The organism is Kosakonia pseudosacchari, from assembly GCF_015167415.1.
Taxonomy (GTDB): domain Bacteria; phylum Pseudomonadota; class Gammaproteobacteria; order Enterobacterales; family Enterobacteriaceae; genus Kosakonia; species Kosakonia pseudosacchari.
In genome coordinates this window covers 4,319,149-4,376,044 of sequence record NZ_CP063425.1, presented here as the reverse complement: position 1 = coordinate 4,376,044, position 56,896 = coordinate 4,319,149, and the positions used below count along the sequence as shown (strand labels likewise).

The following is a 56,896-nucleotide window of genomic DNA, read 5'->3' as shown; positions in this document are numbered from 1 at the left end:
GTGGGGCGGCGTCGGGCGGGGAAAAACCTGGCTGATGGACATGTTCTATCAAAGCCTGCCCGGCGAGCGTAAACAGCGTCTGCACTTTCACCGCTTTATGCTGCGCGTCCATGAAGAGCTGACCTCGCTGCAGGGGCAAAGCGATCCGCTGGAAATCGTGGCCGATCGCTTTAAAGCCGAAACTGATGTGCTGTGCTTTGACGAATTTTTTGTCTCAGATATCACCGACGCCATGCTGCTTGGTGGGCTGATGAAAGCGCTATTCGCACGCGGTATCACGCTGGTGGCGACCTCGAATATTCCGCCGGATGAACTGTACCGTAACGGTTTGCAGCGGTCGCGGTTTTTACCCGCTATCGACGCGATTAAACAGTTTTGCGACGTCATGAATGTCGATGCGGGTGTCGATTATCGCCTGCGGACACTGACGCAGGCGCACCTGTGGTTAACGCCGTTAGATGCCAGTACAGTTCAGCAGATGGATAAACTGTGGCTGGCATTGGCGGGTGCGGCACGACAAAACGCGCCGGAACTAGAGATTAACCATCGATCATTGCCAACTCTGGGTGTGGAAAACCAGACGCTGGCGGTGTCGTTTTCTACCCTTTGCGTGGATGCCCGCAGCCAGCATGACTATATTGCGCTTTCACGGCTCTTTCATACGGTGATGTTGTTTGATGTGCCGGTGATGACGCCGCTGATGGAGAGCGAAGCGCGGCGGTTTATCGCGCTGGTGGATGAGTTCTACGAGCGCCACGTGAAGCTGGTGGTTAGCGCTGCGGCAGCGCTGCATGATATCTACCAGGGCGAGCGGCTGAAGTTTGAGTTCCAGCGCTGTTTATCTCGCTTGCAGGAGATGCAGAGCGAAGAATACCTGAAACGCGCACATATGCCCTGATGCGGCCTTGCCTTCTTTTCTTGCCAGAGGGCGACAAAACCTGCGTCAAATCACGAAAAGGGGTCGATCTTTGACCCCGACTTCTCTATAATCCTGCGACCCCACGTTACAAGAAGGTTTTTTTCCCGAAACTTTCTCTGTGTCGGCATAAGCTATTCGAAGGGGTAGGTTTGCCGGACTTTGTCGTGTGAACCTCAACTGACTAAACGTTTGGGTGTTCACCAACGTGTAACTAATTATTTGGGTAAGCTTTTAATGAAAACTTTTACAGCTAAACCAGAAACCGTAAAACGCGACTGGTATGTTGTTGACGCGACCGGTAAAACCCTGGGCCGTCTGGCTTCCGAACTGGCTCGTCGCCTGCGCGGTAAGCATAAAGCGGAATACACTCCGCACGTTGATACAGGTGATTACATCATCGTTCTGAACGCAGAAAAAGTTGCTGTAACCGGCAACAAGCGCGAAGACAAAATGTATTACCACCACACCGGCCACATCGGTGGTATCAAAGAAGCGACCTTTGAAGAGATGATTGCTCGCCGTCCTGAGCGTGTGATTGAAATCGCGGTTAAAGGCATGCTGCCAAAAGGCCCGCTGGGTCGTGCTATGTACCGTAAACTGAAAGTTTACGCTGGCAACGAGCACAACCACGCGGCACAGCAACCGCAAGTTCTTGACATCTAATCGGGATTATAGGCAATGGCTGAAAATCAATACTACGGCACTGGTCGCCGCAAAAGCTCCGCCGCTCGCGTGTTTATCAAACCGGGCAACGGTAAAATCGTAATCAACCAGCGTTCGCTGGAACAGTACTTCGGTCGTGAAACTGCCCGCATGGTAGTTCGTCAGCCGCTGGAACTGGTCGACATGGTTGAAAAATTGGACCTGTACATCACCGTTAAAGGTGGTGGTATCTCCGGTCAGGCTGGTGCGATCCGTCACGGTATCACCCGCGCTCTGATGGAGTACGACGAGTCCCTGCGTTCCGAACTGCGTAAAGCTGGCTTCGTCACTCGTGACGCGCGTCAGGTTGAACGTAAAAAAGTCGGTCTGCGCAAAGCACGTCGTCGTCCGCAGTTCTCCAAACGTTAATTGGTTTCTGCTTCGGCAGAACGATTGGCGAAAAAACCCGGTGCGAACCGGGTTTTTTTATGGATAAAGATCGTGTTATCCACAGCAATCCATTGATTATCTCTTCTTTTTCAGCATTTCCAGAATCCCCTCACCACAAAGCCCGCAAAATCTGGTAAACTATCATCCAATTTTCTGCCCAAATGGCTGGGATTGTTCATTTTTTGTTTGCCTTACAACGAGAGTGACAGTACGCGCGGGTAGTTAACTCAACATCTGACCGGTCGATTAAGTCCGGTAGCAGTAAATTCTGAATATATACCTGGAGGTTTTCATGGCTGTCGCTGCCAACAAACGTTCGGTAATGACGCTGTTTTCTGGTCCTGTGGACATCTATAGCCATCAGGTCCGTATCGTGCTGGCCGAAAAAGGTGTCAGCTTCGAAATTGAGCACGTGGAAAAGGATAATCCTCCTCAGGATCTGATTGACCTCAACCCGAATCAAAGCGTACCGACACTTGTAGATCGTGAACTCACCCTGTGGGAATCACGCATCATTATGGAATATCTGGACGAACGTTTCCCGCACCCGCCGTTAATGCCGGTTTACCCGGTGGCGCGCGGTGAGAGCCGTCTGTACATGCATCGTATTGAGAAGGACTGGTATTCGCTGATGAATACCATCCTGAACAGCAGTGGCGCACAGGCGGACGCGGCGCGTAAACAGCTGCGTGAAGAACTGTTGGCGATTGGCCCGCTGTTCACCCAGAAACCTTACTTCCTGAACGATGAGTTCAGCCTGGTTGACTGCTACCTCGCTCCGCTGCTGTGGCGTCTGCCGGTACTGGGTATCGAACTGAGCGGTGCCGGTGCGAAAGAGCTGAAAGGGTATATGACGCGCGTTTTCGAGCGTGATTCCTTCCTTGCCTCTCTGACAGAAGCCGAGCGCGAAATGCGCCTGGGCCGGGGTTAACTAAATGGATTTGTCACAACTGTCTCCACGCCGTCCGTATTTACTGCGGGCCTTCTACGAATGGCTGCTGGATAACCAGCTTACGCCGCATCTGGTTGTTGATGTGACGTTGCCGGGCGTACGCGTGCCGATGGAGTATGCGCGTGACGGGCAGATCGTGTTGAACATTGCACCGCGCGCGGTCGGCAACCTGGAACTGGCGAATGACGAAGTGCGTTTCAACGCGCGCTTCGGCGGCGTTCCGCGTCAGGTTGAAGTGCCAATGGCCGCCGTGTTGGCGGTTTATGCCCGTGAAAACGGTGCCGGTACGATGTTTGAACCGGAAGCCGCGTACGATGAAGAGGTCGTCGGCCTGAACGATGACGACAATACTTCTGCGCAGGAAAACGAGACGGTGATGTCGGTTATCGACGGTGATAAACCCGATCACGAAGACGATCACGATAACAGCCCTGATGACGATCCGCCGCCGCGCGGTGGGCGTCCATCGCTGCGCGTGGTGAAATAACCTGGAAAGCAGAACCTGACGGTTCTGCTTTTTTTTACCTTTAAAATGCGTATAAAAAAGGAGGCCGAAGCCTCCTTTTGGGTCGCTACATGGATATTACACTTCGAGGTAGTTCAGGATGCCGTCCGCCGCCTTACGGCCTTCGGCAATCGCCGTTACCACCAAGTCAGAGCCACGCACGATGTCGCCGCCAGCAAAGATTTTTGGGTTGCTGGTCTGGAACGCATTTTCGCTGCCCTCCGGCGCAATCACGCGGCCTTGCGAATCCAGCTCAACGCTGTGTTTCGCCAGCCACTCCATGCTGTGCGGGCGGAAACCAAACGCCATAACAACCGCGTCGGCCGGAACCACATGTTCAGAACCGGCAACAATTTCCGCACGGCGACGGCCTTTCGCATCCGGCGCGCCCATTTCGGTGCGTGCCATCTTCACGCCGCATACTTTGCCGTTAGCATTGATTTCAATGCCCAGCGGCTGCACGTTAAACTGGAACTCGACGCCTTCTTCACGCGCGTTTTTCACTTCGCGTTTCGAACCTGGCATGTTCTCTTCATCACGGCGATAGGCACAGATAACGTGCGTCGCACCCTGGCGTACTGAAGTGCGCACACAGTCCATCGCGGTATCGCCACCGCCAAGCACCACAACACGTTTGCCTTCCATGCTGACATACGGTTCTTCCGGCGTTTCGCCAAAGCCCATAATCTGCTTGGTGTTGGCGATGAGGAACGGCAGTGCATCGAAGACGCCGTTTGCGTCTTCATTTTCCAGACCGCCGCGCATCGACTGATAAGTCCCGACGCCAAGGAACACCGCGTCGTACTCTTTCAGCAGCTCGTCAATCTGCACGTCGCGACCCACTTCGGTATTGAGTTTGAACTCAATACCCATGCCGGTGAAAATTTCACGACGGCGGATCATTACCTCTTTTTCCAGCTTAAAGGCCGGAATACCGAAGGTCAGCAGGCCGCCGATCTCCGGGTGGCGATCGAACACCACCGCTTTTACACCGTTGCGGGTCAGTACATCGGCACACGCCAGGCCTGCCGGGCCTGCACCAATAATCGCCACGCGCTTATCGGTCTGTTTCACACCGGTCAAATCCGGGCGCCAGCCCATTTCGAACGCTTTGTCATTGATATAGCGTTCAATGTTGCCGATGGTCACCGCGCCAAACTCGTCGTTCAGCGTACAGGAACCTTCACACAACCGGTCTTGCGGGCAAACGCGGCCGCATACTTCCGGCAGGGTGTTGGTCTGATGCGACAGCTCAGCCGCTTCAAAAATACGCCCCTCATTTGCCAGTTTCAGCCAGTTCGGGATGTAGTTATGGACCGGGCATTTCCACTCGCAGTAAGGGTTGCCGCAGGAGAGGCAGCGATCTGCCTGTGCTTTGGCCTGGCCTTCTGAAAACGGCTCATAGATTTCAACAAATTCAATTTTACGGATCTTCAGCGCTTTCTTCGGCGGATCAACGCGCTGCAAGTCGATAAACTGGTACACGTTCTGACTCATTGCTACCCCTTACTGCGCCTGCACACGCAGCTCTGCTGCGCTACGACTACGGTGACCCAACAGTGCTTTCACATCGCTGGACTTCGGCTTAACCAGCGCGAATTTGCTGGAGAAGGCTGGCCAGTTCGCCAGGATCTCTTCACCGCGCTGCGAACCGGTATGCTGCACATGCTCGGTGATAAGACCACGCAAGTGCTCTTCGTGGATGGCGAGGTCATCGACGCTCAGCACTTCCACCAGCTCCGGGTTCACGCGTTTACGGAATTCACCATCTTCATCCAGTACATAGGCGAAACCGCCCGTCATCCCCGCGCCAAAGTTAACACCGGTTCGACCCAATACGCAGACAATGCCGCCGGTCATGTATTCACAGCCGTTATCGCCGATACCTTCCACCACGGTGATAGCGCCAGAGTTACGGACCGCGAAACGCTCACCCGCACGGCCTGCGGCGTACAAACGACCGCCGGTTGCGCCATACAGGCAGGTGTTACCAATAATGCTCGCTTCGTGGCTGCGGAAAGCAGAACCCACCGGCGGACGTACTGCCAGCAAGCCGCCAGCCATACCTTTACCCACATAGTCGTTAGCGTCGCCCGTCAGATACAGCTCCACGCCGCCTGCGTTCCATACGCCGAAGCTCTGGCCTGCTGTGCCGCTAAAGTGTGCCTTGATCGGATCTGCCGCCAGCCCTTGGTCGCCATGCGTCTGCGCGATATAACCCGACAACAGCGCGCCGACGGAACGATCGGTGTTGCGAATATCGAACCAGAAGGTTTTGCTCTGCTTCTCATCGACAAACGGTTTCGCCTGTTGCAGCAACTGCGCATTCAGTACGCCATTATCAAACGGCGGGTTGTGCTCGGTGCAGTACAGCGCTTTACCTGGGTGCGGTTCTGCCGTCTCCAGCAGTTTCGACAGATCCAGTTTTTGCTGCTTGGCGGTAAAGCCATCAAGCTCTTTGAGCAGGTCGGTGCGACCAATCAGATCCACCAGACGTTTCACGCCCAGTTGCGCCATCAGCTCGCGGGTTTCACGGGCGATAAATTCAAAGTAGTTGGTCACTTTGAACGGCAGGCCGTGATAGTGGTTTTTACGCAGCTTCTCGTCCTGGGTTGCCACACCGGTCGCGCAGTTGTTCAGGTGACAAATTCGCAGATATTTACAGCCCAGCGCCACCATCGGGCCGGTACCGAAACCAAAGCTTTCCGCCCCCAGAATCGCCGCTTTGATGATGTCCTGGCCGGTTTTCAGACCGCCATCCACCTGCAAACGGATCTTATGACGCAGGCCGTTAGCCACCAGTGCCTGTTGGGTTTCAACCAGACCAAGCTCCCACGGACAGCCGGCATATTTCACCGAAGAGAGCGGGCTTGCGCCGGTACCACCGTCATAACCGGCGATAGTGATAAGGTCAGCGTAGGCTTTCGCCACGCCGGTCGCGATGGTGCCAACGCCCGGTTCGGAAACCAGTTTGACGGAGATCATCGCTTTCGGGTTGACCTGTTTCAGGTCGAAAATCAGCTGCGCCAGATCCTCGATAGAGTAAATATCGTGGTGCGGCGGCGGGGAAATAAGCGTAACGCCAGGCACGGAGTAGCGCAGTTTGGCGATGTACGGCGTGACTTTATCACCCGGTAACTGACCACCTTCGCCCGGTTTTGCCCCCTGAGCCACTTTGATCTGAATAACATCCGCGTTGACCAGATACGCAGGCGTAACGCCAAAACGACCGGAGGCCACCTGTTTGATGCGCGACACTTTATTGGTGCCGTAGCGCGCCGGATCTTCGCCGCCTTCGCCGGAGTTAGAAAAACCGCCAAGGCTGTTCATCGCTTCCGCCAGTGCTTCGTGCGCTTCCGGGCTCAGCGCGCCGATGGACATCGCTGCGGTATCGAAGCGTTTAAACAGCTCCGTCGCCGGTTCAACATCTTTCAGGCTCACCGCTTCGCCGTTTGGCGTAATCGCCAGCAGATCGCGCAGCGTTGCCGCCGGGCGCTCGTTTACCAGCTTCGCATATTGCTGATAATCGCTGTATTCGCCGCTCTGTACCGCTTGTTGCAGCGTACGCACCACATCAGGGTTGTACGCATGGTACTCGCCGCCGTGGACATATTTCAGCAAACCACCTTGCTCCAGCGGCTTACGCGCCAGCCATGCACGTTTGGAAAGGTTCAGCAGATCCTGCTGGAAATCGGCAAAGCCTGCGCCGCCGATACGGCTGACCACACCCTGGAAGCACAGCCCGGACACGTCATCGTGCAGGCCGACGGCTTCAAACAGTTTCGAACAGCGGTAAGAGGCGATAGTCGAAATGCCCATTTTGGACATGATCTTGTACAGCCCTTTGTTGATGCCGTTACGGTAGTTCAGCATCACCGTGCGGTAATCTTTTTCGATGGCTTTGCTGTCCACCAGTTTCGCCAGCGTCTCATAGGCCAGGTACGGGTAGATTGCCGTCGCGCCGAAGCCCAGCAGCACCGCGAAGTGGTGCGGATCACGGGCGCTTGCGGTTTCGACAATAATGTTGGCGTCGCAGCGCAGGCTCTTATCCACCAGGCGGGTCTGAATCGCGCCAACGGCCATCGGCGCCGGAACCGGCAGACGGTTTTTGGCGATATTACGGTCAGAGAGCACCAGCAGAACCGTGCCGTTACGCACCATCTGCTCGGCTTTGTCGCACAGCGCTTTGATGGTCTCTTCCAGCGTGGTTTCCGTCACGTCGAAAGTGATATCCAGCTTATCGGCGCGATAGTGTTCCTCTTTCATCGTCGTCAGCTGTTTGAAATCAGAGAACAGCAGGATCGGCGATTTAAAGCTCAAACGGTGGGCCTGGCCTTCCGCTTCGCAGAAGACGTTCATCTCGCGGCCAATGCTGGTCGCCAGCGACATCACGTGCGCTTCACGCAGTGGATCGATAGGCGGGTTGGTGACCTGTGCGAACTGCTGGCGGAAGTAGTCATAAATAATGCGCGGCTGGCTGGAGAGCACGGCAAACGGCGTGTCATCGCCCATTGAGCCGACCGCTTCCTGGCCGTTTTCACCCAGCACACGAATCACTGAATCCAGCTCTTCGAAGCTGTAATTAAACTGTTTCTGGTAGCTTGCCAGCAGGTCGTCGTCCAGTTCGCGGGCGCCGACTTCTTCATCCGGCAGGTCTTCGAACGGCACCAGACGGCGGACGTTTTTCTCCATCCACTCTTTGTACGGGTGGCGGCTTTTCAGATCGTCATCGGTTTCAGCGGAGTGCAGAATACGCCCACCGCGAGTATCGATAACCATCAGCTCGCCAGGGCCAACGCGACCTTTTTCGACCACTTCATCCGGCTGATAATCCCAAATCCCCACTTCAGAGGCGCAGGTGATGAGCTTGTCTTTAGTGATGACGTAGCGCGCCGGGCGCAGGCCGTTACGGTCGAGGTTACAGGCGGCGAAGCGACCATCGGACATCACGATGCCCGCCGGGCCGTCCCACGGTTCCATATGCATGGAGTTAAAGTCAAAGAAGCTGCGCAGATCTGGATCCATCTCCGGGTTGTTCTGCCATGCTGGCGGCACCAGCAAACGCATGGCGCGTACAATATCCATCCCGCCAGCCAGCAGCAGTTCGAGCATGTTATCCATGGAGCTGGAGTCGGAGCCAGTTTCGTTGACGAATGGCGCGGCGTCATGCAGATCCGGGATCAGCGGCGTCTGGAATTTGTAAGTACGTGCGCGTGCCCACTGGCGGTTACCGGTAATGGTGTTGATTTCACCATTGTGCGCCAGGTAGCGGAACGGCTGCGCCAGCGGCCAGCGCGGTACAGTGTTGGTGGAGAAGCGCTGGTGGAACAGGCAAATGGCCGATTCCAGACGCAGATCCGCCAGGTCCAGGTAGAAGCGCGGCAGATCCGCCGGCATACACAGACCTTTATAGATGTTCACCAGATTCGAGAGACTACATACGTAGAACTCTTTATCTTCCTGCAGGCGCTTTTCGATACGACGACGGGCGATAAACAGGCGACGCTCCATATCGCGCGGACGCCAGCCCGCCGGGGCGTTAACAAAAATTTGCTCAATACGAGGCAGCGAGGAGAGGGCGATTTCACCGAGCACCCCTTCGTTGGTTGGCACGTCGCGCCAGCCGACAATCGACAGGGTTTCACGTTGAAGTTCTTCTTCTACGATACGGCGCGACGCGTTGGCTTTATCGGGATCCTGGTTCAGGAACAGCATACCAACGGCGTAGTTTTTGGCTAAACGCCAGCCGCGTTCTTCCGCAACGATACGGAAAAAACGATCGGGTTTTTGCAGCAGCAGGCCGCAACCGTCACCGGTTTTGCCGTCAGCGAGGATCGCGCCACGGTGCTGCATTCGGGCCAGTGCGTGAATAGCGGTACGCACTACCTTGTGGCTAGGTTCGCCTTCTATGTGGGCGATCAGGCCGAAACCACAGTTATCTCTCTCAAGAGATTTATCGTACAACATATCAGTGAACCTCCCCAGGCTCTACGAGAGCCCTCCAGAACGTTACGCACAGGCACAAAAAGAGCATGGCGACGGGGCAATTGCCTCGCATGTCGCCCTCTTTAATTTCCTTTTCGCATCGATACACAAGTGTTGAGGACTTGCTTAAGAGGGAATCTCAATTACTGCATAAATATGATGAGCAGACTGCTCATCCAGAAAGCTTCCAGCGGATTCCCAAGTTATCGGGAATCCGTACACAGGTCAAATGCCGAGCTTATTTATACAAAAAAGTGCTAAAACATATTTATATAATTGATTTTTATGGTTATTTAATGATTTTTACATTCAATGAACGCGTTACTAAGCGGCAGCATAGTGTGATCTGACTCACTATCTAAAAGCGCTGTTTATGATGTTCTATTCTGAGTGAGGTTTTAATGGCAGATTTTTATTCTGCTATGCGCCCTGGAGTCGCATGAACACACTGTTTTTCACGGGTGATAGTATTTCTGCAAAATAACGCAGCGACATAAGGAAAAGTAATCGTCTTTAGGGTGAATGAAATTGCGATTATATTGACTGATTATGCAATGAATAAAAGCCTTCCCGGGCGATTGATCCAGGTCATCGCCGACGAAAGCTAAAAGTGGCAGGCTACGCCCTTTTATTTGGGCGGCCTCTCAGATTATGCAGTTACAGAAATTAGTCAATATGTTTGGTGGGGATCTTGCCCGCCGCTATGGCGAAAAAGTCCATAAACTGACCTTACATGGCGGCTTTAGCTGCCCTAATCGCGATGGCACCCTTGGTCGCGGCGGTTGCACTTTCTGTAATGTCGCCTCTTTTGCTGACGAAACGCAGCAGCATCAATCTATTGCCGCACAGCTTGCTCACCAGGCGCAGTTGGTGAATCGCGCCCGGCGTTATCTCGCTTATTTCCAGGCATACACCAGCACCTGGGCGGAAGTGCAGGTGCTGCGCTCGATGTACCAGCAGGCCGTTAGCCAGGCGAACATTGTCGGTTTATGCGTGGGAACACGTCCGGATTGCGTACCGGAAGCTGTGCTGGATTTGCTGTGCGAATACCGCGAGCAGGGCTATGAAGTGTGGCTGGAGCTGGGTTTGCAGACCGCGCATGATAAAACGCTGCATCGTATCAATCGCGGGCACGACTTCGCCTGTTATCAACACACAACACAGCAAGCCCGTGAGCGCGGCCTGAAAGTCTGCGCGCATCTTATCGTCGGCTTACCCGGCGAACGCCAAGTGGAGTGCCTGGAGACGATACAGCGTGTCGTAGAGACCGGCGTCGACGGCATCAAGCTCCATCCTTTACATATTGTGAAAGGCAGCATTATGGCGAAGGCATGGGAGGCGGGGCGCCTGAATGGAATAGGGCTGGAAGAGTACACCGTGATCGCCGGCGAAATGATTCGCCATACGCCGCCGGAGGTGATTTTCCACCGTGTTTCCGCCAGCGCACGCCGCCCGACACTGCTTGCCCCGCTGTGGTGTGAAAACCGCTGGACGGGAATGGTAGAGCTGGATCGTTACCTGAAAGAGCAGGGTGGACAAGGTTCTGCGCTGGGCCGTTGCTGGCAATTTCCCGTCTGATCTCATCGCGAAACGCTAATCACCTCTGCATTTTTCGCACAAGCTTCAACGCCTTGCTCAGAATTGAGTATTATTGAGCGGAATTGTTCGAGGAAATCTCTATGAAGCAAATCCGTTTACTGGCGCAATATTACGTCGACCTGATGATGAAGCTGGGTCTGGTGCGTTTTTCCATGTTGCTTGCGTTGGCGCTAGTGGTGCTGGCCATCGTGGTGCAAATGGCCGTTACCATGGTGTTGCAGGGGCAAGTGGAAAGCATTGATGTTATTCGCTCCATCTTTTTTGGCCTGCTGATTACGCCGTGGGCGGTCTATTTCTTATCGGTAGTGGTTGAGCAGCTCGAAGAGTCGCGCCAGCGTTTGTCGCGCCTGGTTGAGAAACTGGAGGAGATGCGCGAGCGTGACCTGAAGCTCAATGTGCAGTTGAAAGACAATATTGCCAAGCTTAACCAGGAGATCAGCGACCGCGAGAAAGCGGAAGCAGAGCGCCAGGAAACCTTTGAACAGTTAAAAATAGAGATGCAGGAGCGTGAGCAGACGCAAATCCAGCTCGAACAGCAATCCTCTTTTCTGCGTTCCTTCCTCGACGCCTCGCCGGATCTGGTGTTCTATCGCAACGAAGATAAAGAGTTCTCCGGCTGTAACCGGGCGATGGAGCTGCTAACCGGTAAGAGCGAGAAACAGCTTATTCATCTTAAACCGCAGGATGTCTATTCCCCGGAAGCGGCGGAAAAAGTGATCGAGACCGACGAGAAAGTCTTCCGTCACAACGTCTCTTTAACCTACGAACAATGGCTGGATTATCCGGACGGCCGCAAAGCCTGTTTCGAGATCCGCAAAGTGCCTTATTACGATCGCGTGGGTAAACGCCACGGACTGATGGGCTTTGGTCGCGATATCACTGAGCGTAAACGCTACCAGGACGCGCTTGAGCGCGCCAGCCGGGATAAGACTACCTTTATTTCCACTATCAGCCACGAACTGCGTACGCCGCTGAATGGCATTGTTGGGTTAAGCCGGATCCTGTTGGACACCGATTTAACGCAAGAGCAGGAAAAATACCTGAAGACAATCCATGTCTCCGCCGTAACGCTCGGCAATATTTTCAACGATATTATCGACATGGATAAAATGGAGCGGCGCAAAGTTCAGTTGGATAACCAACCGCTTGATTTCACCAGCTTCCTGGCCGATCTGGAAAACCTCTCCGCCCTGCAGGCGCACCAGAAAGGGTTGCGCTTTGTCCTTGAGCCCACGTTGCCGCTGCCGCATCAGGTGATTACGGACGGTACGCGTTTGCGCCAGATCCTGTGGAACCTTATCAGTAACGCCGTCAAATTTACCCGTGAAGGGCAGGTGGAGGTGCGCGTGCGTTACGACGAAGGCGATATGCTGCACTTTGAAGTGCAGGATTCCGGGATCGGTATTCCGCGCGATGAGCAGGATAAAATTTTCGCCATGTATTACCAGGTGAAAGACAGCCACGGCGGTAAACCGGCGACGGGCACCGGCATTGGCCTGGCCGTTTCACGCCGTCTGGCGAAGAACATGGGCGGTGACATTACCGTCAGCAGTGAGCCGGGGGCGGGTTCGATATTTACGCTGACCATCCACGCACCGGCGGTGGCGGAAGAAGTTGAAGACGCGTTTGAAGATGATGATATGCCGCTTCCGGCGTTACATGTGCTGCTGGTAGAAGATATCGAGCTGAACGTGATTGTCGCACGTTCGGTGCTGGAAAAACTGGGCAGCAGCGTGGATGTCGCCATGACCGGCACTGCCGCGCTGGAGATGTTCACGCCGGGTGAATACGATTTGGTGTTGCTGGACATTCAGTTGCCGGATATGACCGGGCTGGATATTTCACGGGAGTTGACCCGCCGTTACGCGCGTGAGGAGTTACCGCCGCTGGTGGCGCTTACCGCCAACGTGCTGAAAGACAAACAGGAATACCTCGATGCGGGCATGGATGATGTATTAAGCAAACCGCTGGCAGTCCCGGCATTAACTGCCATGATTAAAAAGTTCTGGGATGCGAGTGAAAGTGAGGAGGAACCGGTGACAACCATGGACAACAGTAAAGTACAAACGCTGCTTGATACCGCCATGCTTGAGCAATATATCGAGCTGGTCGGGCCGAAATTAATTACCGACGGGCTGGATGTGTTTGAAAAAATGATGCCGGGCTATTTGAGCGTGCTTGAGTCAAACCTGACCGCGCGCGACCAAAAAGGGATTGTGGAAGAGGGCCATAAAATTAAAGGCGCTGCGGGTTCTGTCGGGCTGCGTCATTTGCAACAGCTTGGTCAGCAGATTCAGTCTCCCGATCTGCCTGCGTGGTGGGATAACGTCGGTGACTGGGTGGAAGAGATGAAGCAGGAGTGGCGCAACGATGTGGCGGTGTTAAAAGCCTGGGTAGCGGACGCTGGAAAAAAATGACCCCGGATTAACCGGGGTGCGCGAATACTGCGCCAACACCAGGGAAATCGTGGCTGCGCCGTAATTGAGTTGTTTTTTTGCAAGGGCGTAGCCTGAAAAAATTCGACCACACGCACATAAGATAGCAAATCTTAAATGATTTGTTACATCAATCAGTGAAATGTGTGAAGCAAGGCTCCCTTATCAAAATTTTTAATTATCGTCAGTATGTTAGTACGTTGCATAAAGGATGAGCAAAATGAAAAAAGTCGGCGTGATTCTCAGCGGCGCAGGCGTGTATGACGGCTCGGAGATTCATGAAGCGGTGATTACGCTGTTAGCCATTGCCCGTCATGGTGCGCAGGCGGTCTGTTTCGCCCCCGATAAATGGCAAAGCGATGTGGTTAATCACGTCACGGGCGAAACGCTGGCTGAGCGACGTAATGTACTGATTGAAGCCGCCCGTATTGCCCGTGGCAATGTCCAGCCGTTATCGCAGGCATCTGCAAACGATCTGGATGCGCTGATTGTACCGGGTGGTTTTGGCGCGGCGAAAAACCTCAGTAACTTTGCCAGCCTCGGCAGTGAATGCACCGTTGACAGCAGTCTTAAAACGCTGGCGCTGGAGATGCATGAGGCAGGAAAACCGCTCGGTTTTATGTGCATCGCACCGGCGATGTTGCCGAAAATTTTCGATTTTCCACTACGCCTGACGATCGGCACGGATATTGATACCGCAGAAGTGCTGGAAGAGATGGGGGCCGAGCATGTGCCTTGTCCGGTCGACGATATTGTTGTCGACGAAGAACACAAAGTAGTAACGACGCCTGCATATATGCTGGCGGAGGACATCGCGCAGGCTGCTTCCGGTATCGAAAAGCTGGTAGCGCGCGTGCTGGTGCTGGCCGAATGAGGAAATGGTTTCGCGGTCCGCTGAAAGCCACCTTCAAGCGTATTGCTCTGCGGGTGTTATGCGTACTGGCGCTCTTCTGGGGGGGCGGCATTGTGCTGTTCAGTTTCCTGCCGGTTCCTTTTTCCGCTGTGATGGTGGAACGCCAGTTGGGTGCGTGGTTTAGCGGCGACTTTGGCTATGTCGCGCATTCCGACTGGGTCGGTATGGATGATATTTCGCCGTGGATGGCGCTGGCCGTGGTGGCCGCTGAAGATCAGCGTTTTCCTGAACACTGGGGGCTGGATTTTAGCGCCATTGAGAAAGCGCTCTCACATAACGAGCGGCATGAGAACCGTATTCGCGGTGCCTCGACGATCTCACAACAGACGGTGAAAAACCTGCTGCTATGGGATGGAAAAAGCTGGGTGCGCAAAGGGCTGGAAGCAGGGCTGACGCTAGGGATGGAAGCCGTGTGGACCAAGCGGCGGATCCTGACCGTGTACCTGAATATCGCAGAGTTCGGGGACGGCATATTTGGTGTCGAGGAGGCCTCGCAGCGCTATTTTCATAAACCGGCGAGCCGCTTAACCATGTCAGAAGCGGCGCTACTGGCCGCCGTATTGCCAAATCCGATTCGTTTTCAGGCCGCCGCGCCCTCTGGCTATGTACGCAGCCGTCAGGCATGGATCCTGCGGCAGATGCGGCAACTGGGTGGGGAAGCGTTCTTAGCGCGCAACAAGTTGTACTAAATTAATCTTCATCAAACCCGGCGTTAAACAGTGCAATCACCGCTGCCAGCGCTTCTTCTTCCTGCGGGCCGCTGGCCTCCACTTCAATTTGCCGACCTTTTGCAGAATCCAGCATCAGCAGCGCAATCACGCTGCTGGCTTCTGCTTCGGTGCCTTCATCATTGCGCAGCAGCACTTCCGCATCGAAGCCCTGTACCAGTTCAAACAGTTTCATGGCCGGGCGTGCATGCATCCCCAGCTTATTGGTGATCTCAACGGTTTGTTTTACGGTCATGTTTTGCGTTTTTCCAGCGTACGGTGACGGGATTGAACGTTCTTACCGCGCGAGCGGAAATAATCCGCCAGTTGTTCGGCGACATAGACGGAGCGATGTTTACCACCGGTACAACCGATGGCCACGGTCAGGTAACTACGGTTGTTGGTCTCCAGCATCGGTAGCCACAACTCGAGATAACTACGCGTCTGGTAGATAAAATTGTGCACTTCCGTATGTCTGTCGAGGAACGCCGCAACGGGTTTGTCGAGGCCGGTCATCGGGCGCAATTTAGGATCCCAGTGCGGGTTCGGCAGGAAGCGAACGTCAAAGACGTAATCCGCATCGATAGGAATACCATGTTTGAAACCGAAGGATTCAAACACCATGGTCAGTTCACGTTCGCGCTTACCTAACAGGCGCGTACGCAGCATTTCTGCCAGCTCATGCACCGACATTTCCGACGTATCGACAATCAGATCCGCACGTGAACGCAGCGGCTCCAGCAAGTTGCTCTCTTCGTCAATCGCGCTTTCAAGCGACAGATTTTTACTGGAAAGTGGATGCAGGCGACGCGTATCGCTGTAACGGCGGATGAGCGTGTTGCGATCGGCATCGAGAAACAATAACTGCGGTGAAAAGGCATCCGGCAGATTGCTCATCGCCTGTTCAAAAATTTCCGGTGACTCCGGCATATTTCGCACATCGATACTGACAGCAGCGGAAGTCTGGCGCTCGGCAAGCGTCTGCGCCAGCTCCGGCAGTAGTACGACCGGCAGGTTGTCGACGCAATAAAAACCCATATCTTCCAGGGCGCGCAGAGCGACGGATTTCCCTGAACCCGAACGACCACTGACGATCATCAGGACCATGAACCATTTCTCCTCAGTACAACTGATAAAAAGGTTTCCTTCCCGTTACGCATCGTCGCTTTCACCTTCCGTCTGCGTGATGATTTGATATAGCTCTTCATCACTTTGCGCGCTGCGCAGGCGCCGGCAGATAGTCTTGTCCGCCAGCCTTTTGGCGACCAGCGAGAGCGTATGCAGATGCGTTTTGGTTTGATCCGCTGGCACCAACAGGGCAAACAGCAGATCGACAGGCTGATTATCGATAGCGTCGAAGGCAATGGGCGTTTCGAGTTGCACAAAAACGCCAACGGCGCGAAGCGTGTCTTCTTCAAGCTTACCGTGAGGAATGGCGATACCGTTTCCAATGCCGGTGCTGCCCATTTTCTCGCGCGTAAGAATCGCTTCAAAGACGACTTGTGGCGGTAAGCCTAACTGTTTTGCCGCCAGTTCACTGATGATTTCCAGAGCACGTTTTTTACTCTGGCAGTGAACGCCGCTACGGGTACATTCCTGGTTAAGGACATTGCTCAATTGAAGAGCGGAATCGTTATTCATCATAATTTCACCTGAGCGGCGCCAGAGCCAGCCACCCTACCGGGTTGCGGTAGGGTGCAACGCGCCAGACGGACGCTCGGACAATTAGTGCTGTTTCAGTTTATCTTTATGCTTCGTGAGCTGCCGCGCCAGTTTATCGATCAAACCGTCGATAGCAGCGTACATATCCTGCCCTTCCGCACTGGCATGCAACTCGCCGCCATTGACATGGAGCGTCGCATCCGAGGTGTGAGTCACTTTCTCCACTTTCAACACAATATAGACCTGATTAATCCTTTCGAAATACTGTTCAAGCTTGGCGAATTTATTGGTCACAAATTCACGCAGAGCATCAGTGATCTCGACGTTTTGTCCTGTGATGTTAAGCTGCATAGTGTCTTCCTTATCGGTTGGGTCAAACCAGCTGTTTACGCTGATTCGACGGCGGAATGGATAAAGATTCTCGATACTTCGCAACGGTACGCCGCGCCACCATGATTCCTTGATCGGAAAGCAGGGTCGTCAGCTTACTGTCGCTCAGCGGTTTTGCAGGGTTTTCTGCGGCGATCAATTTCTTCACCAGCGCGCGAATAGCGGTAGAGGAGGCTTCGCCACCACCTTCGGTATTTACATGGCTGGAGAAGAAATACTTCAGCTCGAAAATGCCGCGAGGACTGTGCAGGTACTTCTGGGTCGTTACACGAGAAATCGTCGACTCGTGCATCTCGACGGCCTGGGCGATATCGGCCAGCACCATCGGTTTCATAAATTCTTCGCCTTGTTCAAAAAAGGCTTGCTGCTGCTCCACAATGCAGCGGCTAACGCGCAACAGCGTGTCGTTGCGGCTCTCGAGGCTTTTGATCAACCACTTCGCTTCCTGCAAATTACTGCGGATGAACTGATTATCGGCATCGTTACGAGCGCCGCCGCCCATTGCGGCATAATGCTGGTTGATTTGCAGACGTGGAATGCTGTCGGAGTTCAGCTCCACCGTCCAGCGGCCGTTATGTTTGCGCACCAGAACATCCGGAATCACATATTCCGGTTCGCTGGTCTGGATCGACTGACCAGGGCGCGGATCCAGAGACTGGATCAGATTTACCGCCTCTTTCAGTACTTCTTCTTTCAGACGCGTCACGCGCATCAGAGTGCGGAAATCGTGATTGGCGAGCAGATCCAGGTGATCGCTAATGATAAGCCGGGCTTCTTCACACCACGGTGTCTCTTTGGCGAACTGCGAGAGCTGGATCAGCAGGCAATCGCGCAGATCTCGTGCGGCAACACCAACGGGATCGAAGCGTTGAATGCGTTTTAGCACTGCCTCGACTTCATCAAGCCCTACGTCGTCATTGCCCATGCTTTCCAGCACTTCTTCCAGCGAAACGGTGAGATAGCCTGTTTCGTCAACGGCATCGACAATCGACGTTGCGATAGCACGATCGGTGTCAGAGAAGGGCGTCAACCCTACCTGCCACATCAGATAATCCTGTAGTGACTGCGTGGTTTCGCCCTGATAGATAGGCAATTCATCGTCAATGTAGTCGTGGCTGCTGCCGGAAGGGGTGCCAGCGGTGTAAATTTCATCCCAGCTGGCATCCAGCGGCAACTCATCCGGCATCTCTTTTTGCTCAAGAGCGTCAACGGTATCCAGACCGTCATTTTCCTGAACCTGCTGGCTATCGACTTCCTCGTGAAGGTCAGTTTGTTCCAGCAATGGATTACTCTCCAGCGCTTGCTGAAGTTCCTGCTGAAGTTCCAACGTGGACAACTGCAGCAGACGGATGGCCTGTTGCAGTTGTGGCGTCATGGCTAGCTGTTGGCTAAGCCTTAGTTGCAAACCTTGCTTCATATTCAGAGCAGCACTCTCCGACAAAAAACGTCAATAAACCCTACCCTATCAGAGTCTGAAGTCTTCCCCAAGATACACGCGCTTAACGTGTTCGTCTTCAAGGATTTGCTGCGGTGTTCCATGCGCAATGAGATGCCCCTGACTGACGATATAAGCACGCTCACACACTGCCAGCGTTTCACGAACGTTATGGTCAGTAATCAGCACGCCGAGGCCGCTGTCACGCAGGTGCTCAATGATACGTTTGATATCAATAACGGAGATCGGGTCGACGCCGGCAAACGGTTCATCCAGCAGGATAAATTTCGGGTTCGCCGCCAGCGCGCGGGCGATTTCCACACGGCGACGTTCACCACCGGAGAGCGATTGGCCCATGTTGTCGCGCAGATGTTCGATGTGAAACTCTTCCATCAGCTCATTGGCGCGATCTTCGCGTTGCTCTGTGGTCAGGTCATCACGGATTTGCAGGACGGCCATCAAGTTATCGTAGACGCTCAGGCGGCGAAAAATCGAGGCTTCTTGCGGAAGGTAACCAATACCGCGGCGCGCACGCGCATGCAACGGCAGCAGGCTGATATCTTCGTCATCAATAATGATGTTGCCGGCGTCACGCGACACAATACCCACCACCATATAAAAGGTGGTGGTTTTCCCTGCGCCGTTAGGGCCAAGCAGGCCGACGATTTCGCCAGAGTTGACGGTCAGACTGACATCCTCAACTACGCGACGGCCTTTATAAGCCTTGGCGAGATTCTTTGCAGTTAATGTTGCCATAACGAATTAGTTACTCTTTTTTTGCGCTGGAGCCGGGGTTTGTTTGTTGCTCTTATCCTGCAACTGCGACGGAACCAGAACGGTGGTCACGCGTTTGCCTTTTTCGCTGAACGCCTGCATTTTCTGCTCTTTCACCAGATAAGTGATTTTGTCACCGGTGATATTGCTATCCAGCTGTTCCAGATAGGCGTTACCAGTCAGCACAACGAAATCTTTTTCCAGTTCGTAATGCATCTGCGAGGAGTGGCCCTTAACGGGTTTGCCATTGTCCTGCATTTGGTAAAACGTCGCCGGGTTGCCGTAACCGTCAATGATCTCTTTACCTTGCTGACCACCCGGACGGGTAACGACGACTTTGTCGGCATTAATTTTAATTGTTCCCTGGGTTACCACGACGTTGCCAGTGAAGGTCACGACATTACCCTGCATATCCAGCGACTGCTGATCGGAGTCGATATGGATAGGCTGATCGGTATCCCCGGTCACGGCGAGCGCCGGAAGCGCGGCGGCCAAAAGCGTGGTGGCCAATACAAGATTAAGGCTGCGTTTGTTTGTTTTGAATTTCATAGAAGCTTCTAACCTTTTCAATCAGCTCGGCGTTTTTGCTGCGTAAGTTGCCGCGCATTTTCAGGCCGGTGGAATTAAATGTTGTACCGTACAACGTGACCTGATCATTCGAGGTAACATCCTGCGTTACCAGGTTAATCTGGGCGTTATCCGTGGTGATTTTTCGCAGCTGGGCGTCCGCCGTCAGCGCATTAACTTCAACATGTCCATAAAGATAAAGCATTTTGTCATCGGTCAGCTTTGCTTTGTCTGACTTTATCGACCAGGTTGGAACCTTATTCTCGTCGAACGTTGTCAATACTGGCTGCGCGAACCAACTCACACCTTCAGCAGAAAAGTATTCCACGTTCTGCGCGATAAGACGGTAGTTAAGCGCCCCTTCCGGGCTATAAACCACCGTATCCGTATGTTGGCTTTTGTAAGTCGGGTCGGCAGTATTGGTGGCGACCGGATCCGGCTCATCCTGAGCCGTCAGGTTGATCCCTATCAGGATCAGTGCGGCCAGCGCCAGCAGAATGATGACCCAACGTCTGGTTTTACTCATATCGATTGCCCTTTGGCCACATCCAGCTTGCCTTGCGCCAGCAACAACAAATCACAGACTTCACGAACTGCGCCTCGGCCGCCATTAATGCGCGTAACGTAATCCACGCGCGAAAGTAGCAGCGGATGAGCATCGGCAACGGCAACGCTCAAACCAATTTCCGCCATTACTGGCCAGTCGATCAAATCATCACCCACATAAGCAACCTGCTCAGGGGTAAGCGCCAGTTTTGCCAGCAGCTCGCGGTAAGCGAGCAGTTTATCCGACTGACCTTGATACAAGTGCTTAATCTTTAGCGTTTCGCAGCGATCTTCCACTAGTTTAGCTTTTCGCCCGGTAATGATGGCAACCTCGATATCGGAAGTGAGCGCGCAGCGGATCCCGTAGCCATCGCGTACATTAAATGCTTTCAGCTCTTCTCCGTTGTTGCCCATATAGATGAGCCCATCAGATAACACGCCGTCCACATCCAGAATCAACAAGCGTATTTTTTCCGCTTTCGCCATAACTTGCGTGCTTACCGGCCCATAACAGGTTGCAAGCGACGCGCCAGCATTACTCATTCTTATGTCCTTCTTTACACTACGCCAGCGCGCAGTAAATCGTGCATATGTAACACACCGAGCAACTGGTCGCCATCGGCCACCAACACGGAGGTAATGTGCCGGGATTGCATCAGATTCAGCGCATCCACTGCCAGCGTATTGGGACGTACCCGAACACCGCCGGGCGTCATGACGTCGGCAATGCCCATGCTGCGGACATCGCCGCCCATATCGAACACGCGGCGTAAGTCGCCGTCGGTAAAGATGCCTTCAATTTTCATCAAATCATCGCAGATAACCGTCATACCCAGGTTTTTACGCGTGATTTCAAGCAGTGCATCGCGCAGGCTGGCGTTTTTGCTGACATGGGGGATTTCGTCACCGGTGTGCATGATGTCATTGACGCGCAGTAACAGTTTGCGACCCAGCGCGCCGCCGGGATGCGATAAGGCGAAATCTTCCGCCGTAAAACCGCGCGCTTTCAGCAACGCAACTGCCAGCGCATCACCCATCACCAGCGCCGCCGTGGTGCTGGACGTTGGCGCCAGACCCAGTGGACAGGCTTCTTTCGGCACCTTCACGCATAAATGAATATCTGCGGCACGCGCCATGCTGCTTTCGGGCCGGCTGGTCATGCAAATCAGCGAAACTTTTAATCGCTTCAGAACCGGAATTAAGGCGAGGATCTCGTTTGACTCTCCTGAGTTTGACAGCGCAATGACCACATCTTGCGGGCTGACCATTCCCAGATCACCATGGGCCGCTTCGCCCGGATGCACAAAGAAAGAGGGGGTTCCGGTGCTGGCAAATGTGGCAGCCATTTTTCTACCGATATGGCCGGATTTGCCCATTCCCATCACCACCACTTTCCCGGCGCAATAGAACATTTTTTCGCACGCCTGCGTGAAGTCGGCGTTGATGTATTGATCCAGCTCTGCGAGGCCTTCACGTTCAATTTCCAGGACGTCTTTACCTGCTTGTTGAAAGTCAAAACCCGGCTGCAAATCTATTTGCGACATAATGCGTATCCGATTATCCAGTCAAAAGCGGCGACAGCCAGTAGAGCAGCGCCAGCCATACGATAAACCCGCCGAACAACAGTGCCCCGACACCTCTGCTGATTTGCTTACGTCGCCAGCAAATCAGGGCAAAAAGGGCACTGACCAGCAACATCACGCCATAATCACGCGTAAAGGCTATCGGGTTAAAATCGCCCGGCGCAATCAACGCGGGCAAACCCAGCACGAGAGCAATGTTAAAGATGTTTGAACCAATAATATTGCCAATGGCGATATCGTCTTCACCTTTGCGCGCACCGGCAATCGCGGTCGCCAGTTCAGGCAGACCAGTACCGATAGCAATAACCGTCAGGCCAATGGTCAGCTCGCTGATAGCAAAGTAGTTCGCTACCACGGTTGCGTTATCCACCACCATACGTGTTGCCATCGGCATAATAATTAATGCTACTCCCAGCCAAAGGAACGCGACTGAAAGGCTGCCGTCTCGCGGTAGCTCCGCCAACTGCTCTCGGGTGAGACTGTCATTGCCCTGCCGCTCGGCCAGGCGGGCAATTTTAACAATGAACACCAGCCATAGCACGGCTAATAACAGTAAAATAATGCCGTCAAAGCGACTGAGGTGCCCATCGTACAACACCACGCCCGCCAGCAGACCGGCTACCAAGGTTAACGGTAATTCGCGGCGCAGAATATCGGAATGTACGGTAAAAGGGTGTAAAAGCGCGGCGACGCCGAGGATCAACAAGATATTCGTGATGTTGGAACCGATCGCCGTGCCGATAGCCAGATCCAACTGGCCATGCAATGATGCGGCAACGGAGGTGATTATCTCCGGTAGTGAGGTACCGATGCTTACAACGGTCATGCCGATGATTAAAGGCGGTACGCCGAAGGTGCGGCAAAGGATCGAAGCAGCGAACACCAGACGATCGGCACTGTAGACCACTAAGAGTAAACCAATTATCAATAGCGCCGTCGCTAAAAGCATCTAACGTCCTTTCTTCAGGTATAATCCGCCGGCTCGCAGGCTGCCATGCCGGGTAAAACCGGGAGTTCCGCGTAGCGTAATGATTCCTAATTTTGACTTTATGCGGCTCAAAAGTAAAACAAATGCCAGCTTTCGCTAACCTCAGCAGGTAATATTCTGTAAAAATGTTGGGTTCGTGATGTTATCAAGCGTCATGCTTGTGGCCGACGAGGCTTATAAGGAAGAGGAAATGAGCCAGACTGTGGCGAATTTGGTCGATGTTCGTGGCGTCAGCTTCTCCCGCGGCAGCCGCCCAATCTTTGACAATATTTCACTGACGGTACCGCGCGGTAAGATCACCGCCATTATGGGACCTTCAGGGATCGGCAAAACGACGCTGTTGCGTCTGATCGGTGGACAAATCCCGCCCGATAGCGGTGAGATTTTATTCGATGGCGAAAACGTGCCAGAGATGACGCGTTCGCGTCTGTTCACCGTGCGCAAAAGAATGAGCATGCTGTTTCAGTCTGGTGCGTTGTTTACCGATATGAACGTTTTTGACAACGTTGCTTATCCTTTGCGTGAGCACACGCGGCTGCCCGAGCCGTTGCTGCGAAGCACGGTGATGATGAAGCTGGAAGCCGTGGGGCTGCGCGGTGCGGCGGACTTAATGCCATCAGAACTCTCAGGCGGTATGGCGCGCCGCGCCGCGCTGGCAAGAGCCATTGCACTGGAGCCGGACCTGATCATGTTTGATGAACCCTTTGTAGGTCAGGATCCCATCACAATGGGCGTGCTGGTGAAGTTGATCTCCGAGCTGAATAGCGCGCTGGGCGTCACCTGTATTGTTGTTTCCCACGATGTTCCTGAAGTGCTGAGTATTGCTGATTACGCCTATATTGTGGCTGACAGGAAAATTGTCGCCCACGGTAGTGCGCAAGGGCTGCAAGAGAACAGCGATCCGCGCGTGCGTCAATTCCTGGATGGCATTGCCGATGGCCCGGTTCCGTTCCGCTACCCGGCGGGTGATTATCAGACCGATTTATTAGAAACAGGGAGTTAAGACGCTCATGCTGCTAAATGCACTGGCATCGCTTGGGCACCGCGGGATCAAAACGATCGCGACGTTCGGGCGCGCCGGTTTGATGCTCTTTAATGCGGTGGTGGGTAAACCCGAATTCCGCAAACACGCGCCGCTGCTGGTTCGCCAGCTTTATAATGTCGGCGTACTGTCGATGCTCATTATTATTGTTTCTGGCGTGTTTATCGGTATGGTGCTCGGTCTGCAGGGTTACCTGGTGTTGACCACCTACAGCGCCGAAACCAGTCTTGGTATGCTGGTGGCGCTGTCGTTGCTGCGCGAGTTGGGGCCGGTTGTCGCCGCGTTGCTGTTCGCCGGTCGGGCCGGTTCTGCATTGACTGCTGAGATTGGTTTGATGCGCGCGACCGAACAGCTTTCCAGCCTTGAAATGATGGCGGTTGATCCGCTGCGGCGCGTGATTTCGCCGCGATTTTGGGCGGGAGTCATCTCGCTACCGCTGTTGACCATTATCTTTGTCGCTGTCGGTATTTGGGGCGGCTCGCTGGTTGGCGTTAACTGGAAAGGTATCGATACGGGCTTTTTCTGGACCGCGATGCAAAACGCCGTTGAGTGGCGGATGGATCTGGTTAACTGCCTGATTAAAAGCGTGGTGTTTGCCATCACTGTGACCTGGATTGCGTTATTTAATGGTTATGATGCGATCCCGACTTCCGCCGGCATTAGCCGGGCGACAACACGCACCGTTGTGCACTCCTCGTTGGCCGTGCTTGGCCTTGATTTTGTGCTCACCGCACTGATGTTTGGGAATTGAGTTCATGCAAACGAAAAAAAGTGAAATTTGGGTCGGTGTTTTCCTTGCACTGGCGCTGCTGGCTGCACTCTTCATCTGCTTAAAAGCGGCAGATGTCGCCTCCATGCGCACTGAGCCGACTTACCGTGTCTATGCCACCTTTGACAACATTGGCGGTCTGAAAGCCCATTCGCCGGTACGAATTGGCGGTGTGGTGGTCGGGCGCGTTGCTGATATCTCTCTTGATCCCAAAACCTATCTGCCGCGTGTCGCGCTGGATATTGAAGAGCGTTACAACCAGATCCCGGATACCAGTTCACTGGCGATCCGCACTTCCGGGTTGTTAGGTGAGCAGTATCTGGCGCTGAACGTTGGCTTTGAGGATCCTGAGATGGGAACTTCTATGCTTAAAGAAGGAAGCACCATTCAGGACACCAAGTCCGCCATCGTGCTGGAGGATCTTATCGGACAATTCCTTTACAACAGTAAAGGCGGCGACAATAAGAATTCAGGCGATGCGGCAGCCCACGATGCAGGGAATACTCAAGCCGCACCGTCTGCTGGCCAGACGAATTAACGAGGAGAATTGACGCATGTTTAAACGTCTATTAATGGTTGCCCTGCTGGTGATTGCACCGCTGGGTGCCGCGATGGCGGCAGATCAAGCTAACCCTTACGCCGCAATGAAAGACGCGGCACAGAAAACCTTTGATCGCCTCAAAAATGAGCAGCCGAAAATCCGTGCGAACCCGGATTACCTGCGCGATGTAGTTGATCAGGAACTGCTGCCTTATGTGCAGGTGAAATACGCCGGCGCGCTGGTGCTGGGCCGTTATTATAAAGAAGCGACCCCGGCACAGCGTGAAGCCTATTTCGCTGCATTTCGCGAATACCTGAAACAGGCCTACGGCCAGGCGCTGGCAATGTATCACGGTCAGACCTATCAGATTGCGCCAGAGCAGCCGCTGGGCGATGCGACGATTGTGCCGATCCGCGTGACTATCATCGATCCGAATGGTCGTCCGCCGGTGCGTCTGGATTTCCAGTGGCGTAAAAACACGCAAACGGGCAACTGGCAGGCTTACGACATGATTGCCGAAGGGGTGAGCATGATCACCACTAAACAGAATGAATGGAGCGATCTGCTGCGCACCAAAGGTATCGACGGTTTAACCGCCGAACTGCAATCTATTTCCCGCCAGAAAATTACCCTGGATGAGAAAAAACAATGACAACCCGGTTGAGCTGGGCGCGTGACGGGGAACGCCTGAAACTCCAGGGCGAACTTGATCAGGATATTTTAAATCCGCTGTGGGATGCGCGTGTGGAGGCGATGAGTGGCGTCACCTGCATCGACTTACATGATGTGACACGCGTTGATACCGCTGGCGTCGCGCTACTGGTACACCTTGTGGCACAGGGGAAAAAGCAGGGCGTGAATGTTGTCCTGGCTGGGGTAAGCGAGAACGTTTCCACCCTCGCTGCGCTCTATAATTTGCCGCAGGATGTATTGCCTCACTAATTTTTTCAATACGTTACTAATTAAAGCCCCATCCTTTATTGTGATGGGGCTTTTTGCTTGTTTAAGCCGACGTCACTTTCCACTAAGATGTGTGACTGTTTTCACTATTAGATGATATTTACACCCATGGAAAATCATGAAATTCAGACGGTGCTAATGAACGCACTCTCTCTCCAGGAAGCCCACGTCACTGGCGACGGCAGTCACTTTCAGGTTGTTGCTGTGGGTGAGATTTTTGACGGCATGAGCCGGGTCAAGAAACAACAGACCATTTATGGCCCGCTGATGGAATACATCGCAGACAACCGTATTCATGCCCTGTCGATCAAAGCCTACACTCCGGCGGAGTGGGCGCGGGATCGCAAACTTAACGGCTTTTGAGCGCAGGGGATAAACCTACTGCGCGTGTGAATTCTTAACAGAGATCAGATGAATGGATAAGTTTCGTGTACAGGGGCCGACGCGTCTCCAGGGCGAAGTGACAATTTCAGGCGCGAAAAACGCCGCGCTGCCGATTCTTTTTGCTGCGTTGCTGGCGGAAGAGCCGGTTGAAATCCGTAACGTTCCGAAACTGAAAGATATTGATACCACCATGAAGCTGCTCAGCCAGTTGGGCACCAAGGTGGAACGCAATGGATCCGTGTGGATCGATGCGGGCGATGTCAATGTTTTCTGCGCACCTTACGAGCTGGTGAAAACCATGCGCGCCTCTATTTGGGCGCTGGGACCGCTGGTTGCGCGTTTCGGTCAGGGGCAGGTCTCTCTGCCTGGCGGTTGCGCGATTGGCGCGCGTCCGGTAGATCTGCATATTACCGGCCTGGAACAACTGGGCGCGGAGATCAAGCTGGAAGAGGGCTATGTCAAAGCTTCCGTTAACGGGCGTCTGAAAGGCGCGCATATCGTGATGGATAAAGTAAGCGTCGGCGCGACAGTAACCATTATGTCTGCTGCGACGCTGGCGGAAGGCACGACTATTATCGAAAATGCCGCCCGTGAGCCGGAAATTGTTGATACGGCAAACTTCCTCAATACCCTCGGTGCAAAAATCACCGGTATGGGAACCGATCGCATTACCATCGAAGGGGTGAAACGCCTGGGCGGTGGTGTTTATCGCGTCCTGCCTGACCGTATCGAAACCGGGACTTTCCTGGTCGCGGCGGCGATCTCTGGCGGTAAAATTGTCTGCCGTAACGCTCAGCCGGATACGCTGGACGCGGTGCTGGCTAAGTTGCGCGATGCGGGTGCGGATATTGAGGTTGGCGATGACTGGATTAGCCTTGATATGCATGGTAAGCGTCCGAAAGCGGTGAATGTGCGCACAGCTCCGCATCCGGGATTCCCGACCGATATGCAGGCGCAATTTACACTGCTGAACCTGGTGGCTGAAGGTACGGGAGTGATCACCGAGACTATCTTCGAAAACCGTTTCATGCATATCCCTGAGCTGATCCGTATGGGGGCTCACGCCGAAATCGAAAGCAATACAGCGATTTGTCACGGTGTAGAAAAGCTTTCCGGTGCGCAGGTCATGGCAACCGATTTACGCGCTTCTGCAAGCCTTGTGCTGGCGGGTTGTATCGCGGAAGGAACCACCATCGTTGATCGTATCTATCATATCGATCGTGGCTACGAGCGTATTGAAGATAAACTCAGTGCGCTTGGCGCGAACATTGAGCGAGTGAAAGGCGAATAAGCCTGTCTGCTGAACAGTAAGAAGGGAGCCTCGGCTCCCTTTTTTTCTATCGCCTGTTCTGGCAAGCAAGGGGAGGTGCTACTTGCATGACCGCTTATTTCTCCTCCCTTTTCTTTCTAATCAGCTTCGTCTTATCTATAAATTCATGAGTGACAGGATCATAGTAACGCGATGGCCAGATAACCCAGGGATCGGTATCCAGCGCACGAGCAATAATCAATTCCCCTTTTGGCCAGGAGCGGGTCAGCGCGTTAGCGAGGGTCGATGAGCTTAACCCGTTTTTACGGGATTCCGCCGCCAGCGATGTTCCTTTCTTACGCAGCCCGGCAATGATATCAGCCTGGTGCCAGTCCATTAATTTTGTTTCCATAACATCTCCCTGATAGAAAATAGGTGTCAATTATTTACGCCAACAACGCTACTTACTATACGCATGCAGGAGCATTTGTTCTGAAAAGCTCATGTAATATTTTGCGTTTTAGGATTATGACAAGGCTTGATATTACTGGTTATTTTGGGTTTTGACGGGGTTTAAAGAAACTTACTGGAACTTTCCCGCGGCAATGCGCGGGAAGCTGGAAAGATTAACGATCGCGCTGAACGGCGATGTGGGCAAGACCAACCAACGCGTCGCGCCACGGTGAATCCGGCAGAACCTGTAGAGCGGCAATCGCTTTATCCGCTTCTTCTTCCGCACGACGACGCGTCCACTCCAGTGAACCGCAGGCCGCCATTGCTTCCAGAACAGGTTCCAGAAGGTGCCGGCCATTACCTTGCTCAATAGCTTCGCGGATCATCTGTGCTTGTTCTGGTGTGCCGTTATGCATGGCATGTAATAACGGTAACGTCGGTTTACCTTCATTCAGGTCATCACCGGTGTTTTTGCCGAGCGTTTCACCGTCTGCACTGTAATCAAGTAAATCGTCGATGAGCTGAAAAGCCGTTCCCAGATAGCGACCGTAATCCTGCAACCCTTTTTCCTGCGCTTCTGTACAACCAGCCAGCAAGCCGGAGCACTGAGCCGCCGCTTCAAACAGACGTGCGGTCTTGCTATAAATGACGCGCATATAGTTTTCTTCAGTGATATTTGGGTCGTTGACGTTCATCAACTGCAGGACTTCGCCTTCAGCAATCACGTTTACGGCTTCTGACATCACTTCCAGCACTTTCAGCGAGCCGAGGCTGGTCATCATCTGGAAAGCGCGGGTGTAGATAAAATCACCGACCAGTACGCTCGCTGCGTTGCCAAAGGCCGCGTTAGCGGTGGCTTTGCCGCGACGCATGTCGGACTCGTCCACAACATCGTCATGGAGTAGGGTCGCGGTGTGGATAAATTCGATTAATGCGGCAATAGTGACGTGCAAATTGCCTTCGTAGCCAACGGCTCGCGCCGCCAACACGGCAATCATCGGACGGATGCGTTTGCCGCCGCCGCTTACGATGTAATAACCCAACTGGTTGATTAACTGAACATCCGAGTTGAGTTGTTGCAGAATCGTCGCGTTTACACCCGCCATATCGTGCGCGGTTAACTCATTGATTTTTTCTAAATTCATCGCAAAAGCCGGGCTTTCAGTCCTGTTTACCACATAGCAAAATGGGATAACAAAGGGTTACGGGTTAGAATAGTATTGTTGATTGTACTGAAAAAAAGCGCCAGATAAACGTTACCTTACGCGTTGTGTTTTTTTTCTGCATGGAGTGACGATCACTCTTGTCAAAGGCTAGCAATTTGCGTAATATTCGCGCCCTATTGTGAATATTTATAGCGCACTCTGAATTGATCAGAATATGTGCGCGGAAGCGGAGTTTTATATGTACGCGGTTTTCCAAAGTGGTGGTAAACAACACCGAGTAAGCGAAGGTCAGACCGTTCGCCTGGAAAAGCTGGACATCGCAACTGGCGAATCTGTTGAATTCGCTGAAGTTCTGATGATCGCAAACGGTGAAGAAGTCAAAATCGGCGTTCCTTTCGTTGATGGCGGCGTAATCAAAGCTGAAGTTGTTGCTCACGGTCGTGGCGAGAAAGTTAAAATCGTTAAGTTTCGTCGTCGTAAACACTACCGTAAGCAGCAGGGCCACCGTCAGTGGTTTACTGATGTGAAAATTACTGGCATCAGCGCCTAAGACCTGAGGAGTAGATTTAAATGGCACATAAAAAGGCTGGCGGCTCAACTCGTAACGGTCGCGATTCAGAAGCTAAACGTCTGGGCGTTAAACGCTTCGGCGGTGAAGCAGTTCTGGCAGGTAGCATCATCGTTCGTCAACGTGGCACCAAATTCCACGCTGGTTCTAACGTAGGTTGCGGCCGTGACCACACTCTGTTCGCTTTGACTGACGGTAAAGTTAAGTTCGAAGTTAAAGGCCCGAAAAACCGCAAATTCATCAGCATCGTTGCTGAATAAGTTTTTCGCGTCCCGGTAACGGAAAAAAGCCCCGCAACACGTTGCGGGGCTTTTTACATTAGAAGTCCGGTAAATTCTGGCAGGGAATACGGGCATGAAACAGCAGGCAGGCATCGGTATTGCGCTGGCACTCACCACCGCAATGTGCTGGGGTGCGTTACCCATCGCCATGAAGCAGGTGCTGGAAGTGATGGAGCCGCCAACGGTGGTTTTTTATCGCTTCTTGATGGCAGGAATCGGCCTTGGTTTGATTCTCGGCTGGAAAAAAAAGCTGCCCTCGCTGCATCTTTTTCGTAAGCCACGCTGGTTAGTTTTGTTGGCAATTGCCACTGGTGGGCTGTTCGGGAATTTCATCCTCTTCAGTTCTTCCCTGCAATACGTTAGCCCGACGGCTTCTCAGGTGATCGGTCAGCTTTCGCCTGTGGGCATGATGATTGCCAGCGTTGTTATTCTCAAAGAGAGAATGCGCGGCACCCAGGTTATTGGCGCGCTGATGCTGATCTGCGGTCTGGTAATGTTTTTTAATACCAGCCTGGTGGAGATTTTTACCCGCCTGACAGATTACACCTGGGGCGTGATTTTTGGTGTCGGAGCAGCCACGGTGTGGGTGAGTTACGGCGTCGCGCAAAAAGTGTTATTGCGGCGTCTGGCCTCCCAGCAAATCCTCTTTTTGCTGTACACTTTGTGTACGATTGCATTATTGCCGCTGGCAAAACCCGCCGTGCTGCTTCAGTTGAGTGACTGGCAGCTGGCTTGTCTGGTGTTCTGTGGCCTTAATACGCTGGTGGGTTACGGCGCGCTGGCGGAAGCGATGGCTCGCTGGCAGGCGGCGCAGGTGAGCGCATTAATCACGCTGACACCGCTCTTTACGCTGTTTTTTTCAGATTTATTATCAATGGCCTGGCCCGATGTTTTCGCCAGACCGATGTTAAACCTTATCGGTTATCTCGGTGCGTTTGTCGTGGTTGCGGGCGCGATGTTTTCCGCTATTGGCCATCGTCTTTTGGGACGCTGGCGCAATCGCGAAGTGGTCGCCACTGTGCCCCGCTCAGGCGAATGAGTTACGGAGAGTAAAATGAAGTTTGTTGATGAAGCTACGATTCTTGTCGTGGCAGGTGATGGCGGTAACGGTTGTGTAAGCTTCCGCCGCGAAAAATATATCCCAAAAGGCGGCCCTGATGGCGGTGACGGTGGCGACGGCGGTGATGTCTGGCTGGAAGCGGACGAAAACCTCAATACCCTGATTGACTACCGTTTTGAAAAATCTTTCCGTGCTGAACGCGGACAGAATGGCCAGAGCCGTGACTGTACCGGGAAGCGCGGAAAAGATATTACGGTGAAAGTTCCGGTAGGTACGCGTGTTATCGATCAGGGCACCGGCGAAACGATGGGCGATATGACCAAACATGGTCAGCGCCTGATGGTCGCGAAAGGTGGCTGGCACGGTCTGGGCAACACGCGCTTTAAATCCTCGGTTAACCGTACGCCTCGTCAGAAAACCATGGGCACGCCGGGCGATAAGCGCGACCTGCAGCTCGAACTGATGTTGTTGGCCGATGTGGGTATGCTTGGTATGCCAAACGCAGGCAAATCAACCTTTATTCGCGCGGTATCGGCTGCAAAACCAAAAGTGGCGGATTATCCGTTTACCACGCTGGTGCCGAGCCTTGGCGTTGTCCGTATGGATAACGAAAAGAGCTTTGTAGTTGCTGATATTCCAGGATTGATCGAAGGGGCTGCCGATGGCGCAGGTCTTGGGATCCGTTTCCTGAAACATCTTGAGCGCTGCCGCGTCCTGCTGCATCTGATTGATATCGATCCGATCGATGGTTCCGATCCGGCTGAAAATGCCCGTGTCATCATCGGCGAACTGGAAAAATACAGCGAGAAACTGGCTGCCAAACCGCGTTGGTTAGTATTTAACAAAATCGATTTGATGGATAAAGCGGAAGCAGAAGCTAAAGCAAAAGCCATCGCTGAGGCACTGGGTTGGGAAGATAAATTCTACCTTATCTCTGCGGCCAGCCAGCAGGGCGTGAAAGACCTGTGCTGGGACGTGATGACCTTTATCATCGAAAACCCGATCACCCAGGCGCAGGAAGAGCAGCAGCCTGAGAAAGTCGAGTTTATGTGGGATGATTATCATCGCCAGCAGCTCGAAGAAGCGGAAGTGGTTGAAGAAGACGACGAGTGGGATGACGACTGGGATGAAGACGACGAAGAAGGCGTCGAGTTCATCTACAAGCGTTAATCGCTGCAATTTCCCCGGCTGAACGGGGACGTTTCGTCAATAAAAAATGCCGGGTCTGCACACGCTACCCGGCATTTTTATTAGTTGTTCTGGTAGATATCTTTGTAAAGACGGCTTTCAAAACGCACCAGTGGAATGCGGCGATTACGCTGATCCGCCGGTTCGACAGCATAACCAGAGAGATACTGCACGAAAGCCATCCGCTGACCGCTCGCGGTGGTGATAAAGCCGGCCAGATTATACACGCCTTGCAAAGAGCCTGTTTTGGCCGACACTTTGCCATCCACACCCGCTTCATGCAGACCGGCCCGATACTGCAATGAACCGTCATAGCCCGCCAGGGGGAGCATCGAAATAAAATTGAGCTCGGTGTCATGCTGCGCAATGTATTGCAGAACTTGCATCATCGTGGCGGGTGCCAGAAGGTTATGTCGTGACAGGCCGGAGCCATCAGCGATGATTGTATTGCCGAGATCGACGCCAGCCTGCTGGCGCAGGATCTGCCGCACTGCATCCGATCCTGCTCGCCAGGTCCCGGGTACACCAAAGCGCGCGTGACCAATCATACGAAACACCGTGTCAGCGATCATATTGTCTGATTTTTTCAGCATCTGCTTTAGCAGGTCGTGAAGCGGTACCGACTGCTTGCTGGCAATGACAGTGCCGGGCTCGTTCTCTTGCGTCTGGCGCAACAGCGTACCGGTATAAGTGATACCCGCATCGTTCAATTCTGCTTTCAAAATTGCACCGGCATAGCTTGCTCCGTCCTGAATGGCGAAAGCCAGCGGGAGCGGGTCAGCACGTTGTGGCAGGCATCCCGTTAGCGTAAAGCGATTTAAATCGCCCGGGACGACATCCAGTTCGCAATATTGCGTCTCTGCTGAACCGCGCGCAATCGTGCGTACCTGGCTGAACATATTCACCGGATAATAATTAGCGATGCGGATATAGGCCAAATCGCCCGGTTTTTGTGCGCTGTAGAGGGAAATCGAGAAGCAGTTACGATCAACAATTGCCGCGGCAGGGGGGGCGCTAAAGCACTGCGTCATATCGTTCCACGGCCAGCCTGGCGCTTTATCATGACTGGCAAAAATAGAGGTATCGACCAGCACGTTACCTTCTATTTTCTGCACACCCGACTTTTTCAGCACCGCGACCATATTGCGAATATCCTGACGTTTTAGCGTCGGATCGCCGCCAAATCGCGCAATTAAATCGCCTTTTAACGTGCCGTTATCGACAGAACCTTTGCTTTCCAGCGTGGTTGTAAAGCGAAAGTCCGGCCCAAGCTGCAACAATGCCGCCAGCGCGGTGATGACCTTCTGTGTGCTGGCTGGCAACGCCATTTGTTTACCGTGGTAATCAATTTCAGGTGCCTGAGCTCCGACTTTTTGCACCATCAGCGCCAGGTTAGCACCATCCGGCAGCTGGTTTATGTACTCGTCTACATTCGCGGCCTGAACGTTCAGGGCTATACTTGTGGTCAATCCGATGATAAAGCTGGAAAATCGCATAATCTCGCGCTAGGAAGCAGTAAACAAGCCGTCATACTACGGCGCAACGACCCGGAAAGTAAACGATGACCCATAGTGAACTTCCGGGTAAAATACGTATCAAATTGAAAAATTGCGCTGACCTGGGGCTTTGTCCCCGGGTCAGTTTTCTTTTGCTCCTGCCCGACGGTATATGCCGGTGTACGGGGGAGGTAGATCAGATGGGGTGGGTTACCGCTCCCTACAGGAAAGTTTAAGAGGTATAACAATGCAAGCTATTCCGATGACCTTACGTGGTGCCGAAAAATTGCGCGAAGAACTGGAATTTCTGAAATCCGTTCGTCGTCCTGAAATCATTGCCGCCATCGCGGAAGCCCGCGAACATGGCGATCTGAAAGAGAATGCGGAATATCACGCCGCGCGCGAGCAGCAAGGTTTCTGCGAAGGGCGAATTAAAGATATCGAAGCAAAATTGTCTAATGCGCAGGTGATCGACATTACTAAAATGCCGAAAAGCGGTCGTGTTATTTTTGGTTCCACCGTTACGGTATTGAACCTCGATAACGATGAAGAGCAGACGTATCGCATTGTTGGCGATGATGAAGCCGACTTTAAACAGAACCTGATTTCAGTCAATTCGCCCATTGCCCGCGGCCTGGTAGGTAAAGAACAAGACGATGTGGTGGTGATCCGCACGCCTGGCGGCGAAGTGGAATACGAAATTATCAAAGTAGAATATCTTTGATCGCTGCATTCGCGTCTATTGTTGACGAATTGTAAAGAAAAGAAAAAGGCCGCGCTGCGGCCTTTTATGAATTCCGGGAGCGTGGCATTTTGCACGTCTGCTGGCGGAAACCCCTCGTTTTACACAGATTTTGTGTTCAATTCAGGATATTCTTAGCGTGGCAGCGAAATTTTACGCTCCGCGGTTGGGCGATAAAGCACCAGCGTTTTACCGATGACCTGTACGTTGCAGGCGCCGGTTTCGCGAACGATAGCTTCCACGATCAAGGTCTTAGTTTCTCTGTCTTCAGAGGCGATCTTCACCTTGATGAGCTCATGGTGCTCTAGCGCTTGTTCAATCTCGGCCAGTACCCCTTCGGTCAAACCATTATTGCCAAGCATAACTACCGGCTTGAGCGGATGTGCCAGACCTTTCAGGTGCTGTTTTTGTTTAGTACTCAGATTCATCGTATATTTTGCTTACGTTGGGATTGAAAACGGGTCATTCTACCGCCATCTCCACTGTATCGCCAAATTGCGCGTCGAAATTTCTCGATGTCGACGATGAACCCGGATGGAAAGTTAAATGACAGGTAAAAAGCGTTCTGCCAGCTCGAGTCGCTGGCTTCAGGAACACTTTAGCGATAAATATGTTCAACAGGCGCAGAAAAAAGGGTTGCGTTCCCGTGCCTGGTTTAAACTTGATGAAATACAGCAAAGTGACAAACTTTTTAAGCCGGGTATGACGGTTGTCGACTTGGGTGCTGCCCCTGGTGGATGGTCGCAATATGCGGTCACGCAGATTGGTGGTAATGGTCGTATCATCGCTTGCGATCTTTTACCGATGGATCCAATCGTTGGTGTGGACTTCCTTCAGGGCGATTTTCGTGATGAATTAGTTCTGAAAGCATTACTGGATCGCGTTGGCGACAGTAAAGTTCAGGTTGTCATGTCAGATATGGCGCCGAATATGAGCGGCACGCCTGCTGTTGATATCCCTCGTTCCATGTATCTTGTGGAGCTGGCGCTGGAGATGTGCCGTGATGTGTTGGCGCCGGGCGGAAGTTTTTTAGTGAAGGTGTTCCAGGGCGAAGGATTCGATGAGTATCTCACCGAAATTCGCTCCCTGTTTACGAAGGTTAAAGTGCGTAAACCGGACTCTTCACGTGCGCGTTCACGTGAAGTGTATATTGTAGCGACCGGGCGAAAATGATACCCCGTCGATTTCGGCCTTTGGTTTGAAAGAGATGGGTTATGTTGTATCCTGACGCTGTTTTTAACACAGTTGTAATATGAGGTTAATCCCTTGAGTGACATGGCGAAAAACCTAATACTCTGGCTGGTCATTGCCGTCGTGCTGATGTCAGTATTCCAGAGCTTTGGGCCCAGCGAGTCGAATAGCCGTAAGGTGGACTATTCTACCTTCCTGCAAGAGGTCAACCAGGACCAGGTTCGCGAAGCGCGTATCAACGGACGTGAGATCAACGTTACCAAGAAAGATAGTAACCGTTACACGACTTACATCCCGGTCGAGGATCCGAAACTGCTCGACAACCTGGTGACAAAAAACGTCAAGGTTGTAGGTGAACCGCCGGAAGAGCAGAGCGTGCTGACGACGATCTTCATCTCCTGGTTCCCGATGCTGCTGCTGATTGGCGTCTGGATTTTCTTTATGCGTCAGATGCAGGGCGGCGGTGGCAAAGGCGCCATGTCGTTCGGCAAAAGTAAGGCGCGTATGCTTACGGAAGATCAGATCAAAACGACTTTCGCTGACGTTGCCGGTTGCGACGAAGCAAAAGAAGAAGTTGGCGAACTGGTTGAATATCTGCGTGAGCCGAGCCGTTTCCAGAAACTGGGCGGTAAAATCCCGAAAGGCGTCCTGATGGTCGGTCCTCCGGGTACGGGTAAAACGCTGCTGGCGAAAGCGATCGCCGGCGAAGCGAAAGTACCGTTCTTCACTATTTCCGGTTCTGACTTCGTAGAAATGTTCGTTGGTGTTGGTGCATCTCGTGTGCGCGACATGTTCGAGCAAGCTAAGAAAGCAGCACCGTGCATTATCTTCATCGATGAAATCGACGCCGTAGGCCGCCAGCGTGGCGCAGGTCTGGGTGGTGGTCACGATGAGCGTGAACAGACGCTAAACCAGATGCTGGTTGAAATGGATGGTTTTGAAGGCAACGAAGGTATTATCGTTATTGCCGCGACTAACCGTCCGGACGTACTCGATCCCGCTTTGTTGCGCCCGGGGCGTTTTGACCGCCAGGTTGTTGTCGGTCTGCCGGATGTTCGCGGTCGTGAGCAGATCCTGAAAGTCCATATGCGCCGTGTGCCGCTATCGCCGGATATCGATGCTGCAATCATCGCACGCGGGACGCCAGGCTTCTCCGGTGCCGATCTGGCGAACCTGGTCAACGAAGCTGCGCTGTTTGCCGCTCGAGGTAACAAACGCGTTGTATCGATGGTCGAGTTTGAAAAAGCGAAAGACAAAATCATGATGGGTGCGGAACGTCGCTCCATGGTGATGACCGAAGCGCAGAAAGAGTCCACGGCATACCACGAAGCGGGCCATGCGATTATTGGTCGTCTGGTGCCGGAACACGATCCGGTACATAAAGTGACGATTATTCCGCGCGGCCGTGCGCTGGGTGTGACGTTCTTCCTGCCGGAAGGTGATGCGATTAGCGCCAGCCGCCAGAAACTGGAAAGCCAGATTTCAACGCTGTACGGTGGCCGTCTGGCAGAAGAGATCATTTACGGCGTTGAACATGTTTCTACCGGTGCGTCGAACGATATTAAAGTCGCGACTAACCTGGCGCGTAACATGGTCACCCAGTGGGGCTTCTCTGACAAACTCGGTCCGCTGCTTTACGCGGAAGAGGAAGGCGAAGTGTTCCTGGGACGTAGCGTTGCAAAAGCGAAACATATGTCCGATGAAACTGCACGCATCATCGACCAGGAAGTGAAATCGCTTATTGAACGTAACTACAATCGCGCACGTCAGCTGCTTAATGAAAATATGGATATTCTGCATGCGATGAAAGATGCTCTGATGAAATATGAGACCATCGATGCGCCGCAGATTGATGACCTGATGTCACGCCGCGATGTTCGTCCGCCTGCAGGTTGGGAAGAACCTGGAACGAACAACTCTGACAATAATGGTACGCCGCGAGCGCCGCGTCCGGTCGATGAACCGCGTACGCCAAACCCGGGCAATACCATGTCAGAACAGCTGGGCGACAAATAAGTTTTTGCGCTGATGATCTGCTTTTAATGAAAACCCCGGGGCTTGCTCCGGGGTTTTTCTTTTAATTTCTAACCGCCACAACCTCAGGGATTTTAGTCATGAAACTCCATGCTCAGGGCTCAACACTGGATTTGTCTCACCCCCATGTAATGGGCATCCTCAATGTAACGCCGGATTCTTTTTCGGATGGCGGTGCACATAACACATTGATCGAGGCGGTAAAGCACGCGAACCTGATGATCAATGCAGGGGCGACAATTGTGGATATCGGTGGGGAATCGACGCGTCCTGGAGCGGCTGATGTCAGTGTAGAAGAGGAGCTTGAACGCGTAATCCCGGTTGTTGAAGCCGTCGCACAGCGTTTCGAGGTATGGATTTCCGTCGATACATCTAAACCTGAAGTCATTCGCGAATCGGCGCGAGTAGGCGCACATATCATTAACGATATCCGTTCATTAACAGAACCGGGCGCGCTGGAAGCCGCCGCACAAACCGGGCTACCGGTGTGCCTGATGCATATGCAAGGTCAGCCAAAAACCATGCAGGAAGCGCCGAAATACGACGATGTGTTTGCCGACGTGAATCGCTTTTTTATCGATCATATAGCACGATGCGAGCAGGCTGGGATCGCAAAAGAGAAATTGTTGCTCGACCCGGGATTCGGTTTCGGTAAAAATCTCTCCCACAATTATGCATTGCTTGCCCGCCTGGCTGAGTTTCACCATCTTGGCTTACCTCTGTTGGTCGGAATGTCGCGTAAGTCGATGGTAGGCCAGCTACTCAATGTCGGCCCCTCCGAGCGGTTAAGCGGTAGTCTGGCTTGTGCAGTGATCGCGGCAATGCAAGGCGCGCACATTATTCGTGTTCACGATGTAAAAGAAACAGTAGAAGCTATGCGGGTGGTGGAAGCCACGCTGTCAGCGAAGGAAAACAAACGCTATGAGTAATCGTAAATATTTTGGCACCGATGGTATTCGCGGCCGCGTTGGTGACGCACCGATCACCCCTGATTTTGTGCTTAAGCTGGGTTGGGCTGCCGGGAAAGTACTGGCGCGTCATGGTTCACGTAAGATCATCATTGGTAAAGACACCCGTATTTCAGGTTATATGCTGGAATCAGCGCTCGAGGCCGGGCTTGCGGCGGCTGGTCTGTCCGCGTCCTTTACCGGACCCATGCCCACGCCGGCCGTAGCCTACCTTACGCGCACATTTCGCGCAGAAGCGGGAATTGTAATTTCGGCTTCGCATAACCCTTTCTATGACAATGGCATCAAATTCTTCTCTATTGACGGTACAAAACTGCCGGATGCTGTAGAAGAGGCGATTGAAGCCGAGATGGAAAAGGAACTGACTTGCGTTGACTCCGCCGAACTGGGTAAGGCCAGCCGTATTGTTGATGCCGCCGGGCGTTATATCGAGTTTTGCAAAGCGACGTTTCCGAATGAACTGAGCCTGAATGGGTTAAAAATCGTGGTTGATTGCGCCAATGGCGCGACTTATCACATTGCACCGAGTGTTTTTCGCGAACTGGGGGCGAAGGTGATTGCCATTGGATGTGAACCGGATGGCGTAAACATCAACGAAAAGTGTGGCGCGACGGACGTGGCAGCACTGCAGCAGCGCGTTTTGATTGAGAAAGCCGATTTGGGCATTGCCTTTGATGGTGACGGCGATCGCGTCATTATGGTCGATCACGAAGGTAACAAGGTCGATGGCGATCAAATCATGTATATCATTGCCCGCGAAGGGTTGCGCCAGGGGCAGTTGCGCGGTGGTGCAGTTGGCACACTCATGAGCAATATGGGGCTTGAACTGGCGCTTAAGCAACTGGGTATTCCCTTTGCGCGCGCGAAAGTGGGCGACCGTTATGTGCTGGAAAAAATGCAGGAGAAGGGCTGGCGCATCGGTGCTGAAAACTCCGGTCATGTAATTTTGCTCGATAAAACGACGACCGGGGACGGTATTGTGGCCGGTTTGCAGGTGGTTGCCGCAATGGTGCGTAACCATATGTCTCTGCATGATTTGTGCAGCGGCATGAAGATGTTCCCGCAGGTGCTGGTGAATGTGCGTTTTACCGCAGGTATTGGCGATCCGCTGGAAGACGAAACGGTCAAGGCGGTGACGGCAGAAGTGGAAGCGACACTGGCTGGCCGCGGTCGTGTGCTACTGCGTAAATCCGGTACTGAGCCGTTAATTCGCGTCATGGTAGAAGGTGAAGACGAGGCGCAAGTGACATCGCTGGCGAATCGCATCGCTGATGCAGTTAAGGCTGTAAAATAGTGCGATAAGTGCTTAAAAAGGCGGCTGTTGCGGCCTTTTTAATAGCCCGGGATCGCAATTTTGCTGTTTTTTTCCGCACTTGATAAAATGCGCTTAAATTGCCCTTGCGAAGGTGATTCGCTTTGGTTAGTATTCACACCCGCTTCAGTGGGAAAGCAAGAAACATCCCACTTTTATTGGTTTGAAGCATTGGCTGCGGCAACCCCGCAAGGAACAGGTTGATTATGTACGAAGCTCTTTTAGTTATTTTCCTTATTGTAGCGCTGGCTCTTGTAGGCCTGATCATGCTGCAGCAAGGTAAAGGCGCTGACATGGGAGCCTCCTTTGGCGCTGGCGCGTCCGGTACGCTGTTCGGTTCAAGTGGTTCTGGTAACTTCATGACCCGTACGACTGCTGTGCTGGCAACACTGTTCTTTATTATTAGCCTTGTGCTGGGCAACATTAACAGCAATAAAACCAATAAAGGAAGCGAGTGGGATAATCTGAGCGCACCGGCGAAGAGTGAACAAACTCAGCCTGCAGCTCCGGCGCAGCCGACCAGCGATATCCCGCATTAATAAGTAAGTCGTGCCGAGGTGGTGGAATTGGTAGACACGCTACCTTGAGGTGGTAGTGCCCGATTGGGCTTACGGGTTCAAGTCCCGTCCTCGGTACCAATATTCCGGAAAAAAGACATCGCAAGATGTCTTTTTTTTGCCTGTCAGTTAGTACATTGCCAAACCTTCAACCTTCAACCTTCAACCTTCAACCTTCAACCTTCAACCTTCAACCTTCAACCTTCAACCTTCAACCTCCAACCTCCAACCTCCAACCTCCAACCTCCAACCTCCAACCTCCAACCTCCAACCTCCAACCTCCAACCTCAAACCTCAAACCTCAAACCTCAAACCTCAAACCTCAAGCCCCAAGCCCCAAGCCCCCATTCTGCCAGTCCTACAACCTCAATCCCCAAACCCCAATCTCAAAGCCCTTCAATGTATTCGGCAAGTAATTGCTTTAGTGCTTATTAATTCCACGATTAATATAAAAAATCGTCCCGCGCAAGGCGCTATCTAGCTAGCCCATAGTAATGGCTGGCTAAAGAGCAAGATAAAAACGCATTAATTTCATATTAATCTTAAAAATCATTGATATAAGTCATCATCAAAAAATTATTTACTGGTCTGAGGAGTAAAATTGATCAAGATTCGGTTTTTAATTATTTATTAATCCGCTCCTCTTCGGTTGCTTTAATTTAGATGCGTGATTATCTTGGCCTCGTTTTCAACGATGTCTGGATTTTTTATATGTACTGCGTTTCCTTATTAAGAAAGATCACATCTGTGTCTGTGATTCTGTTCTTCGGATTGAAAATGTCCGTAGCCTTCGCTCTTCCTGAAATAGGAATAGGAAGCATGTATGACACACTTACGCCTGATAAACAGTCTATTGCTAAACGTATTTATAATACCGGGACATCTACTGCGTTTGTCCGGGTAGATATGCTGGAAGTAAATATTGATAAAAGCGGGAAAGTTGTTGAATTACCTCTAAAAGAACTATCAGGAAATTCATTGCAAAAAGACAGACTGATTGTCACCCCGTTAAGGATGATTATTCCACCAGGAGGTTTTCAATCCGTAAGGATTATGTGGCCTGGTGATCGGTCGGTTGAAAAATATTATCGAGTAAGATTTATTCCTGTGCTTCCTAAAACAGATGATGGTTTTGGCTTAAGCAATAAGGAAGTTGATGATTACCGTAAAAAAGCATTGAGTGCCGGGCTAAATGTATTATCCGGTTACGGTACGCTGGTTATTGTTTTACCGACGAAGCCTGTTTTCAGTACACAAATTGAATCATCTTCGCCTTCGGCAATTCGTGTAACTAACAAAGGCACCGCGACTATTGTTTTGGAAAATATCCGTAATTGCACTTCCGCTGGTACGGAATGTAATAGCGCGAAGCGTCTTTTTATCCTTCCTGGCAAAACGAAGGAAATTGATAAAAGCAAAGGACGCACAACCCTTTTCACCCTTATTGAAGGGGAAAACCAAAAGAAACTACGTTTCTAATGTTACGAAGTAAGTTGTAAATAAGCAGAGTTATACTCTTTAAATTGAAAGGATTGACCATGTTGACTAATAAAATTGCAAAAGCTTGTCTTTTTGGTGGTGCGCTGTCTTTGTCCGTATTAGGCAGTTCAATGGCGATGGCAGCCAACCAGCAAAGTTATAACATTGACGTATATGCGCATGTCCCAAGCGACGATTTCCAAATCGAACCTGTTGAAAGCGGCTGGATTAATCAGGCTCAAGAAATTGAATATGATATCACCACGTCCAAATTAAAAGCTTTTGAAAAACAGTTCCAATATAAGAACGTTTCAGGTGGCATTCAGGCAACACTGATGAATACCGATGCTAACGGCAAAGCTATCTTATCAAATGGTACAGATACTATTCCGCTGAAAGTGGAATTCAATGGCGTTGAACTGGATAATTCAGCGAAAACCGTTGTCGATGCTACCGCTGCAAGTGCAGGTGGTCGTACTACGCTGCGTATTAGCCAGGATGATACGCAACCTCTTACTGTTGAAGGTGATTTTACCGGCCAGGTGGCGATGATTTTTGAAGAAGCAGTTACAACGCCTTAATTTCTTAAGCCCGTTTATAATTTAAAAATCATCTATATATTATGAAAATATCATTAATATTCCTGGCCGCAGTTCCTTTCATTGTTTCGGCTGGTGATATGCAACTTGCTGCAAATATGAAAGGGCTGCCAGAGGATTTTAAGCGGTATTTTTATAATTCTGAAGTTGTCGTTCAGGTATATCTGAACGACAACTATATTTTCGATGCCAGTGCTTCCCTGAGTGAAAATGGGGAAATAAAACTGCTGAGAATTATTGATGAACAGCCGAATAGCGATCACGCGACAAATGCCATTTGGTCTGATGTTCTTCAGAAAGGCGTGTCGGCAGGAAAATGCACCTTATCATGTCCGTCCGGGCTGATGCAGGTTGACTATTCACTGGATAACTCTGCGCTAAAACTCTATACCGCCAATTATGAAACCAGCCAGGTCGTCAGTAATTATCTGTCAGTTCCTGATGATACACCGGCAGGGTTAATTATGAGCAACAGCGTTTCGTTATCCGAAGCTGCCTCCATGCGTAGTTGGGGGATTAACTCATCTTTAACATCTTCGCTGGGGGGCTGGAGCCAACAAGTGGCGTTCCAGTCTACAGGCACCGAAGGTGAATACCATTATAACAACTACAGCATTTACCAACTCTTCACACAAAAAGAGCTGAAGGGGAGCTTTTTCCGTCTGGGATTGTTTACCCCCGATAGCGATAACGGCAACGTGCAGACCTCAGGTTTTGGCAACGACACTGTCGTTGGCGGTATGTGGGGAACATCCGATGCTTTGCTGGCAACAACCGACAGTGTGAGCGCCTGGCCCGTCTACGTAACAGGGCGTAATCAGTCTATTGCAGAAGTCTGGCGAAATGGGCAAATGATTCGCACCCAGCAACTTCAGCCAGGCATACAAGCGTTGGATACTCGTCCACTGCCTCTCGGTATTTATGATATTACGATCAAAGTTATTGAAAATGGTCAGGTTATCGATACACAAGAAGCGCAAATTTTTAAGGCTCAGGGCTGGAATAATCCCGATAAACGCTGGCGGATGAATTTATGGGGCGGGCAACGTCGCACTCTGGGAAGTGGGGATTTAAGCGTTGTTGATAGTAATCCTTTTACTGCCGGCGCAGGGGTGGAGTTACTGGTTAATCCGCGGGCTACTGTTGGGTTCTCTGGCGCTATTACTGAAAAAGAGCAGCACTTGCGCACGCGAACCAATATTACACTTTCGCAAAACGATCGCTTTTTTGCGCAATACACGCTTGGCAGCTCGCAATATCAAGCTAATCAGGACACGGATATTCGCTATTACCGCAATTTGTATGCCGGTGGTTCAGCCAGTCTTTACTGGCGTTCAACGCTTAGCGATGTTTATGGGCACCGTGTTCGTACCCGCCAGACAGGCCAGACATGGGGCGCTTCTTTGTCATCACGTTTGCCGAGGGCTTCTTCGCTGATTTTCAATGCGCAATATATTGATACGCCATGGCGCAAAGGGGCGGCAGCGGATGTGTCGTTAAGTACGCAAACGCGTTTTTTAGACCGTGATACCAGTTTACGAATGAGCGCCTACGACCGCCCGGCATTTGATAATAATCGCCGCGATAGGGGTATCTCTTTTAGCGTGTCGATCGCTTTGTCTCCGGCTGCCGAGCATTCGGTTTCGTTTAGCACCGGTCTGGAACAGGATCAAAGTTTTTCCAGCTTGCAATATCAATGGGAACCGACGGAGAAAAATACGCTGCGTAATTTGGGCGCCGGAGTTTCCTGGAATGCAGGAGATACGGTTCTTAATGGCAATGGTGCAGTGGATACGCCATGGGTGAACGGTAATTTCTACGCACAACATGGTATGCGGAGCAAAACCAGTACCGCTGGCGCTAACCTGAGCCAGGTGCTGGTCATGGGCGGCGGAAAGATTGCCTCCGTCAACGGTGATAACAGCGGTATGCAGTCTGCGGTAATTGTTGATATGGACGCGGATGATAAAAATACCCGCATCCAGGCAACCGGCAGCATGAGTGAACTCAGCCTGAAGCCGGGACGAAATATTCTGCCAGCGGAATTATGGAAAAAGAGCGATATCCAGTTTAGCGCCCGTGGTGGCGACAGTGTGCAAGTTTTCCCGGAACGCCAGAGCATCCAAATGAACCGTGGTAGCGTTCAGTATTTGAATATCAAAACGGTGAAGACCTTTACCTTGATCGGCATGCTGCAAGATGAACAGGGGCAGGCCATCAGGAACCGTTATGTTAAAAGCGATGTCACCGGTGCCATGGTCAACGCAGAAGGCGTATTAACGCTGGACACCGGTACCACGAACCGCCATTTAACGGTTTCGGCAGAAAATGGGCAGCCTGAACTTCTGTGCGAAATTCCGTCCGGGCTGGAACCCAATAAGAAGGTGCAGTTTATCAGCGCCATTCAATGCCAGCGCGCTGATTCACCCGAGAAATAATATGTCTATGCAACGTCAGATAATGCGCATGGCTTTATCCGCCATATTCTGCGTGATCAGTTTCTGCGCAACTGCGGCTGAAATGAATATCACCGCCAGTTTTACCCCGTCGGCAACCAATCCGGAAAACAGCGCATTCACTAATACCACGCCGCTATCCGGATATTGTGCGACCTGGCCGCAGTATTGCCCTGCAGGAGTATGGGGGATTGCACTGCCGTTAGAACTGCGTTTGAAAAGGCCGATTGTGGCCAATGATGTCCCGAGAAATAACCCTTACTTCGGACTGAGTAATAAATCCAGGAGCATACCCGTTGTCAATCAAACTACCGGCGAAACTTCGCAAGTGACTTTTCGGGTCAGTGGCTTCAGTGCGACCTATTCACTGGCAGGTAATGATCAAAGTTGGCTGGGGGGATCATTTGGGTACCCGAATGCACCTTGTCAGAGAGGGGGATCCCTTGTGGGAACCTCCCAATGGACTGCATTTGTTTGGGCAGTCACACCAGCCGATGGTGCCTGCTACAAAGTTAGTACTATTGACCGGACAGAACCCTCCCGCTTCTACGACATGAGTATTGCCTACGAACTGGAAACGCCGGACCCGCTGAAAATGAGCTCCGGCGTGTACAAAGGCACCGCATCACTGACCGTTGGCCCCGGGGGCAATATCGATTTTGGCGATGTGTATGAAGCCAGCGATACCATGCTGAACATTAATTTCACGCTGACAGTAACCCACGAACTGAAACTCACCCCGGCAGCCGGTGCGCAGACGGTTGCCCAGCAACCCTGTCCGGCGGGGAAAATCTGCTCGGAAGATGAAGGGGAGGCCAACTGGGAACGCTGGATGGTTTCCCGTGTGACGCCGCAACTGACCGGGCGCAGCGCGTTCACCCTTTCCAGTTCCGGTGGTTTCACGGTGTTTATGGACTGTGCTGACCGCGTCGGTAATGAGTGCGCGCTCACCAGTGATAACAGCGCGCAGCGGGTGCCGATGCGTGTGGCGTTAAACCTGCCGGATAACGTGATTGATTCGCAGACAGGTTCAACCGTCACCGGCAGACCACTGCTGATTGGCAAATCCGAGGGGCAGAACTACTTCACTGCCAAAACCTATGGCGCGGATAAACCCGGCAGCATCGATTTTCTGGTGCGCCAGAAGGATGTGGACACCATGCTGGCCACCCGGCCGGACACCTGGCGCGGTGCGGTCACCGTTATTTTTGATCCGAATATTTATTGAGTTACCGATCCCGTGAAAATAATGAATCTTCAAGGTCCGCGTGTGGTTGCTGGGATGATGACCGCCTGCTTGCTCCTCGTTACAAGCTTCTTTTCCCCGGCAGCCACGATGGAGATTACGGCAGAATTTGTGCCCTCAATGGCGCATCCGGAAAACAACACCTTTACCAACACCACGCCGCAAAGTGGATATTGTGTAAGTTTTCCAGGGGAATGCGCAGGTTCAGGGCTGGTCAGTATCAACATGGGAAATATCACCGTCTCTCTTGCAACGGCAGGGTTTACGGCGAATTCCGATCCCAGAATGGGGATGTATTTTAAAATGCCAGGTGCAATGCGCAATATCACAGTGGTGAACCAGCAAACGGGTTCCTCCGTCACGCTCGGCTTCCGGGTTAATGCGTTTGCCGCCAGGTATCGAACCCGGACAGGCTGGGTTCTTTCTGATCATCAAAACACATGGAATGGCAGTAGTTTTGTTAACGCCCCTGCGCCCTGCGGTTATTCCGGAGTGGGGAATTATTCCGATACATGGTATAGGTTTATGTGGAAATGGCCGGTCAGTGATGCGGCCTGCTATAAAACAGCCCGGAAAGATCTGACGGGCGAGCCTTACTTGATAGAAGAAACCAGCATCGGGTATGAACTCATCACCCCCGATCCGCTGAAAATGGCGTCCGGAATCTATACCGGCACCTTGTCCCTGAATGTGGGACCGGGTGGTGATATTGATTTCGGTGATAATTTCACCGCCAGCGATAATAACCTGACCTTAAACTTTACCCTCACTGTCAACCACGAACTGAAACTCACCCCGGCAGCCGGTGCGCAGACGGTTGCCCTGCAACCCTGCCCGGCGGGGAAAATCTGCTCGGAAGATGAAGGGGAGGCTAACTGGGAACGCTGGATGGTTTCCCGCGTGACGCCGCAACTGACCGGGCGCAGCGCGTTCACCCTTTCCAGTTCCGGTGGCTTCACGGTTTTCCTGGACTGTGCCGAGCGTGTCGGTGACGAGTGTGCGCTTACCAGCGATAACAGCGGGCAGCGGGTGCCGATGCGTGTGTCGGTAAACCTGCCGGATAACGTGATTGATACGCAGACTGGTTCAACGGTGACCGGCAGACCACTGCTGATTGGCAAATCCGAGGGGCAGAACTACTTCACTGCCAAAACCTATGGCGCGGATAAACCCGGCAGCATCGATTTTCTGGTGCGCCAGAAGGATGTGGACACCATGCTGGCCACCCGGCCGGATACGTATCGCGGTGCGGTCACCGTCATTTTTGACCCGAATATTTATTGAGTTACTGATCCCGTGAAAATAATGAATCCTCAGCTTCCTCGTATGCTTGCAGGGGTGATGACCATCAGCCTGCTCCTTTTAAGCTTTTTTTCATCGGCAGTGACGATGGATATCAGCGCCTCGTTTTCACCTTCATTAACCAACCCGGAGAATGTGGTTTTTACCGATACAACACCACAGAGTGGTTTTTGCGCGACCTGGCCAACATATTGCGGCAATGGCGAAAGAAGTCTCGCAACGGGGCTGATATTAACACCGCAAAAAGGGTTGACGACTACCGATACCCCGCAGGATAGCCTGTACTTCAAGTGGCCATCATCATTCCAGGATGTTGAAGTAACAAACGTTGAAAATGGTACCAGAGCTATTGTCCGTTTTCGCGTGAGCAGCTTCAGTGGTCGATATGATGCCAACAGCGATTATGGTGTCTATGATTGGGGGGAAAGCGGGTGGGCATTTACTCTCACCGCTCTTGGTGGCTGTAATTCGCTAACTGCTGGTTGGTTGATCGGAAAAACGGCTGTAGCGTGGTTATGGGGGATTCCTGAAGGCGTTGGCGGTTGCTATCGTCTCTCTAGCGTTGACAGACCTGTTGGTAGCGCTAAATTTGTTAAACAAGTCAATACGTTAAGCTTTGGTTACACTATGGTTGCGCCTTCTCCATTAACGCTGACATCCGGCGAATACGTCGGGAAGGTGACTTATACTATCGGGCCCGGCGGTGATATCGATTTTGGTACTAACTTCCAGGCAAACGACAGTGTCCTTGAGATTAATTTCTCACTTTCTGTCAATCACGAATTGAAATTAACTCCGGCTGCGGGGGCGCAATCAGTCTCTTTACAGCCTTGTGCAACTGGCCGAGTTTGTTCAGAAGATGAGGGGGAGGCCAACTGGGAACGGTGGATGGTTACCCGGGTTACACCACAATTAACTGGGCGCAGTACTTTTTCTCTCTCCAGTTCCGGGGCATTTGCTGTGTATCTCAATTGCGCTGAGCAAGTGGGTACGGATTGTGCGTTAAAAAGTGATAACTCAGGACAGTTAGTGCCTGTGAAGACCTTACTAAGCCTTCCCGGTAATATTATTGATAGTGCTACTGGGTCATCGGTTACACGGAAAGCTCTCAGTGTTGGGAAAGAAACGGGCAACAACGTCTTTAATACGCAATCCTATGCGCAGGATGCTGCAGGTAGTATAGATTTTCTGGTGCGCCAGAAGGATGTGGACACTATGCTGGCCACCCGGCCGGATATTTATCGCGGTGCGATTACCGTTATTTTTGATCCGAACCTTTTTTAAGGAAAAGTTCGTGCCTGCAAAGCAGGCACGAAGATGAGCGGGACTTATTTCTTCTCGCCGTTTTCCAGGTTCTCTACCTGTGGCAGGCCGTTGCCGGCAGAGGTGGAAAGCAGGCCGGTTTGCACGTAGTTGAACAGCTTCTCACGGGTATCAGTGATATCCAGATTACGCATCGTCAACTGCCCGATACGATCGTCCGGCGAGAACACGGACTCGCCTTTTTCCATCGTCAGACGTTCTGCTTTGTAGGTCAGATTGTCGGAAACGGTATTCAGGATCGAGTAATCATTGCCGCGACGCAGTTCCAGCGTGACTTCACCAGTGATAGCACTCGCCACCCAACGTTGCAGCGAATCACGTAGCATCAGCGCTTGCGGATCGAACCAGCGACCCTGATAGAGTAAGCGACCAAGCTGACGACCATGGGCGTGATATTGCTCGATAGTGTCTTCATTGTGGATACCGGTCAGCAGACGTTCGTAAGCGATATGCAGCAGCGCCATCCCCGGGGCTTCGTAAATACCGCGGCTTTTCGCTTCGATAATACGGTTTTCAATCTGATCGCTCATGCCCAGACCGTGACGACCGCCGATGCGATTGGCTTCCAGCATCAGTTCAACATCATCAGTGAAGGTTTTACCGTTCAGCGCGACTGGATGACCACGCTCAAAACGTACGGTAACTTCTTCCGCCTGGATTTTTACATTCTCGTCCCAGAATTTAACCCCCATGATAGGGTTAACAATCTTCACGCTCGAGTTGAGGAACTCCAGATCTTTTGCTTCGTGCGTTGCGCCCAGCATGTTGGAGTCAGTCGAGTAGGCTTTTTCTGCCGACATTTTGTAATCGAAACCGGACGCGACCATGAACTCGGACATTTCCTGACGGCCACCTAACTCATCAATAAAGTCGGTATCCAGCCACGGTTTATAAATTTGCAGCTCGGCGTTAGTCAGCAGGCCGTAGCGATAAAAACGTTCGATATCATTGCCTTTATAAGTACTGCCATCGCCCCAGATATTCACACCGTCTTCTTTCATTGCCGCAACCAGCATCGTGCCGGTCACCGCGCGACCGAGCGGCGTAGTGTTAAAATAAGTCAGACCACCCGTCGTGTTATGAAAAGCGCCGCACTGGATGGCGGCAATGCCTTCGGCGACCAGCTGTTTACGGCAGTCGATCAGGCGAGCATTTTCCGCACCGTACTCTTTTGCACGACGGGGAATCGCGTCATAGTCATCCTCGTCCGGTTGACCCAGGTTCGCTGTGTATGCATAAGGAACCGCGCCTTTTTGGCGCATCCACAGCAGTGCAGCGCTGGTGTCCAGGCCGCCGGAGAAAGCGATGCCGATACGTTGACCTGCGGGAAGATGCTTGAGAATCGTCGTCATAAAAAAATCCCTGCTTGATAGACCGATGGTGAGAGACTTAACAGCCACGCCATACTCTTTGTGCCATCCGACCAGAACAATTAGTGAATGGTTATGCAAAATAAATGAGTTTTCATTTAATCATCTTTTGGCGATGACCGGAAGAGAAGAGTGCAATTTTCATTGCGATAGTGGTGAACGGTGCTGTTTACCTGTTCAGAAAGCATACGCAACAAAACTGCATACGCCAGGGCGCACAGGATGCTAACCTACTTCGGTTGACAGAACGGTTTGTTTATCAATATACTGCAGGCCGATTTTACGTCCCGTCTTCGGTACCAAATCCCAGCATTATTTGCAAATTTGCACTCAAGCGAGTAGAATTTGCCACGTTTCAGGCGCGGGGTGGAGCAGCCTGGTAGCTCGTCGGGCTCATAACCCGAAGGTCGTCGGTTCAAATCCGGCCCCCGCAACCACTTTCCCTAAGTGTTCTTTTTCAAATATACTATGAAGACTTAACGCCTTCGCAGCTGGATTTGAAAAAAATACTCACGGAAGGTTCTCCAGGCCGCAGTTGCGGCTATAGGGTTCAGTTATTTAAAGCCCCGATTTATCGGGGTTTTTTGTTATCTGAGTACGAAATAACTGGGCTATACGCCCTTTTTTTATGTCTTGGGGGTGGACTTGTCCACATTAGAGCAAAAATTAACAGAGATGATTACGGCGCCGGTTGAAGCACTGGGCTATGAACTGGTCGGCATCGAGTTTGTGCGCGGGCGCACATCTACACTGCGCATCTATATTGATAGTGAAGATGGCATCAATGTTGATGATTGCGCTGATGTCAGCCACCAGGTCAGTGCGGTACTGGATGTTGAAGATCCAATTACCGTGGCTTACAACCTGGAGGTTTCCTCACCAGGTCTTGATCGTCCTTTGTTTACGGCTGAGCACTATGCGCGCTTTAAGGGCGACGAAGTCTCGCTGGTTCTGCGTATGGCGGTTCAAAACCGTCGTAAATGGCAGGGCATCATTAAAGATGTCGATGGCGAGATGATCACCGTTACGGTCGAAGGTAAAGATGAAGTGTTCGCATTGAGCAATATTCAAAAAGCGAACCTGGTCCCCCACTTTTAACAGTCTGGATTTGAGGTGAAAGGCCCCCGATGAACAAAGAAATTTTGGCTGTTGTTGAAGCTGTTTCTAACGAAAAGTCGCTTCCGCGTGAAAAAATCTTTGAAGCGCTGGAAAGTGCTCTGGCTACAGCAACCAAGAAAAAATATGAACAAGAGATCGATGTTCGCGTAAGCATTGATCGTAAAAGCGGTGATTTCGACACGTTCCGTCGCTGGCTGATCGTGGAAGAAGTCACGCAGCCGACACGTGAAATCACCCTCGAAGCAGCGCGTTACGAAGATGAGAGCCTGAACCTCAACGACTACGTTGAAGATCAGATTGAATCCGTCACGTTTGACCGCATCACCACCCAGACCGCAAAACAGGTCATTGTACAGAAAGTACGTGAAGCTGAGCGCGCTATGGTGGTCGATCAGTTCCGCGAGCACGAAGGCGAAATCATCACCGGCGTGGTGAAGAAAGTGAACCGCGACAACATCACGCTGGATCTCGGCAACAACGCTGAAGCCGTTATCCTGCGCGAAGATATGCTGCCGCGTGAAAACTTCCGTCCGGGCGACCGCATCCGCGGTGTGCTCTACGCTGTGCGCCCTGAAGCGCGCGGTGCGCAACTGTTCGTGACCCGTTCCAAACCGGAAATGCTGGTTGAACTGTTCCGCATTGAAGTGCCGGAAATCGGTGAAGAAGTTATCGAGATTAAAGCCGCAGCCCGCGATCCGGGTTCTCGCGCCAAAATCGCCGTGAAGACTAACGACAAGCGTATCGACCCGGTCGGTGCCTGCGTGGGTATGCGCGGTGCGCGTGTGCAAGCTGTTTCGACGGAACTTGGCGGTGAGCGTATTGATATCGTGCTGTGGGACGATAACCCGGCGCAGTTCGTTATCAACGCAATGGCACCGGCTGACGTTGCTTCTATCGTGGTGGATGAAGATAAACACACCATGGATATCGCCGTTGAGGCGGGCAACCTGGCGCAGGCTATCGGCCGTAATGGTCAGAACGTGCGCCTCGCGTCTCAGCTGAGCGGCTGGGAACTCAACGTTATGACCGTTGAGGATCTGCAGTCCAAGCATCAGGCTGAGGCTCATGCCGCGATTGATACCTTCACCCGTTACCTGGACATTGACGAAGATTTCGCCACCGTTCTGGTCGAAGAAGGTTTCTCTACGCTGGAAGAACTGGCCTATGTGCCAATCAAAGAGCTGCTGGAAATCGATGGTCTGGATGAAGATACCGTCGAAGCCCTGCGTGATCGTGCGAAAAACGCGCTGACCACTCTGGCACTGGCGCAGGAAGAAAGCCTCGGTAATAAAGAACCGGCTGAAGACCTGCTTAACCTGGAAGGTCTGGATCGCGCACTGGCTTTCAAACTGGCTGCTCGTGGTGTTTGTACGCTGGAAGACCTCGCTGAACAAGGTGTGGATGACCTGAGCGATATCGAAGGGTTAACCGATGAGAAAGCAGGTGAGCTCATCATGGCCGCACGTAATATTTGCTGGTTTGGCGACGAAGCGTAATAAACTGTAGCAGGAAGGAACAGCATGACAGATGTAACCGTAAAAACGCTGGCCGCTGAGATTCAAACCTCTGTGGACCGCCTGGTACAGCAATTTGCTGATGCAGGGATCCGCAAGTCCGCTGAAGACTCAGTGACGGCACAAGAAAAGCAGACGCTGTTAGCGCATTTGAACCGTGAACATGGTTCTACGCCTGACAAGCTGACTCTGCAGCGCAAGACGCGCAGTACATTAAGTATTCAGGGCACCGGTGGGAAAAGTAAATCGGTGCAGATCGAAGTCCGTAAAAAACGCACCTTTGTAAAACGCGATCCACAAGAGGCTGAACGTCTCGCTGCGGAAGAAGAGGCGATGCGTGAAGCGGAAGAGAAGGCCCGTCGTGAAGCAGAGGAAGCCGCTGAGCGCGAAGCCGAGGACAAAGCCAAACGTGATGCTGAAGCTCGAGCGAAACGTGAAGCTGATGAAAAGGCTAAACGCGAAAATGCTGAAAATGCAAAACGCGAAGCTGCGGAAAATAGCAAAGTGAGCAACCAACAATCTGACGAAATGACCAGGACAGCCCAGGCGGAAAAAGCCCGCCGTGAATCCGAAGCGCAAGAACTCAAGCGCAAAGCGGAAGAAGAGGCTCGTCGTAAACTGGAAGAAAATGCGCGTCGCGTAGCGGAAGAAGCTCGTCGTATGGCTGAACAAAATGAAGCGAACTGGGCGGCTCCGGCAAGCGAAGAAGAAGAGACTACTGGCGACTACCATGTAACCACTTCCCAGCATGCCCGCCAGGCGGAAGATGATAACGATCGTGAAGTTGAAGGCGGTCGTGGTCGCAGCCGTACAGCGAAAGCTGCACGTCCGAAGAAAGGCAACAAACACGCTGAAAGCAAAGCTGACCGTGAAGAAGCGCGTGCTGCGGTTCGTGGTGGTAAAGGCGGTCGTCAGCGTAAAGGTTCTGCTCTGCAGCAGGGCTTCCAGAAGCCAGCACAAGCGGTTAACCGTGACGTCGTGATCGGCGAAACGCTGACCGTTGGCGAACTGGCTAACAAGATGGCGGTTAAAGGCTCTCAGGTCATCAAAGCGATGATGAAGCTGGGCGCAATGGCGACCATCAACCAGGTTATTGACCAGGAAACTGCGCAACTGGTTGCTGAAGAGATGGGCCATAAAGTTATCCTGCGTCGTGAAAACGAGCTGGAAGAAGCGGTAATGAGCGACCGTGACACAGGTGCTGCGGCAGAACCGCGCGCACCGGTTGTGACCATTATGGGTCACGTTGACCACGGTAAAACCTCTTTGCTGGACTACATTCGTTCAACGAAAGTGGCCTCTGGCGAAGCGGGCGGCATTACTCAGCACATTGGTGCTTACCACGTTGAAACTGACAACGGCATGATCACTTTCCTGGATACCCCTGGTCACGCCGCGTTTACCGCAATGCGTGCCCGTGGTGCTCAGGCAACGGATATCGTGGTTCTGGTTGTTGCTGCCGATGACGGCGTGATGCCGCAAACTATCGAAGCTATCCAGCACGCGAAAGCGGCGCAGGTGCCGGTCGTGGTTGCCGTGAACAAGATCGATAAGCCAGAAGCCGATCCGGATCGCGTTAAAAACGAACTCTCTCAGTACGGCATCATTCCGGAAGAGTGGGGCGGCGAAAGCCAGTTCGTTCACGTTTCCGCGAAAGCCGGTACCGGTATCGACGAGCTGCTGGATGCGATCTTGCTGCAAGCCGAAGTTCTGGAACTGAAAGCCGTACGTAAAGGTATGGCGAGCGGCGTGGTTATCGAATCCTTCCTGGATAAAGGTCGTGGTCCGGTGGCATCCGTGCTGGTGCGTGAAGGTACGCTGCATAAAGGCGATATCGTTCTGTGTGGCTTCGAATATGGCCGCGTGCGTGCAATGCGTGACGAACTGGGTCGCGAAGTAACAGAAGCTGGTCCGTCCATTCCGGTGGAAATCCTCGGTCTGTCCGGTGTTCCGGCTGCGGGTGATGAAGCGACGGTTGTGCGTGACGAGAAGAAAGCGCGTGAAGTGGCACTGTACCGTCAGGGCAAATTCCGCGAAGTTAAACTGGCGCGTCAGCAGAAATCCAAACTGGAAAACATGTTTGCCAACATGACCGAAGGCGAAGTTCACGAAGTGAACATCGTTCTGAAGGCCGACGTTCAGGGTTCTGTCGAAGCTATCTCCGATTCTCTGCTGAAACTGTCTACCGACGAAGTGAAAGTGAAGATCGTGGGTTCCGGCGTAGGTGGTATCACCGAAACCGACGCGACGCTGGCTGCGGCATCCAACGCGATTCTGGTTGGCTTTAACGTTCGTGCCGACGCTTCCGCGCGTCGCGTGATCGAAGCGGAAGGTCTGGATCTGCGTTACTACTCCGTCATCTATAACCTGATCGACGAAGTGAAAGCGGCGATGAGCGGTATGCTCTCTCCGGAACTGAAACAGCAGATCATCGGTCTGGCGGAAGTTCGCGATGTGTTCAAATCGCCGAAATTCGGTGCGATCGCCGGCTGTATGGTTACCGAAGGTGTGGTTAAACGTCACAACCCGATCCGCGTTCTGCGCGACAACGTGGTTATCTATGAAGGCGAGCTGGAATCCCTGCGTCGCTTCAAAGATGACGTCAACGAAGTCCGTAACGGTATGGAATGTGGTATCGGCGTTAAGAACTACAATGATGTACGTACCGGCGATATGATCGAAGTGTTCGAGATCATTGAGATCCAACGTACTATTGAGTAATTCGCTTCGCTTTTCGGCTGATTGCCAGCCGAAATGAAAAGTGGATGAACATTGCTGGCCGGGTAAGCGAAGCGCCTCCCGGCAAGAAATATTAAAAGGGGCTACGGCCCCTTTTTAGTCTGGAGAATTATTATGGCGAAAGAATTTGGTCGCCCGCAGCGCGTGGCTCAGGAACTGCAAAAAGAGATTGCGATTATCCTGCAGCGCGAAATTAAAGATCCGCGTCTGGGTATGATGACCACCGTTTCTGGTGTCGAAGTTTCCCGCGATCTGGCTTATGCCAAAGTGTTTGTTACCTTCCTTAACGATAAAGACGAAGCATCCGTGAAAGCGGGTATCAAAGCGTTGCAGGATGCCTCTGGCTTTATTCGCTCCCTGTTGGGTAAAGCGATGCGTTTGCGTATCGTGCCGGAACTGACGTTCTTCTACGATAACTCGTTGGTGGAAGGGATGCGCATGTCCAATCTGGTGACCAGTGTGGTGAAACACGATGACGAACGTCGTGTGAACCCGGACGACAGCAAGGAGGACTGATGAGTCGTCCTCGTCGTCGCGGTCGCGACGTGCATGGCGTTCTGCTGCTCGATAAACAGCAGGGCGCTTCCAGCAATGATGTGCTGCAAAAAGTTAAGCGTCTTTATAACGCCAACCGTGCCGGACACACCGGAGCGCTTGATCCGCTGGCGACCGGCATGCTGCCGATTTGCCTGGGGGAAGCGACAAAGTTCTCCCAATATCTACTGGATTCGGACAA

General features: G+C 52.4%; 56 protein-coding genes and 2 tRNA genes (2 of these 58 running past the window's edge). 39 read left to right on the top strand and 19 right to left on the bottom strand.

The features are described from left to right. The 5 genes from zapE to sspB all read left to right on the top strand — a co-directional run. Positions 1–898, top strand: the 3' portion of a protein-coding gene (gene zapE / locus IP581_RS20745; RefSeq protein ID WP_193821272.1) for a cell division protein ZapE. The gene continues 230 nt to the left of window position 1, outside the view; 898 of the gene's 1,128 nt are visible here — the last part of the coding sequence; its start codon lies off the left edge, out of view; its stop codon occupies positions 896–898. A gap of 255 nt (positions 899–1,153) precedes the next feature. Further along, on the top strand, positions 1,154–1,582 hold the full coding sequence (gene rplM / locus IP581_RS20740; RefSeq protein ID WP_004868222.1) for a 50S ribosomal protein L13: 429 nt from the start codon (positions 1,154–1,156) through the stop codon (positions 1,580–1,582). Between the two features lie 15 nt (positions 1,583–1,597). Then, on the top strand, positions 1,598–1,990 hold the full coding sequence (rpsI, locus tag IP581_RS20735; protein WP_000829818.1) for a 30S ribosomal protein S9: 393 nt from the start codon (positions 1,598–1,600) through the stop codon (positions 1,988–1,990). Positions 1,991–2,303: 313 nt separating this feature from the next. Then, the gene (gene sspA, locus IP581_RS20730; protein ID WP_193821271.1) at positions 2,304–2,942 is read left to right on the top strand and encodes a stringent starvation protein SspA; all 639 of its coding nucleotides are present in this window, start codon (positions 2,304–2,306) and stop codon (positions 2,940–2,942) included. Positions 2,943–2,946: 4 nt separating this feature from the next. Beyond that, entirely contained in the window at positions 2,947–3,450 is a 504-nt protein-coding gene (gene sspB / locus IP581_RS20725; protein ID WP_086870042.1) for a ClpXP protease specificity-enhancing factor, read from the top strand. A gap of 96 nt (positions 3,451–3,546) precedes the next feature. Here the strand turns inward: sspB and IP581_RS20720 are convergent, their stop codons facing one another. Further along, complete coding sequence (locus tag IP581_RS20720) at positions 3,547–4,965, bottom strand: glutamate synthase small subunit (RefSeq protein ID WP_017457312.1); 1,419 nt, start codon at positions 4,963–4,965, stop codon at positions 3,547–3,549. Positions 4,966–4,974: 9 nt separating this feature from the next. Then, positions 4,975–9,435 (bottom strand): glutamate synthase large subunit, encoded by a 4,461-nt coding sequence (gene gltB, locus IP581_RS20715; protein WP_193821270.1) that lies wholly within the window; start codon positions 9,433–9,435, stop codon positions 4,975–4,977. A 669-nt stretch (positions 9,436–10,104) separates the two neighbouring features. Here gltB and IP581_RS20710 point away from each other — a divergent pair. The 4 genes from IP581_RS20710 (at position 10,105) to mtgA (ending at position 15,089) form a co-directional block, all read left to right on the top strand. Then, positions 10,105–11,031, top strand: coding sequence for a TIGR01212 family radical SAM protein (locus tag IP581_RS20710; protein ID WP_193821269.1), 927 nt, complete (start codon positions 10,105–10,107; stop codon positions 11,029–11,031). Positions 11,032–11,132: 101 nt separating this feature from the next. Then, positions 11,133–13,469, top strand: coding sequence for an aerobic respiration two-component sensor histidine kinase ArcB (arcB, locus tag IP581_RS20705; RefSeq protein WP_086870049.1), 2,337 nt, complete (start codon positions 11,133–11,135; stop codon positions 13,467–13,469). A gap of 238 nt (positions 13,470–13,707) precedes the next feature. Beyond that, on the top strand, positions 13,708–14,361 hold the full coding sequence (gene elbB, locus IP581_RS20700) for an isoprenoid biosynthesis glyoxalase ElbB (RefSeq protein WP_086870051.1): 654 nt from the start codon (positions 13,708–13,710) through the stop codon (positions 14,359–14,361). Further along, entirely contained in the window at positions 14,358–15,089 is a 732-nt protein-coding gene (mtgA, locus tag IP581_RS20695; RefSeq protein ID WP_193821268.1) for a monofunctional biosynthetic peptidoglycan transglycosylase, read from the top strand. The genes elbB and mtgA overlap by 4 nt, the downstream gene beginning before the upstream one ends. A gap of 1 nt (position 15,090) precedes the next feature. On the opposite strand, the gene npr is transcribed toward mtgA, so the two are convergent. The 11 genes from npr to IP581_RS20640 form a co-directional block, all read right to left on the bottom strand. Next, on the bottom strand, positions 15,091–15,363 hold the full coding sequence (npr, locus tag IP581_RS20690; RefSeq protein ID WP_007369893.1) for a PTS phosphocarrier protein NPr: 273 nt from the start codon (positions 15,361–15,363) through the stop codon (positions 15,091–15,093). After that, the gene (gene rapZ, locus IP581_RS20685; RefSeq protein WP_017457318.1) at positions 15,360–16,214 is read right to left on the bottom strand and encodes an RNase adapter RapZ; all 855 of its coding nucleotides are present in this window, start codon (positions 16,212–16,214) and stop codon (positions 15,360–15,362) included. The genes npr and rapZ overlap by 4 nt, the downstream gene beginning before the upstream one ends. A 45-nt stretch (positions 16,215–16,259) precedes the next feature. Continuing rightward, positions 16,260–16,751, bottom strand: coding sequence for a PTS IIA-like nitrogen regulatory protein PtsN (gene ptsN, locus IP581_RS20680; protein ID WP_017457319.1), 492 nt, complete (start codon positions 16,749–16,751; stop codon positions 16,260–16,262). Between the two features lie 81 nt (positions 16,752–16,832). Beyond that, on the bottom strand, positions 16,833–17,120 hold the full coding sequence (gene hpf / locus IP581_RS20675; RefSeq protein ID WP_020455445.1) for a ribosome hibernation promoting factor: 288 nt from the start codon (positions 17,118–17,120) through the stop codon (positions 16,833–16,835). 22 nt (positions 17,121–17,142) lie between these two features. Continuing rightward, positions 17,143–18,576: an RNA polymerase factor sigma-54 gene (gene rpoN, locus IP581_RS20670; protein WP_086870055.1), complete on the bottom strand. Its 1,434-nt coding sequence runs from the start codon at positions 18,574–18,576 to the stop codon at positions 17,143–17,145. A 48-nt stretch (positions 18,577–18,624) separates the two neighbouring features. Next, a complete protein-coding gene (lptB, locus tag IP581_RS20665) occupies positions 18,625–19,350 on the bottom strand; it encodes an LPS export ABC transporter ATP-binding protein (RefSeq protein ID WP_086870057.1) in 726 nt (241 codons plus the stop codon). 6 nt (positions 19,351–19,356) lie between these two features. Beyond that, positions 19,357–19,917: a lipopolysaccharide ABC transporter substrate-binding protein LptA gene (gene lptA, locus IP581_RS20660; protein ID WP_131407815.1), complete on the bottom strand. Its 561-nt coding sequence runs from the start codon at positions 19,915–19,917 to the stop codon at positions 19,357–19,359. Further along, entirely contained in the window at positions 19,886–20,461 is a 576-nt protein-coding gene (gene lptC / locus IP581_RS20655) for an LPS export ABC transporter periplasmic protein LptC (RefSeq protein WP_086870060.1), read from the bottom strand. Before lptC ends, lptA begins: the two co-directional genes overlap by 32 nt. Beyond that, positions 20,458–21,024, bottom strand: coding sequence for a 3-deoxy-manno-octulosonate-8-phosphatase KdsC (gene kdsC, locus IP581_RS20650; protein WP_193821267.1), 567 nt, complete (start codon positions 21,022–21,024; stop codon positions 20,458–20,460). Before kdsC ends, lptC begins: the two co-directional genes overlap by 4 nt. 14 nt (positions 21,025–21,038) lie before the next feature. Continuing rightward, positions 21,039–22,025: an arabinose-5-phosphate isomerase KdsD gene (gene kdsD, locus IP581_RS20645; RefSeq protein WP_017457326.1), complete on the bottom strand. Its 987-nt coding sequence runs from the start codon at positions 22,023–22,025 to the stop codon at positions 21,039–21,041. Between the two features lie 13 nt (positions 22,026–22,038). Then, entirely contained in the window at positions 22,039–23,013 is a 975-nt protein-coding gene (locus tag IP581_RS20640) for a calcium/sodium antiporter (protein WP_097400713.1), read from the bottom strand. A gap of 229 nt (positions 23,014–23,242) precedes the next feature. Here IP581_RS20640 and mlaF point away from each other — a divergent pair, with 229 nt between their 5' ends. From mlaF to murA, 7 genes are all read left to right on the top strand, one after another. Continuing rightward, complete coding sequence (gene mlaF / locus IP581_RS20635) at positions 23,243–24,055, top strand: phospholipid ABC transporter ATP-binding protein MlaF (RefSeq protein ID WP_086870067.1); 813 nt, start codon at positions 23,243–23,245, stop codon at positions 24,053–24,055. 7 nt (positions 24,056–24,062) lie between these two features. Further along, positions 24,063–24,845 (top strand): lipid asymmetry maintenance ABC transporter permease subunit MlaE, encoded by a 783-nt coding sequence (gene mlaE / locus IP581_RS20630; protein ID WP_017457329.1) that lies wholly within the window; start codon positions 24,063–24,065, stop codon positions 24,843–24,845. A gap of 4 nt (positions 24,846–24,849) precedes the next feature. Next, positions 24,850–25,401, top strand: a complete 552-nt coding sequence (gene mlaD, locus IP581_RS20625) for an outer membrane lipid asymmetry maintenance protein MlaD (protein ID WP_193821266.1) — start codon at positions 24,850–24,852, stop codon at positions 25,399–25,401. Between the two features lie 16 nt (positions 25,402–25,417). Next, positions 25,418–26,056 carry a phospholipid-binding protein MlaC gene (mlaC, locus tag IP581_RS20620; protein WP_086870072.1) on the top strand — a complete coding sequence of 213 codons (639 nt, stop codon included), beginning with the start codon at positions 25,418–25,420 and terminating at the stop codon, positions 26,054–26,056. Beyond that, complete coding sequence (gene mlaB, locus IP581_RS20615) at positions 26,053–26,346, top strand: lipid asymmetry maintenance protein MlaB (RefSeq protein WP_086870075.1); 294 nt, start codon at positions 26,053–26,055, stop codon at positions 26,344–26,346. Before mlaC ends, mlaB begins: the two co-directional genes overlap by 4 nt. 126 nt (positions 26,347–26,472) lie before the next feature. Next, on the top strand, positions 26,473–26,727 hold the full coding sequence (ibaG, locus tag IP581_RS20610; RefSeq protein ID WP_017457333.1) for a BolA family iron metabolism protein IbaG: 255 nt from the start codon (positions 26,473–26,475) through the stop codon (positions 26,725–26,727). A gap of 52 nt (positions 26,728–26,779) precedes the next feature. Then, positions 26,780–28,039 (top strand): UDP-N-acetylglucosamine 1-carboxyvinyltransferase, encoded by a 1,260-nt coding sequence (gene murA / locus IP581_RS20605; RefSeq protein ID WP_097400716.1) that lies wholly within the window; start codon positions 26,780–26,782, stop codon positions 28,037–28,039. A 94-nt stretch (positions 28,040–28,133) separates the two neighbouring features. On the opposite strand, the gene sfsB is transcribed toward murA, so the two are convergent. Continuing rightward, positions 28,134–28,409 carry a DNA-binding transcriptional regulator SfsB gene (sfsB, locus tag IP581_RS20600; protein WP_097400717.1) on the bottom strand — a complete coding sequence of 92 codons (276 nt, stop codon included), beginning with the start codon at positions 28,407–28,409 and terminating at the stop codon, positions 28,134–28,136. A gap of 214 nt (positions 28,410–28,623) precedes the next feature. Next, positions 28,624–29,595 (bottom strand): octaprenyl diphosphate synthase, encoded by a 972-nt coding sequence (ispB, locus tag IP581_RS20595; RefSeq protein WP_020455433.1) that lies wholly within the window; start codon positions 29,593–29,595, stop codon positions 28,624–28,626. A gap of 259 nt (positions 29,596–29,854) precedes the next feature. On the opposite strand from ispB, the gene rplU reads away from it, so the two are divergent. From rplU to cgtA, 4 genes are all read left to right on the top strand, one after another. Beyond that, positions 29,855–30,166, top strand: coding sequence for a 50S ribosomal protein L21 (gene rplU / locus IP581_RS20590; protein ID WP_003025032.1), 312 nt, complete (start codon positions 29,855–29,857; stop codon positions 30,164–30,166). Positions 30,167–30,186: 20 nt separating this feature from the next. Continuing rightward, the gene (gene rpmA / locus IP581_RS20585; RefSeq protein WP_017457338.1) at positions 30,187–30,444 is read left to right on the top strand and encodes a 50S ribosomal protein L27; all 258 of its coding nucleotides are present in this window, start codon (positions 30,187–30,189) and stop codon (positions 30,442–30,444) included. 94 nt (positions 30,445–30,538) lie between these two features. Further along, entirely contained in the window at positions 30,539–31,504 is a 966-nt protein-coding gene (locus tag IP581_RS20580) for a DMT family transporter (RefSeq protein ID WP_097400718.1), read from the top strand. Between the two features lie 15 nt (positions 31,505–31,519). Then, positions 31,520–32,695: an Obg family GTPase CgtA gene (cgtA, locus tag IP581_RS20575; protein ID WP_086870080.1), complete on the top strand. Its 1,176-nt coding sequence runs from the start codon at positions 31,520–31,522 to the stop codon at positions 32,693–32,695. A gap of 80 nt (positions 32,696–32,775) precedes the next feature. Here the strand turns inward: cgtA and dacB are convergent, their stop codons facing one another. After that, the gene (gene dacB, locus IP581_RS20570; RefSeq protein ID WP_086870082.1) at positions 32,776–34,209 is read right to left on the bottom strand and encodes a serine-type D-Ala-D-Ala carboxypeptidase; all 1,434 of its coding nucleotides are present in this window, start codon (positions 34,207–34,209) and stop codon (positions 32,776–32,778) included. 247 nt (positions 34,210–34,456) lie between these two features. On the opposite strand from dacB, the gene greA reads away from it, so the two are divergent. Then, positions 34,457–34,933, top strand: coding sequence for a transcription elongation factor GreA (gene greA / locus IP581_RS20565; RefSeq protein WP_086870084.1), 477 nt, complete (start codon positions 34,457–34,459; stop codon positions 34,931–34,933). Positions 34,934–35,085: 152 nt separating this feature from the next. Here greA and yhbY read toward each other — a convergent pair whose 3' ends face one another. Further along, positions 35,086–35,379 carry a ribosome assembly RNA-binding protein YhbY gene (gene yhbY / locus IP581_RS20560; RefSeq protein WP_007369919.1) on the bottom strand — a complete coding sequence of 98 codons (294 nt, stop codon included), beginning with the start codon at positions 35,377–35,379 and terminating at the stop codon, positions 35,086–35,088. 118 nt (positions 35,380–35,497) lie between these two features. On the opposite strand from yhbY, the gene rlmE reads away from it, so the two are divergent. From rlmE to IP581_RS20515, 9 genes are all read left to right on the top strand, one after another. Next, positions 35,498–36,124: a 23S rRNA (uridine(2552)-2'-O)-methyltransferase RlmE gene (gene rlmE / locus IP581_RS20555; protein ID WP_020455430.1), complete on the top strand. Its 627-nt coding sequence runs from the start codon at positions 35,498–35,500 to the stop codon at positions 36,122–36,124. Between the two features lie 102 nt (positions 36,125–36,226). Further along, positions 36,227–38,158, top strand: a complete 1,932-nt coding sequence (ftsH, locus tag IP581_RS20550; protein WP_086870090.1) for an ATP-dependent zinc metalloprotease FtsH — start codon at positions 36,227–36,229, stop codon at positions 38,156–38,158. 98 nt (positions 38,159–38,256) lie between these two features. Next, positions 38,257–39,105: a dihydropteroate synthase gene (gene folP, locus IP581_RS20545; protein ID WP_086870092.1), complete on the top strand. Its 849-nt coding sequence runs from the start codon at positions 38,257–38,259 to the stop codon at positions 39,103–39,105. Beyond that, positions 39,098–40,438 (top strand): phosphoglucosamine mutase, encoded by a 1,341-nt coding sequence (glmM, locus tag IP581_RS20540; protein WP_086870095.1) that lies wholly within the window; start codon positions 39,098–39,100, stop codon positions 40,436–40,438. Before folP ends, glmM begins: the two co-directional genes overlap by 8 nt. Before the next feature lie 224 nt (positions 40,439–40,662). After that, positions 40,663–40,995 carry a preprotein translocase subunit SecG gene (secG, locus tag IP581_RS20535; RefSeq protein ID WP_017457347.1) on the top strand — a complete coding sequence of 111 codons (333 nt, stop codon included), beginning with the start codon at positions 40,663–40,665 and terminating at the stop codon, positions 40,993–40,995. Positions 40,996–41,007: 12 nt separating this feature from the next. After that, a tRNA-Leu gene (locus IP581_RS20530) sits at positions 41,008–41,094 on the top strand. A 696-nt stretch (positions 41,095–41,790) separates the two neighbouring features. Then, positions 41,791–42,492: a hypothetical protein gene (locus IP581_RS20525; protein WP_244172989.1), complete on the top strand. Its 702-nt coding sequence runs from the start codon at positions 41,791–41,793 to the stop codon at positions 42,490–42,492. A gap of 59 nt (positions 42,493–42,551) precedes the next feature. Then, entirely contained in the window at positions 42,552–43,073 is a 522-nt protein-coding gene (locus IP581_RS20520; RefSeq protein ID WP_193821265.1) for a CS1 type fimbrial major subunit, read from the top strand. Between the two features lie 41 nt (positions 43,074–43,114). Beyond that, the gene (locus tag IP581_RS20515) at positions 43,115–45,529 is read left to right on the top strand and encodes a TcfC E-set like domain-containing protein (protein WP_228007793.1); all 2,415 of its coding nucleotides are present in this window, start codon (positions 43,115–43,117) and stop codon (positions 45,527–45,529) included. 15 nt (positions 45,530–45,544) lie between these two features. On the opposite strand, the gene IP581_RS20510 is transcribed toward IP581_RS20515, so the two are convergent. Continuing rightward, positions 45,545–45,784, bottom strand: coding sequence for a hypothetical protein (locus tag IP581_RS20510; RefSeq protein WP_193821264.1), 240 nt, complete (start codon positions 45,782–45,784; stop codon positions 45,545–45,547). A gap of 208 nt (positions 45,785–45,992) precedes the next feature. On the opposite strand from IP581_RS20510, the gene IP581_RS20505 reads away from it, so the two are divergent. The 3 genes from IP581_RS20505 (at position 45,993) to IP581_RS20495 (ending at position 49,379) form a co-directional block, all read left to right on the top strand. Beyond that, positions 45,993–46,775, top strand: coding sequence for a hypothetical protein (locus IP581_RS20505; protein ID WP_228007792.1), 783 nt, complete (start codon positions 45,993–45,995; stop codon positions 46,773–46,775). A 108-nt stretch (positions 46,776–46,883) separates the two neighbouring features. Then, complete coding sequence (locus IP581_RS20500) at positions 46,884–48,077, top strand: hypothetical protein (RefSeq protein ID WP_228007791.1); 1,194 nt, start codon at positions 46,884–46,886, stop codon at positions 48,075–48,077. A 57-nt stretch (positions 48,078–48,134) separates the two neighbouring features. After that, a complete protein-coding gene (locus IP581_RS20495) occupies positions 48,135–49,379 on the top strand; it encodes a hypothetical protein (RefSeq protein ID WP_228007790.1) in 1,245 nt (414 codons plus the stop codon). Positions 49,380–49,423: 44 nt separating this feature from the next. Here the strand turns inward: IP581_RS20495 and argG are convergent, their stop codons facing one another. Beyond that, entirely contained in the window at positions 49,424–50,770 is a 1,347-nt protein-coding gene (argG, locus tag IP581_RS20490) for an argininosuccinate synthase (RefSeq protein ID WP_017457351.1), read from the bottom strand. A gap of 378 nt (positions 50,771–51,148) precedes the next feature. Between argG and IP581_RS20485 the strand changes: the two genes are divergently transcribed. The 6 genes from IP581_RS20485 to truB all read left to right on the top strand — a co-directional run. Then, positions 51,149–51,225: transfer RNA gene (locus tag IP581_RS20485), tRNA-Met, on the top strand. 208 nt (positions 51,226–51,433) lie between these two features. Beyond that, a complete protein-coding gene (gene rimP, locus IP581_RS20480; RefSeq protein ID WP_065370654.1) occupies positions 51,434–51,886 on the top strand; it encodes a ribosome maturation factor RimP in 453 nt (150 codons plus the stop codon). Between the two features lie 29 nt (positions 51,887–51,915). Further along, on the top strand, positions 51,916–53,403 hold the full coding sequence (gene nusA / locus IP581_RS20475; protein WP_086870109.1) for a transcription termination factor NusA: 1,488 nt from the start codon (positions 51,916–51,918) through the stop codon (positions 53,401–53,403). Between the two features lie 24 nt (positions 53,404–53,427). After that, the gene (gene infB / locus IP581_RS20470; protein WP_086870111.1) at positions 53,428–56,142 is read left to right on the top strand and encodes a translation initiation factor IF-2; all 2,715 of its coding nucleotides are present in this window, start codon (positions 53,428–53,430) and stop codon (positions 56,140–56,142) included. Between the two features lie 132 nt (positions 56,143–56,274). Next, positions 56,275–56,676: a 30S ribosome-binding factor RbfA gene (gene rbfA / locus IP581_RS20465; protein WP_017457355.1), complete on the top strand. Its 402-nt coding sequence runs from the start codon at positions 56,275–56,277 to the stop codon at positions 56,674–56,676. Continuing rightward, positions 56,676–56,896, top strand: the 5' end (the start) of a protein-coding gene (truB, locus tag IP581_RS20460; RefSeq protein ID WP_193821263.1) for a tRNA pseudouridine(55) synthase TruB. It continues 727 nt past the right edge of the window; the window shows 221 of its 948 coding nt (coding positions 1–221); it begins with the start codon at positions 56,676–56,678; the stop codon falls past the right edge of the window. Before rbfA ends, truB begins: the two co-directional genes overlap by 1 nt.

What these genes read in the sequence shown, in the direction of transcription:
- rplM (WP_004868222.1), top strand. Translation starts at nt 1,154, where the DNA reads ATGAAAACTTTTACAGCTAAACCAGAAACCGTAAAACGCGACTGGTAT.
- rpsI (WP_000829818.1), top strand. Translation starts at nt 1,598, where the DNA reads ATGGCTGAAAATCAATACTACGGCACTGGTCGCCGCAAAAGCTCCGCC.
- sspA (WP_193821271.1), top strand. Translation starts at nt 2,304, where the DNA reads ATGGCTGTCGCTGCCAACAAACGTTCGGTAATGACGCTGTTTTCTGGT.
- sspB (WP_086870042.1), top strand. Translation starts at nt 2,947, where the DNA reads ATGGATTTGTCACAACTGTCTCCACGCCGTCCGTATTTACTGCGGGCC.
- IP581_RS20720 (WP_017457312.1), bottom strand. Translation starts at nt 4,965, where the DNA reads ATGAGTCAGAACGTGTACCAGTTTATCGACTTGCAGCGCGTTGATCCG.
- gltB (WP_193821270.1), bottom strand. Translation starts at nt 9,435, where the DNA reads ATGTTGTACGATAAATCTCTTGAGAGAGATAACTGTGGTTTCGGCCTG.
- IP581_RS20710 (WP_193821269.1), top strand. Translation starts at nt 10,105, where the DNA reads ATGCAGTTACAGAAATTAGTCAATATGTTTGGTGGGGATCTTGCCCGC.
- arcB (WP_086870049.1), top strand. Translation starts at nt 11,133, where the DNA reads ATGAAGCAAATCCGTTTACTGGCGCAATATTACGTCGACCTGATGATG.
- elbB (WP_086870051.1), top strand. Translation starts at nt 13,708, where the DNA reads ATGAAAAAAGTCGGCGTGATTCTCAGCGGCGCAGGCGTGTATGACGGC.
- mtgA (WP_193821268.1), top strand. Translation starts at nt 14,358, where the DNA reads ATGAGGAAATGGTTTCGCGGTCCGCTGAAAGCCACCTTCAAGCGTATT.
- npr (WP_007369893.1), bottom strand. Translation starts at nt 15,363, where the DNA reads ATGACCGTAAAACAAACCGTTGAGATCACCAATAAGCTGGGGATGCAT.
- rapZ (WP_017457318.1), bottom strand. Translation starts at nt 16,214, where the DNA reads ATGGTCCTGATGATCGTCAGTGGTCGTTCGGGTTCAGGGAAATCCGTC.
- ptsN (WP_017457319.1), bottom strand. Translation starts at nt 16,751, where the DNA reads ATGATGAATAACGATTCCGCTCTTCAATTGAGCAATGTCCTTAACCAG.
- hpf (WP_020455445.1), bottom strand. Translation starts at nt 17,120, where the DNA reads ATGCAGCTTAACATCACAGGACAAAACGTCGAGATCACTGATGCTCTG.
- rpoN (WP_086870055.1), bottom strand. Translation starts at nt 18,576, where the DNA reads ATGAAGCAAGGTTTGCAACTAAGGCTTAGCCAACAGCTAGCCATGACG.
- lptB (WP_086870057.1), bottom strand. Translation starts at nt 19,350, where the DNA reads ATGGCAACATTAACTGCAAAGAATCTCGCCAAGGCTTATAAAGGCCGT.
- lptA (WP_131407815.1), bottom strand. Translation starts at nt 19,917, where the DNA reads ATGAAATTCAAAACAAACAAACGCAGCCTTAATCTTGTATTGGCCACC.
- lptC (WP_086870060.1), bottom strand. Translation starts at nt 20,461, where the DNA reads ATGAGTAAAACCAGACGTTGGGTCATCATTCTGCTGGCGCTGGCCGCA.
- kdsC (WP_193821267.1), bottom strand. Translation starts at nt 21,024, where the DNA reads ATGAGTAATGCTGGCGCGTCGCTTGCAACCTGTTATGGGCCGGTAAGC.
- kdsD (WP_017457326.1), bottom strand. Translation starts at nt 22,025, where the DNA reads ATGTCGCAAATAGATTTGCAGCCGGGTTTTGACTTTCAACAAGCAGGT.
- IP581_RS20640 (WP_097400713.1), bottom strand. Translation starts at nt 23,013, where the DNA reads ATGCTTTTAGCGACGGCGCTATTGATAATTGGTTTACTCTTAGTGGTC.
- mlaF (WP_086870067.1), top strand. Translation starts at nt 23,243, where the DNA reads ATGAGCCAGACTGTGGCGAATTTGGTCGATGTTCGTGGCGTCAGCTTC.
- mlaE (WP_017457329.1), top strand. Translation starts at nt 24,063, where the DNA reads ATGCTGCTAAATGCACTGGCATCGCTTGGGCACCGCGGGATCAAAACG.
- mlaD (WP_193821266.1), top strand. Translation starts at nt 24,850, where the DNA reads ATGCAAACGAAAAAAAGTGAAATTTGGGTCGGTGTTTTCCTTGCACTG.
- mlaC (WP_086870072.1), top strand. Translation starts at nt 25,418, where the DNA reads ATGTTTAAACGTCTATTAATGGTTGCCCTGCTGGTGATTGCACCGCTG.
- mlaB (WP_086870075.1), top strand. Translation starts at nt 26,053, where the DNA reads ATGACAACCCGGTTGAGCTGGGCGCGTGACGGGGAACGCCTGAAACTC.
- ibaG (WP_017457333.1), top strand. Translation starts at nt 26,473, where the DNA reads ATGGAAAATCATGAAATTCAGACGGTGCTAATGAACGCACTCTCTCTC.
- murA (WP_097400716.1), top strand. Translation starts at nt 26,780, where the DNA reads ATGGATAAGTTTCGTGTACAGGGGCCGACGCGTCTCCAGGGCGAAGTG.
- sfsB (WP_097400717.1), bottom strand. Translation starts at nt 28,409, where the DNA reads ATGGAAACAAAATTAATGGACTGGCACCAGGCTGATATCATTGCCGGG.
- ispB (WP_020455433.1), bottom strand. Translation starts at nt 29,595, where the DNA reads ATGAATTTAGAAAAAATCAATGAGTTAACCGCGCACGATATGGCGGGT.
- rplU (WP_003025032.1), top strand. Translation starts at nt 29,855, where the DNA reads ATGTACGCGGTTTTCCAAAGTGGTGGTAAACAACACCGAGTAAGCGAA.
- rpmA (WP_017457338.1), top strand. Translation starts at nt 30,187, where the DNA reads ATGGCACATAAAAAGGCTGGCGGCTCAACTCGTAACGGTCGCGATTCA.
- IP581_RS20580 (WP_097400718.1), top strand. Translation starts at nt 30,539, where the DNA reads ATGAAACAGCAGGCAGGCATCGGTATTGCGCTGGCACTCACCACCGCA.
- cgtA (WP_086870080.1), top strand. Translation starts at nt 31,520, where the DNA reads ATGAAGTTTGTTGATGAAGCTACGATTCTTGTCGTGGCAGGTGATGGC.
- dacB (WP_086870082.1), bottom strand. Translation starts at nt 34,209, where the DNA reads ATGCGATTTTCCAGCTTTATCATCGGATTGACCACAAGTATAGCCCTG.
- greA (WP_086870084.1), top strand. Translation starts at nt 34,457, where the DNA reads ATGCAAGCTATTCCGATGACCTTACGTGGTGCCGAAAAATTGCGCGAA.
- yhbY (WP_007369919.1), bottom strand. Translation starts at nt 35,379, where the DNA reads ATGAATCTGAGTACTAAACAAAAACAGCACCTGAAAGGTCTGGCACAT.
- rlmE (WP_020455430.1), top strand. Translation starts at nt 35,498, where the DNA reads ATGACAGGTAAAAAGCGTTCTGCCAGCTCGAGTCGCTGGCTTCAGGAA.
- ftsH (WP_086870090.1), top strand. Translation starts at nt 36,227, where the DNA reads ATGGCGAAAAACCTAATACTCTGGCTGGTCATTGCCGTCGTGCTGATG.
- folP (WP_086870092.1), top strand. Translation starts at nt 38,257, where the DNA reads ATGAAACTCCATGCTCAGGGCTCAACACTGGATTTGTCTCACCCCCAT.
- glmM (WP_086870095.1), top strand. Translation starts at nt 39,098, where the DNA reads ATGAGTAATCGTAAATATTTTGGCACCGATGGTATTCGCGGCCGCGTT.
- secG (WP_017457347.1), top strand. Translation starts at nt 40,663, where the DNA reads ATGTACGAAGCTCTTTTAGTTATTTTCCTTATTGTAGCGCTGGCTCTT.
- IP581_RS20525 (WP_244172989.1), top strand. Translation starts at nt 41,791, where the DNA reads ATGTCCGTAGCCTTCGCTCTTCCTGAAATAGGAATAGGAAGCATGTAT.
- IP581_RS20520 (WP_193821265.1), top strand. Translation starts at nt 42,552, where the DNA reads ATGTTGACTAATAAAATTGCAAAAGCTTGTCTTTTTGGTGGTGCGCTG.
- IP581_RS20515 (WP_228007793.1), top strand. Translation starts at nt 43,115, where the DNA reads ATGAAAATATCATTAATATTCCTGGCCGCAGTTCCTTTCATTGTTTCG.
- IP581_RS20500 (WP_228007791.1), top strand. Translation starts at nt 46,884, where the DNA reads ATGGAGATTACGGCAGAATTTGTGCCCTCAATGGCGCATCCGGAAAAC.
- IP581_RS20495 (WP_228007790.1), top strand. Translation starts at nt 48,135, where the DNA reads ATGACCATCAGCCTGCTCCTTTTAAGCTTTTTTTCATCGGCAGTGACG.
- argG (WP_017457351.1), bottom strand. Translation starts at nt 50,770, where the DNA reads ATGACGACGATTCTCAAGCATCTTCCCGCAGGTCAACGTATCGGCATC.
- nusA (WP_086870109.1), top strand. Translation starts at nt 51,916, where the DNA reads ATGAACAAAGAAATTTTGGCTGTTGTTGAAGCTGTTTCTAACGAAAAG.
- infB (WP_086870111.1), top strand. Translation starts at nt 53,428, where the DNA reads ATGACAGATGTAACCGTAAAAACGCTGGCCGCTGAGATTCAAACCTCT.
- rbfA (WP_017457355.1), top strand. Translation starts at nt 56,275, where the DNA reads ATGGCGAAAGAATTTGGTCGCCCGCAGCGCGTGGCTCAGGAACTGCAA.